We start from the raw sequence: 53,282 nt of genomic DNA on the forward strand, positions 1-53,282 counted from the left end.
TGCCGAGCGCTACCGGCGGCACTGCGCCGGAAGCATTGCCGAACGACACCATCAGGCCGCGCGGCTGCAAGCAGTCGAGCGAAGCATTCCAGGTATCCTTGCCGACACCATCGAACACGACGGGCACGCCCTTGCCCTTGGTGATCTTCTTCACCTCGGCAACGATGTCGTCCTTGGTGTAGTCGATCACCCACTTGTAGCCATTCTTCTTGGCGAGAGCGGCCTTCTCGGCCGACGAGGTCGTGCCGATCACCTTGTAGCCGCGTGCCTTGGCCCACTGGCCGAACAGCAGACCGACGCCGCCGGCGGCGGCATGGAACAGGATGGTGTCGCCCTTCTTCAGCCAGCCCTTGGGCGTGTGGTCGACGAGATATTCCGTCGTCATGCCCTTCAGCATGATCGCCGCGGCCTGCTCGTCGCTCACGCCCTTCGGCACATGCACGAGCTGGTCGGTACCCATCAGGCGCTCTTCGCAATAGGCACCGAGCACGCCGCAATAGGCGACACGATCGCCCTTCTTGAAGCCCCTCACCTTGGGGCCGACTTCGACGATCACGCCCGCGCCTTCGCGGCCGACGGCGTTGGGCAACGGCGTCTGGTAGAGGCCGGAGCGGGTATAGACATCGATGAAGTTGAGGCCGATTGCGGTGTGACGGATCTTTACCTGGCCGGGGCCAGGCGAACCGACCTCGACGTCCTCGAGCTTCATCTTCTCGGGACCGCCATTTTCATGAATCAGGATGGACTTGGACATAAGAAGCTCCCCAGTGAGGCGGTGGTCACTGAAGGTCCCCCCGCTCGGCGGCGTCGAGTATAGTGACCGGCCTTTTTCGCGCCAGCCCAGCGCAGCCCTGTTGTCAGGAGGGTTTATTGCCACGGCGCCGTGACCTTCTTTTTACGACAGCCGCCGCCCTGCTGGCGGCGCCAGCGATCGCCCGCGCGCAGATGGTCCTGCGCAGTGCAAAGGCGTCGTATCGCGTGGTAACGCTCGCCCAGGACCTCGAACAGCCGTGGGGCATGGCCTTCCTGCCGGACGGCCGCCTGTTGATCACAGAGCGGCCCGGCCGGTTGCGCGTGTTCGCCAACGGCCGGCTGGAGCGCGCACCGATCGGCGGCGTGCCGCGGGTCGTGGCCAGCGGCCAGGGTGGCCTCCTCGACATCTGCCTGCATCCGCGCTTTGTCGAGAACCGTACGCTCTGTCTGACCTACTCCGGGCCAGGGGAAGGCGGTGCAGCTACGGTGTTGGCGCGCGCTGAATTCCGCGACGGCGGTGGGTTGCGAAACGTCCAGCCGATCTTCGAAGCCTTGCCACGCACTTCAGGCGGGCTGCACTTCGGCTCGCGCATCGTCTTCGACCGTGCGGGGCTGATCTACGTGACCGCTGGTGAACGCTATCAGATGCAGCGCGCCCAGAGGCTCGACGATCTCGGCGGCAAGGTCGTGCGGCTTCGCGACGACGGTTCCGTACCCTCCGACAATCCCTTCGTCGGCCGCGCCGGCGTGCGGCCGGAAATTTTCTCGTATGGCCATCGTAACCCGCAGGGCATGGCGATGCACCCTACGACCGGCCGTATCTGGCTGACCGAGCACGGCCCGCGGGGTGGCGATGAACTCAACCTGCTGAAGGCCGGCGCCAACTATGGCTGGCCGCTCGCGACCCATGGCGTCGACTATAGCGGCGCCGTCATCAGCCCCAACAAGAGCTTGCCCGGGATGGAAGATCCGGTTCGCTTCTGGGTGCCGTCGATCTCGCCCAGCGGTCTTGCCTTCTACACCGGCGATCGCTTTCCCGGCTGGAAGGGCTCGCTGTTTACGGGCGCCCTCTCCAACAACGCGCTGTTTCGCATCGAGCTCGATGGCGAACGGTACGTGAGCGAGGAACGGTTGCTCGTCGACCTGCTTCCGTATATCCGCGACGTCCGGCAGGGCCCCGATGGCCTGATCTACGTCGTGACCCATACCGATTCCGGCGGTCTCTACCGACTGGAACCCGCCTGATCCATGCTCATTCTCGCCTCTGCCAGTCCCTCGCGCCGCCAGCTCCTCGCCAATGCCGGCCTCGATTTCACGATCGAGCCGTCGGGGGTCGACGAGGACGAGGTGAAACTGAGCCTCGTCGCTGAACGCGCCGCACCGCAGGACGTTGCCGAGACTCTGGCCGAGCTCAAGGCGCAGCGTGTTTCAAAACGACATCCTGCAGCGATGGTGATTGGCTCTGATTCGACGCTCGCCTGCAATGGCCGCCTGTTCGACAAACCACCGACACTCGCGGCGGCCCGCCAGCAGCTCCTCGATCTCCGCGGCCAGATGCACGAGCTTTGTTCGTCGGTCGTCGTCGCGCGCGGCGGTGCACGGCTATGGCACCATAACGAGCGTGCCCGCCTCACGATGCGGCCTTTCACCGAGTCTTTCCTCGACGCCTACCTGGCGCGTGCCGGTGAAGGCATCACGTCTTCGGTCGGCGCCTATCACTTGGAAGGCGTTGGCGCCCATTTGTTCAGCCGCATCGATGGCGACTACTTCACCATTCTCGGCTTGCCGCTGCTGCCGTTACTCTCCTTCCTGGCCGAGCACGGGATAGGCCTGGAAAAGGCCCAAGGGAAATCCCGGGAGAAATCCGCGTGAACGCCTACGAACAACTCGTTGCCGAAGCGCAGGGTCGGCCCTTCGCCGCCATCGTCGGCTGGCCAGTCGAACATTCGCGCTCGCCGGCTCTCCATGGCTTTTGGCTGCGGCAGAACCGCATCGACGGTCACTACGGCCGCCTGCCGGTCGAGCCGCGCCGCGCCGCGCTCGAAGAGCTGGTCACCTTTCTCAAGCGCACGCCCAATGCGCGCGGCTGCAACCTCACCCTGCCGCATAAGATCGAGATCATGCCGCTGCTCGATCACATCGATCCCGTGGCCAAGCGCATCGGCGCGGTGAACACCGTGGTGAAACAGCCCGACGGTACGCTGGAAGGTCGCAACACTGATGCGTTCGGCTTTCTCGAGGCCCTGAAATACAATGCACCGCATTGGACGGCCACCTCGGGGCCGGTCTTGGTGCTAGGCGCCGGTGGTGCTGCGCGCGCCGTGGTAGCGAGCCTGATCGATGAGGGCGTGCCCGAACTCCGAATGGTCAACCGCACCCGCCAATCCGCCGTCGATCTTGGCGTCGCCTTCACACCGTCGGATGGTCGTCGCGTCGTCATCGGCTCCTGGAACGAACGAAGCGAACTGCTTGCTGGAGCCACCTTGTTGGTCAACACCACGTCGCTCGGCATGAAGGGCCAGCCTGCGCTCGATATCGATCTCGCACCGTTGCCCCGCCAGGCCGCGGTCTACGACATTGTCTACGTGCCGCTCGAAACCGGACTGCTCGCCGCGGCCCGCGCGCGTGGCAATCGCTGCGTCGACGGGCTAGGCATGTTGCTGCATCAGGGTCGGCCGGGCTTCGAAGCGTGGTTCGGCAAGAAGGTCGATGTCAGTGCCGAACAACGACGCGCGGTCGCGGCCGATCTCGGCGTTTGAGCGTAGAGGGTCTCAGTATGGACAGTAATCCGCCCGACGGTTTCAAACCGCTGTTTCGCACCAGCCCGTTCCTCGATCACAACGGGCCATTCTTCTATCGCGAGAACAGTGACGGCACCTTCGTGGTCGGCCTGCGCATCCAGCCCAAGCATGCCAATGCACGCGGCATCGCCCATGGCGGGCTGCTGATGACGCTTTGCGACATTGCCTTGGGCTATCGCACGACACGCAGCCAAACGCCGTCGCCCATGCTCACCACGGCGAGCGTGAAGACGGATTTCGCCGGATCGGCCAAGCTCGGCGACTGGGTCGAGGCGCATGTCGACGTGCACAAAGTCGGCGGCCGCCTGGCTTTCGCCAATTGCTACCTGATGGTCGGCGAGGAGCGCATCGTGCATGCCAGCGCCGTGTTCGCCCGCACCGGCGATCGCCCGGCGGGGACGCCCTCTTGAAACTGGTCCTGACGGCCTTCCTGCCGTTCGCGCTGGGCTATTTCCTGAGTTTCCTCTTCCGCTCGTTGAACGCCGTGGTGGCGCCGGCGCTGCAGAGCGAACTCGGCCTCGGCGAAGCGGCGATCGGCGTCGTGACCTCAATGTATCTCGCGGCCTTCGTGGTTGCCCAGCTGCCGGCCGGCGTGGCGTTGGACCGATTCGGCCCGCGCCGCGTAGCGCCGGTGATGCTGCTGGCGACGGCAGTTGGCGCCGTCGTTTTCGCCTTCGGTCAGGACGTGGTGACGCTCAGCATCGGCCGCGCCCTGATCGGTCTCGGCCTGTCCGTCGCGTTGATGTGCGGCTTCAAGGCCAATGTCCTTTACTGGCCGATCGGCCGCCTGCCACTTGCCAATGCCATCATGATGACCTTCGGCGGGCTGGGCGCGGCCATGGCGACGCGGCCGGTGCAGTGGCTGCTGGTCGACTACGATTGGCGCCACATCTTCCTGGCCCTGGCCGTCATCACCGTGGCCGTGGCGCTCTATCAGTTGCTCGCCGCACCTGCTTACGAACGCGGCGGCAAGGGCCGGCTGAAAGACGAAGTGCACGGTCTGCTGGGTGTGCTCAAGACGCCCCTCTTCTGGCGCGCGGGCCTGGCCCCCACTTTCTCGCTGGGTGTCTGGATCTGTTATGCGAGCTTCTGGGCAGCGGGATGGCTACGCGACGTTGCCCATCTCGACGAACCGTCGGTGGGTGTCGCGCTGTTCGCGCTCTCGATCGCCATCATCCCAGGCTACTTCTTCAGCGGCATGATCGTCGACCTGCTGCACCGCCGTGGCATCCGCGGCGGGCGCGTGCTGTTGGTCTACGGGCTGCTGTTCCTCGCCATCCATGTGCCGATCGCGATGAACGTCACCACGATGCCCAAGCTCCTGTGGTTCACCTACGTCATGCTGGGTGGCATGCCGGTCGTCTGCTACGCGCTGGTCACGCGCGCCTTCGCGCCCGAACTCGCCGGCCGGGTGAACACCACGCTCAATCTGGTCTGTATGGGGATCGCGTTCCTGGTACAGGCCGCGATCGGTCCGGCACTGGCCTGGATGGAAACCGCGCATGGCCTGCCACGCCCCCAGGCCCATCAGCTCGTGACCTTCGCCCTGCTGGCGATGCAGGCCATGGCCTGGGCCTGGTTCGCCGCGAGCCGTGAGGCCCGCGGCTTACCGTAAGGCTTACTGGTTCATCGAACCGAAGAAGTCCTGGTTGGTCTTCGCCGTGCGCAGCTTGTCGAGCAGGAACTCGATGGCATCGACGGCGCCCATCGGCATGAGGATGCGGCGCAGCACCCACATCTTCGAGAGCGTCGCACGGTCGACCAGCAGCTCTTCCTTGCGGGTGCCCGACTTGGTGATGTCGATCGCCGGGAAGGTGCGCTTGTCGGAAACCTTGCGGTCCAGGATGATTTCGGAGTTACCGGTGCCCTTGAACTCTTCGAAGATCACCTCGTCCATGCGGCTGCCGGTATCGATCAGCGCCGTGGCGATGATAGTGAGCGAGCCACCTTCCTCGATGTTACGCGCTGCACCGAAGAAGCGCTTGGGCCGCTGCAGAGCGTTGGCATCGACGCCACCGGTCAGCACTTTGCCGGAGCTGGGCACGACGGTGTTGTAGGCGCGACCGAGGCGGGTGATCGAGTCGAGCAGGATCACCACGTCCTTCTTGTGCTCGACCAGGCGCTTGGCCTTCTCGATCACCATCTCGGCAACGGCGACGTGGCGGCTGGCCGGTTCGTCGAAGGTCGAACTCACGACCTCGCCCTTCACCGTACGCTGCATGTCGGTCACTTCCTCGGGTCGCTCGTCGACGAGCAGCACCATGAGGAAGACCTCCGGGTTGTTGGCGGTGATGGCGTGCGCAATATTCTGCAGCAGCACGGTCTTGCCGGTACGCGGCGGCGACACGATCAGGGCGCGCTGGCCCTTGCCGATCGGCGCAATCAGGTCGATCACGCGGGTCGAGATGTCGAGCTGCTGTTGCGGCGTGGTGCCGGCCTTCTTGGTCAGCGTGCCGGTGCGGCGCGCGCCGACGCGGCCCGACGAGGTGGCGCGTGCACCACCCACCGATTCTTCGGCGACGGCCGGCGCCATGGCGGCAGCACCGCCTTCGAGTTCAAGCTTCAGCTTCTCGTCGGGATAGAGCGGCGTCAGCGAGTCGAAGTTGATGCGATGGCGCAGCGCGTCCGGATCGTCAAAGTTGATCTTGTTGATCTGCACCATGGCGAAGTAGCGCTCGCCGTCCTTGGGCGCGCGGATCTCGCCTTCGACCGTGTCGCCGGTGCGCAGGCCGAACTTACGGACCTGCGTGGGGCTGACATAGATGTCGTCGGCGCCGGGTAGGTAGTTGGCTTCCATCGAGCGCAGGTAGCCGAAGCCGTCGGGCAGCACCTCGATGGTGCCGACGCCGAAAATCGCCTGATCGGCGGCGGCGAGCTTCTGCAGGATGGCGAACATCAGCTCCTGGCGGCGCATCATCGCCGCACCCTCCACGCCCTGCTCTTCGGCAAAGGCCAGGAGTTCGGGAGGCTTCTTCTTCTTGAGGTCTTGGAGATTCATTTGTCTTCAGTCTGGTGGGAAATGACGCACGCGCTTGCGTTGGCCGGGACGGCCAAACCTTGAAAACAGCGCTGTGTCGTACTGGTGGGCCCCGTCGAGTTACCGCCGGGGAGGCAGTGCCAGGGGCCCAAAGGTAACGTTTATATAGGGACGCACCCCGGCCCTGTCAAAGCCCCGCCGTCGCCACCGGCCGGTGTTCGGTGCCGGCCCCGGGGGTCACGAACAGGAGCTGGCCGGGCTTTTTCACGATGCCGCGATGCCAGGCACCCTGTGGCACGACGAAGGTCTGCCCGGGGATGAGCGCCGTCCGCTGTTCCCCGGACGCCGTCTCGATCACCATCTCCATCTCGCCCGACAGCAGGGTCAGGATCTCCTCGCCGGCCGGGTGGCGTTCCCAATGCGGCCAATCGCCGGACTGGTCGAAAATGCCCATCAGCCGGCCTTTTTGGAGTTCGCGGCGCTGATCGACCGTCGCCCAGAAGGCTTCGCCGCCTTCGACGACGGATGCTCGCTCGTCCGGCCGAAGATGGATGTAGGTCCCGTCGAGTGTAAAGGCCTGGCTCATGACTCCTCCTCTGCCAGCATCTCGGCATAGCGGAAGATCTCGGTATGGTCGGCACCCTTGCCAAGCTTGCCGTCGGCCGCCGTCCAGTAGGAAACGGCCTGCTGGAGGTTCGGCATCTTGAGCTTGAGGTGCTGGGCAACGTCGCCGGCGGTGCGCAGGTCCTTGGCCATCAGCGCCGTCGTGAAACCTGCCGAGAAAGTACGTGACACCACGAACTGACGACCCTTCACTTCGGTGGCGTTGCTCTTGCCTGTCGAGCTATTGAAGACATCGACCATCGTGCCGGGATCGAGCCCGAAAGCCTCGCCTACCACCAGCGCCTCGCACATGGCGACCAGCCCCGCCGCCGACAGATAGTTGTTCAGCGCCTTCAGCGCATGCCCTGCGCCGGCTGGGCCGCACAGGGTGATGGTTTTGCCCATGGCACCGAACACCGGCCGCACACGTTCGAGATCGGCAGCCGCGCCGCCCACCATGATGCTGAGCGAACCATCGACCGCACGTTTCACACCGCCCGACACCGGCGCATCGAGCAGCGCGACACCGCGGCCGGCGAGATCGCGCGCCAGCTTTTGAGTATCGACAGGATTGGACGAGCTCATGTCCATGACGAGCGCGCCGGCCTCGAGACCTTCGACCGCAGCATCACGGCCTTCGAGCACGGCCCGCCGCACGATCTTGCCATCCGGCAGCATGGTGATCAGGGCCGCCGCACCCTGGGCAGCCGCCTTCGCCGAAGCCGTCGCCAGAGCCGAAGGATGTGCGCCGACGAAATCCGAAACCGCCTTCTGCGAGACGTCGAACACGCGCAGCTTGAACCCTGCCTCGACGAGACGCGTCGCCATCGGACGCCCCATCATGCCGAGACCGATGAAGGCAATGGTGGCGGGAGGTGCAAGCGTCGTCATGGTTCAACCCCTGAAATGAGGTCGTATTCATAGAGCGGCAGCAGCCGGCCGGGAATGGCGTCGGACGGCGCGTTTCGCACGAAGCGCGCGCCCATGCGCTCATAGAACGACACGGCGTTGGGATCGGCAAGGATGGTCATGCGCCGTGCGCCCAGGCCGCGCGCCATGCTGGCAGCGGCCTGAAACAGCAGACGGCCAGCGCCCGATCCGATCGCTGGCGGATCGACGAACAGCGAGTCGAGATCGACCGTCTCGCCGTCGCCCAGAACCGCTGCCATCCCAAGTGCTGGACCTTTAGCGGCGGCCGCGACCAGCACACGGCCAGCAGCGATATCCGCCGCGTCGACAGCAAGGGCCGCCGCACTCAGCTTCATGAAAGCATCGTCGTAGGCCCAATGCGCCTTCGATCTGATGCAGAGCGCAGTGAGCGTCGCCGCCTCGCCCGGCCGAGCCGGTCTGACGACGACGGTCATCGCTCAGACGCCGCGTTCCTTGAAGACGTCGCGCGCCGTCTTGAAGGCGTCGAGGCTCGCGGGGATGCCGCAGTAGATGGCGACCTGGAGGAAGATCTCCTTGATCTCGTCCTTGGTGAGGCCGTTGTTCAGCGCGCCGTTGATGTGGAGCTTGAGTTCGGGTCCGCGGTTCAGTGCCGCCAGCATCGCGAGATTCAGCATCGAACGTGCCTTCTTCGGCAGGCCCGGACGCGTCCAGACATAGCCCCAGCAATACTCTGTCGTGACATCCTGGAACGACATCATGAAATCGTCGGCACCGGCCATCGAATTGTCGACATAGCCCGCACCCAGCACGGCCTTACGGACCTTCATGCCCTCGTCGTAGAGCTTCTTGTTGCGCGGGTTGGGCTTCGCCTTCGTCGCCTTGCTCTTCGTCTTGGTTCCAGCCTTAGCCTTGGTCGCCTTTGCCATGTCTGCTCCTCCGGATGACACCAGAGGGCTGTATATCAGACCGGAACGTGATCGGCGTGCGCGCTTGGCGAAACGTCGAGGCCCTTGGCGCGGGCACGCTGGCAAAGATCTTCGATGGTGATGTTGTCGAGCTGGGACATCATCTCCTCGCGCAACTTCTCCCACAACGGCCAGACGACCTCATGGGCAAGCGGCGAGCCGATGGCCGGATCACTGGGTTCTGTCTCGACCTCGAGGTTGCGCACCACGCGCACCACCTCGCCGAGCGTGATGTCGACCTTGTCGCGGCCCAGCCGATAGCCGCCGCGCGGACCTCTCTTGCCGTTCAGGATGCCGGCCCGCACCAGATGCTGCAGCACCTGCTCGAGATAGCGCTTGGGAATGCGCTGGCGTTCGGTGATGTCGCCGCTGCGCACGGGATGCTCGCCGACATGGAACGCCACATCGAGGACCGCCTCGATCGCGAACATCGTCTTCTTGCTGAGGCGAGGCATTGCCGTTCCCGTCCCCCTCTCAAGCGCGCTTGGCCGACCCGGCCGCCACTCCTGCACCTACGCCCGTAGAACCAAAACCACCTGCGCCACGCGCCGTCTCGTCGAGGCTCGCGACCTCTCGCCAGGCGGCACGCGCGTGGCGCGCGATGACCATCTGAGCAATTCGCATGCCGCGTTCAATCCTGAACGGCTCCTTGCCGAGATTGACCAGGATGACGCCGACCTCACCACGATAATCCGCGTCGATCGTGCCGGGGGCGTTGGCGACCGTGACACCATGCTTGGCGGCCAGACCGGAGCGCGGCCGGACCTGGGCCTCAAAGCCTACCGGCAGAGCGATGGAAATACCTGTCGGCACAATCCGGCGCTCCAGCGATGCCAGCTCGATCGGCTGGTCGATGGCAGCGAGCAGATCGGCGCCGGCAGCGGCGGTGCTCGCATAGTCGGGAAGCGGCAGGTCACGCGCGTGGCCAAGACGAACAATCTCGATCTCGATGCTTTCCACGCCCTTCATGCGTTCCTCTCCCCTATCCCCTTCATGGTCCCGTCATGGGCGGCATCATTCCGCCGCCTGCGCCTTGGGCGGTTGCCCGAAATGCAAGGCGATGCGTCCAGCCAGCCGGATCGCCACATCCCCCTTGGCGAGCGTCGGCCAATCCTCGACGCCCTTGGCGCTGATCAGATGCACCGTATTGCGCTCCCCGCCAAAGGTGCCTTTGGCCGGTGATACGTCGTTAGCCAAGATCCAGTCGCAGCCCTTGCGCGTGCGCTTCTCGACAGCATTGGCAACCACGTCTTCGGTTTCGGCGGCAAAGCCCACGACCAGCGCCGGCCGCTTAGGCCCAGGCTTGGACAGGGTCGCCAGGATATCGGGATTGGGTGCGAGTTCCAGCGCCGGTGGCTGGGCGCCCGCCTTCTTCTTGATCTTCGCAGTGGCGGGCTTGGCTGCCTTCCAGTCGGCCACGGCGGCGGCGCAGACGGCGATGTCGACCGCACCGGCCCCCAGACAGGCCGCCAGCATCTGGTCGGCCGAGTCCACGCGCACGACGCGCACGCCTACCGGATCGGGCACCACGACCGGACCACTCACCAGGGTCACGTCGGCACCGAGCTGGGCCAGCGCCTGGGCTATGGCATGGCCCTGCTTGCCCGAGGAATGGTTGGAGATGTAGCGCACCGGATCGAGTGCCTCGCGCGTCGGTCCCGAGGTCACGAGCGCGCGCTTGCCGGCAAGCGGCTTTTCACTCGTCAGCAGTGCCTCGATCGCCGCCACGATCTCGAGCGGTTCGGACATGCGACCCGGCCCGAATTCGTTGCACGCCATGGCGCCATCGTTGGGCCCCACGAAGGTGACGCCGCGCTTCTTCAGCGTCTCGACATTGGCGACGGTGGCGGCATGCGTCCACATGCGCACATTCATCGCCGGCGCAGCGAGGACGGGCTTGTCGGTGGCGAGCAGGACAGTGGCAGCGAGATCGTCGGCCATGCCGGCGGCCATGCGCGCCAGGATGTTCGCTGTCGCCGGCGCGACGACCAGCAGATCGGCATCGCGCGAGAGCTGGATATGGCCCATCTCGCTTTCATCGGTCAGCGAGAACATGTCGCTATAGACCTTGTCCTCAGTGAGGGCCTGCAGCGAGAGAGGCGTCACGAATTTCGCGCCGGCCTCGGTCAGGACGCAACGCACCGACGCGCCGCGCTCACGCAGCCGCCTGATCAGGTCCAACGACTTGAACGCCGCGATGCCTCCCGCGACGACTAGTAGGATGCGCTTGCCGTGCAACATAGCCGGAAGATTATCACAAGAGCCGGGTCGCGAAAGTGTACAGCCCCGTCAGCAGGAGCGCCCAAAAGACAGCCAGGCGGAACTGCTCGACCGACAGACGGGAGCGGATCTGCTGGCCGAGCCACATCCCGACCACTGCCGGCACGACCGCCGCCGCAGAAACAAGGGCGCGCGGGCCATCGAGCAGGCCGAAGAACAGCAACGACGCAGTCAGTGCGAAGGAAGTCGCGCAGAGGACCACGCCCAGGGTCTGCACCAGTTCCGACGGCTTGATATCGAGACCCTGCAGGTAAGGCATCAGCGGCACGACGGGCACGCCGACCAGTCCGGCCACGAAACCCGAGACAACACCGATCACCGGCGCCAACGGCCTCTCGAGATCGGCATGGATGTGAAGCCGGATACGGAACAGACCGAGCGCGCTGTAGGCGATGAGCACAGTCCCCAGTACCAGGAAGGCCCAGTTGGGGCCCTTCTGCCCGATCAGCCAAACCGTGAGGTAGAGGACCACCGCGAGCGGCACGATGAGCGGCCATTGGCGCCGCACGATCACCTTGAACTTTCCGCCGACCGAAGCCTGCCAGATGTTGGTGAAGATGGTCGGCAGCGAGATCAGCGCAATCGCCTCCGGCAGTGGCAGGTAGAGCGACATCAGCGCGATCGAGATCGCCGGCAGCCCCAGCCCGACCAACCCCTTGACTGTCCCGGCCAGCAGGAAAACGGCAAGGCCGACGATGATATCGATGGGAGACATTCAGTCAGCTCTTTGCCGGGCGCGTGCCCAGCCTCAATCCCACCAGGCCGCGATGGCAGCGATCAAGGCCAGGATGGCGACGACTTCCGAGAAAGCCGGACGCCAGCGGCTGGCCGACGGCGGCTCAGCGGCGGCGCGCTCGGCTTTGCGACGTTCGTGTTCGGCCACGAGAAGCAGGCTGTCGATCAGGCGCGGCAGGCGGCGCAGGCCGTGCGTCAGGTCTCCGACGGCGCGGCCGACAGTGGCGCGCGGGCCGAAGTGTGTGACCATCCAATCCTCGATCAGCGGTCGCGCCAGCTCCCAGATATTGACGTGCGGATTGAGCTTGGTGCCCATGCCCTCCGCCATCAGCATCGTCTTCTGCAGCAGCAAAAGCTGTGGCTGCGCACTCATCTCGAACTGTTCGGTGACGCGCAACATCTGGGCCAGCAGGCGGGCGATCGAGATCTCGTGGCTGGGTTTGCCGAAGATCGGCTCACCGATCGAACGGCAGGCCTGGGCAAAAGTCTCGACCGACTGATCGGGCGGCACGTAGCCTGCGCGGAACTGGACCTCGGCGACGGCGCGATAGTCACGCCGCAGGAAGGCGACCAGCAATTCGGCGAGATAGCCGCGTGTGTCCTCGTCGACACGGCCCATGATGCCGAAATCGACCGGCACGATACGGCCCTCACGATCGACGAAGGCATTGCCGCCGTGCATGTCGGCATGGAAGAAGCCGTCGCGGAACACCTGATAGAAAAAGGCCTCGGCGCACTTCTTCATGATGAGGTCGGGATCGTGCCCGGCGGCAATGATGGCGTCGCGGTCGCCGATGGGCGTGCCGTCGACCCGCTCCTGGGTCATAACGCGCTCGGCGGTACGGTCCCAATCGATCGTTGGGGCGCGGTAGTCGGGATTGTCGGCGAAATTCTCGCCGAGTTCTTCCGCCGCCGCCGCTTCCATGCGCAGGTCCATCTCGACCCGCACCACGTCCGCGAAGGCCCGCACCGAGTCGACGGGCTTCAGCCGGCGAAACCGCGGCTGGGTGCGCTCGACCAGCTCCGCCATCCAGTAGAAAAGGTCGAGGTCGCGCTCGAAGGCCTTCTCGATGCCAGGCCGCAGGACCTTGACCGCGACGTCGCGGCCATCGGTCGTGACGGCAAAATGCACCTGGGCAATCGAGGCGGCAGCGACCGGCTCGTCCTCGAAGCTCGAGAAGATCGCGTCGATGGGTTGGCCGAGCTCAGCCTCGATGATGCGACGAGCCTCGGCACCGGAGAAAGCCGGAAGATGGTCCTGCAATCGCGCGAGATCGGCGGCGACGCCCTCGCTCAGCAGATCGGCGCGCGTCGACAGCGCCTGACCGAGCTTGATGAACGACGGCCCCATCTCCTGCAGCGCCTCCGCCAGGCGCTCGCCCGGCCGCCGCGAATCACGCCGCAGCGCGAAGAGCCGCGCCCAGGCGATCAGCGCCGGGGCAATGCCGAGCGTTTCCAGCGGAAAGAGCGCATCGTGACGGGCGAAGCGCAGCGCCATGCGCAGCAGGCGCCAGCCGTTACGGAGAGCACGGAACATCTAGATGCGCCAACCCTGATGCAGCGCCACAACGCCCAGCGACATGTCGCGCCAGGAGACATTGGCAAAGCCCACCGCGCGCATGCGGGCCGCAAGCTCGCGCTGTGGCGGAAAGCGGCGGATGCTCTCATGCAGATAGCGGTAGGAGTCGGCGTCCCTGGCGATGACCTTGCCAAAGAACGGCAGGGCGCGCTCGGAATAGGCATCGTAGAGGCGGCCGACCGGCGCCGACGTCACCTTGCTGAATTCCAGACAGAAGAAGCGACCGCCCGGTTTGAGCACGCGATAGGCATCGGCCAGCGCCGCGTCGATGTCGGTCACGTTGCGCAGGCCGAAGGCGATCGTGTAGCCGTCGAAGGAGCGATCCGGGAACGGCAGCTTCTCCGCATCGCCGGTTGTCCAGGTAAGGCCCTTCAGCAGGCCGCGGTCGATCGCACGATCACGTCCGACCTCGAGCATGGCCGGATTGATGTCGCAAACGGTGACGTCGGGGCGGTCGCCCTGCCGGCGCAGCATACGGAAAGCGATGTCGCCGGTACCGCCAGCCACATCCAGGAACTTTTCACCCGGACGCGCATGGACCACGTCGACCATGGCGTTCTTCCAGAGCCGGTGCACGCCGCCCGACATCAGGTCGTTCATCAGGTCGTAACGCGGCGCCACGCTCTCGAAAACGCGCGCCACCATGCCCGCCTTTTCGGCGGCCGGAACATCGCGGAAGCCGAAAGAGGCGCGGTCAGCCGGGGCCTGTCCCTCGGGGCGGGCTGCGCTAGGATCGGGGGCGTCTGTCATGGGCCGCAACCTAGAGGAATAGCCATGCTGCTGAAAGACCGGGTGGTCCTGATCACGAATGTCGAGAAATTCGCAGGCCACGGCACGACACGTGTGGCCTTGGCCCAGGGAGCGACCATCCTAGCCCACGATCCCTCGTTCGAAGCGCCGAGCGCCCGGCGCAAATACGAAGCGGAATTCCCGGGCGCCCATGCCCTCTCGGCAATCGAGCCCGCCACCCTGGTCGAGCTGGCTCTGAAGCGGCACGGCCATATCGACGCGCTGGTGAACAACGACGCCTATCCGGCGTTGCGCGCGCCGCTCGGCGAAGCCCGCCTCGAAGATTATCGCGCGGCGCTCGAGGCCATGGCCGTGGCGCCGTTTCGACTGACACAGCTCGTGGTGCCGTCGATGCGCAAGCGCAAGTCAGGGCGCGTCATCTTCGTGTCATCGGCGGCGCCACTGCGCGGCATCGCCAACTACGCGCCTTATGTCTCGGCGCGCGCCGCCGCCAACGGACTTGTTTCTTCGCTTGCGAAGGAACTTGGCCGCGACGGCATCACAGTGAACGCCGTCGGCTCGAACTATGTCGAGAACCCGGATTATTTTCCGCCGGCCCTGCTCGCCAACAGCGACGCCATGGCCAAGATGACGGCGCAGATTCCGCTCGGACGCCTTGGCAAATCAGACGAACTCGGCGCGACGGTATGCTTTCTCTGCTCCGATGCCGCCGGCTTCATCACCGGCCACGTTCTTCCGCATGCCGGAGGGTGGGCGTGACATCGCGAAAGATCGCATGCACACTCCCTTCACAAACAATGTCGCGCACGGCTGACCGAAGCGCGACGGCCAGGGAAGGAACGTCTGAGCGACGCCGGTAAGTCCGGCGCGTTCCCCCATGGCTGAGTTCGGTCCGAGGACGGCGCATGGGAAGACAAATCGTCCACCGCCTGCTGGTCTCGTTCCCCGCACTGCTCGGGGTTCTTTTCCTGTGCTTCTGCCTCCTGCAGGTGGTGCCGGCGGATCCAGCGATGATCATCGCCGGCCCTGAAGCCAAGGCCGAGACAATCGCCGCCATCCGGCTGGAACTCGGCCTCGACCGACCGATCCCCATTCAATTCGCCGAATATATCGGCCGCGTGCTGCGCGGCGATCTCGGCCGTTCCATCATCTCAAACAAGATGGTGAGCGAGGAACTTGCTCTCACCATCGGCCCGACCATCGAGCTGATGCTGGGCGGCATGCTGCTCGCCGTCCCGATTGGGCTGACGCTCGGCACTCTGGCCGCGGTGCGCCGCGGCACGATCGTCGACCGCTTCATCATGGCCTTCTCGGTCGCCGGCGTTTCCATGCCGGTGTTCTTCATCGGCCTGATCCTGATCCAGTACATGGGCTTCCAGTGGGGCCTGTTCCCCTTCACGGGTCGCACCGGACCGATCTGGGACGGCGGCCTGCCGAGCCTCGTCCTGCCGGCACTGACCTTGGGCAGCGTCTTGATCGGGCCGATCGCGCGGCTGACGCGCACAGCAGTGCTCGAAGTGCTGGGCGCCGACTTCGTGCGCACCGCGCGCGCCAAGGGTCTGCGTGAGACCGTGGTGATCGTGCATCATGCGCTGCGCAATGCGCTGATCCCGGTGGTAACCCTGATCGGCCTGCAGGCAGCCTTCCTGCTGGGCGGCGCGGTGGTGACCGAAACCATGTTCTCGTGGCCCGGCGTCGGCCGCCTCGCCGTCGGCGCCATCGTTTCCAGCGATTTCCCGACGGCACAGGGCGCGATCATGATCCTCGCGATCGCCTTCCTGTCGATCAACCTGCTGGTCGACATCCTCTACGTTTATCTCGATCCCCGGGTGCAGCGGACATGAGCACCGAAACTCTCGACACCGTCTCGCCCGCCGAAGAGACCGGCCTGCTCTCCCGGTCCGGGGTACTGCGCCGGCTGATGCGCGACAAGGTCGCCGCGGTGGCCGGACTCTCCCTGACCTTGATCGTCCTGGCGGCCGTCTTCGCGCCTGTCGTGGCGCCCTACGATCCCTATCTCACCGACCTCACCAAAGTGATGCAGCCACCCAGTGCCGAGCACTGGTTCGGCACCGACAATACCGGCCGCGACATCCTGAGCCGCGTCCTCTTCGGCACACGCAACACGCTGATGCTGGGGCTGATCGGCGTCATCATCGGCGGCTTCCTGGGTGGCGTCCTCGGCATTCTCGCCGCCTATTATCCGCGGGCCGACGGCTGGATCATGCGGCTGGTCGACGTCATGCTGGCCTTCCCGGCGATCCTGATCGGTCTCGCCGTCGCGGCGATCTTCGGCGCCGGCCTCACCGCCGTCGTGATCGCGCTGGTGGTGGCGACCGTACCCGATGTGGCGCGCGTGGCGCGCGGCTCGGCCGTTGGCGTCATGGGCCAGGAATTCATGGAGGCCGGCCGCGCCGTCGGCGTCTCGGACCGCACGCTGATCTGGCGTTACCTGACGCTCAATTGCATCTCGACGATCTTCGTCTTCCTCACCTTGCGCTTCGGCCAGATCATCCTGATCGGCTCGGCGCTGGGCTTCCTCGGCATGGGCGCCCAACCGCCGACCGCCGAGCTCGGCATGATGGCCGCCCAAGGCCGCGACTTTCTCTTCATGGCGCCACACATCGCGACGATCCCGAGCTTCGCGATCTTCGTCATCGTGCTGGCCGCCAATCTTCTGGGCGACGCATTCCGCGACGTCCTCGATCCGAGGCTGCAACAATGATCAGACCCGTTCTGAGTGCAGCGTTCGCGTTGAGTACCGCTTGGGCCATCGAGTCGCCAGCGACCGCCCAGACCCTGAATATGATGAAGTCGATCGATGCGCCGCACTACGACGCGCAACGCACGACCTGGGGCCCTACCTCCGACATCGTCAACATGTTCCAGGATACGCTGGTCGCGCTGGACTGGGACGGCAGGACGCCGATCCCCTATCTCGCCAAGTCCTGGACCGTCAGCCCCGACGGCAAGCTCTACACCTTCAAGCTGCGCGATGACGTGACCTTCTGCAGCGGCAAGAAGTTCACCGCCGAGGATGTCGTCTATTCCTTCAAGAGGCTGAAGGATCCGGCCATCAAGGGCCCGTTCGCCTGGCGCGCCGGAACCATCAAGGAATTGCGCGCGCCCGATCCCTATACAGTGGAGTACGAACTCGAAGATCCGTTCTCCGAGCTGCTGCTGCAGCTCACCATGTTCACCAACGTCATTCACAACAAGGAGAGCGTCGAGGCACTGGGCAAGGATTACGGCGTCAAGGGCGCCGACGGCACCGGTCCCTGGTGCTTCGAGTCGTGGACGCCGCGCACGCAGATCGTGCTGAAGCGCCACGATGCCTACAAATGGGGCCCCTCGATGTACAAGAACAAGGGGCCCGTGAAGTTCGAGAAGCTGGTCATCAAGATCGTGCCGGAGGATTCGAGCCGCGTCGCCGCCATGATGGCGGGGCAGTTCGACTTCACCAATCAGTTCCCGTCGCAGTTCATCTCGCAGGCCAAGGTGGCGCCGATGCTTCAGGTGCAGGATGCCCGGCCCAATTTCCAGCTCCTCTACTTCGGCTTCAAGGTCTCGCGGCCCATGGTCGAGGATCGTCGAGTGCGCGAGGCGATGAGCATCGCGATCAACCGCGCCGAGATCGCCAAGGGCGTGCTGCTGGGCAACGCCGACCCCGCCTTCACGATCGTCGACCAAGAGGCGCAGGATTTCGATCCGAAGACGAAGGAGATCGTGAAGGAGGATCTCGAACGGGCCAAGAAGCTGCTCGACGAAGCTGGTTGGAAAGTCGGCAGCGACGGCGTCCGCGAGAAGGATGGCGTCAAGTTGCAGCCCAAGGTCTACTACACCCAGGCTGGCAACACGCCGCGCGTCGCCGAAGCAATCCAGGGCTACCTGCGCCGCATTGGCGTGCAATGGCAGCTCCAGCCTTGGGACTCGACAATCGCAGCAGCGAAGATGGCCGAGCAGGACTACGAGATCTGGTCGGTCACCGTGCCCTATCTGTCGGCCGGCGACCTGATGAACATCTACTTCGACTCCCGGAACATCCCGACTCCCAACCGGATGAACTGGAAGAACGCCGACACCGACAAATTGCTGAGCTTGGGGCGTGCCGCCCTCAACGATGCCGACCGCGCCAAGGCCTACGAGCTGGTGCAGCAACAGGTGATGCGCGAGCACCTCTGGATACCGGTGCTGAACATCAACATGCACATGGTGACCAGCAAGAAGCTGAAGGGCGCACGGCCGCACATGATCTACCAGAACACTTTCTACAAAGGGCTCGACCTGACGTTCTAGAGAACAAAATCCAACGAGACGAGGAAACGACGATGCGTACGATCTTCAAAGGTGTGGCAGCGTTGCTTGGCGTGGTCGGCATCTCCGCGGTGGCGGAAGCACAGACTCTCAAGATGATGAAATCGCTCGATGCGCCGCATTATGACGGGCAGCGCACGACCTGGTCGCCGACATCCGACATCGTCAACATGTTCCAGGACACGCTGGTGGCCATGGACTGGGATGGCAAGACGCCGATCCCCTATCTCGCCAAGTCCTGGACCGTCAGCCCCGACGGCAAGCTCTACACCTTCAAATTGCGCGATGACGTGACCTTCTGCAGCGGCAAGAAGTTCACCGCCGAGGACGTGATCTACTCCTTCAAGCGCCTGATCAGCCCCGAGCTCAAGGCGCCACTCGCCTGGCGTGCTGGCAGCATCAAGGACCTGCGCGCACCCGACCCCTACACGGTCGAATACGAGTTGAGCGAGCCGTTCGCCGACTTGCTGCTGCAGCTCACCATGTTCACGACCGCCATCCACAACAAGGAGAGCGTGGAGTCGCTGGGCAAGGACTACGGCGTCAAGGGCGCCGACGGCACCGGCCCCTGGTGCTTCGAATCGTGGACACCGCGTACGGAAATCGTGCTGAAGCGCCACGATGCCTACAAGTGGGGCCCCTCGATGTACCAGAACAAGGGGCCCGTGAAGTTCGAGAAGCTTTCGATCAAGATCGTGCCCGAGGATTCGAGCCGAGTTGCCGCCATGATGGGCAACCAGTTCGATGTCACGCACCAGATCCCGCTGCAGTTCATCCAGCAGGTCAAGGCATCGCCCAATCTCAACGTCCAGGAGGCGACGCCCAACTTCCAGCTCATGTACTACGGCTACAAGACGACGCGCCCAATGGTGGCGGACAAGCGCGTGCGTGAGGCGATGAACATCGCCATCAACCGCGCCGAGATCACCAAGGGGATCATGTTGGGCAATGCCACACCGGCCTACACCTTCATCGATCCCAAGACGCTCGACTTCGCCGAGTCGACCAAAGGCATCATCAAGGAGGATGTCGAGCGGGCGAAGAAGCTGCTCGACGAAGCCGGCTGGAAAGTCGGCAGCGACGGCATTCGCGAAAAGGATGGCGTCAAGCTGGCGCCACGGGTGTTGTTCACACAGGTCTCCTACTTCCCGCGCGTCTCGGAGGCGATCCAGGGTTACATGCGCAGGATCGGCATCGACTGGAAGATCGTCGGCTACGACTCGACCATCGCACCGGCGGAAATGGCCAAGCAGGACTTCGATCTTTGGACGGTGACGTTCCCCTACATCTCCTCCGGTGACCTGCTGAACTTCTACTTCGACTCCAAGAACATGCCGGCGCCCAACCGCATGAACTGGAACGATCCCAAGACCGACGAATATCTGAAGATGGGCCGCGCCTCGATCACCGATGCCGACCGCGCCAAATACTACGCGCTGGCCCAGCAGCGGGTGACCGAGGAGCACCTCTGGATGCCGGTGATGAACATCGCGATGTACACCACCAGCTCGAAGAAGCTGAAGGGTGTGCGGCCGCACATGCTCTACCAGAACACCTTCTACAAGGGCCTGGACTACTCCTTCTGATGGACAAGCTCCTCGACGTCCGCGGTCTCCGGACACATTTCCATACCGACCGCGGCCTGTTTCGCGCGGTCGACGGCATCGACTTTTCAGTCGAGCGCGGCCGGACCGTTGGGTTGGTCGGCGAATCCGGTTGCGGCAAGAGCGTGACTTCGCTCTCCGTGATGGGTCTGGTCGCCAGCCCGCCGGGCCGGGTCGAAGCCGACTCCATCCGCTTCGAAGGCCGCGACGTGCTGGGCCTGTCGGCCGACGAGCGCCGCAAGCTGCGCGGCGGCAAGATGTCGATGATCTTCCAGGAGCCGATGACGTCACTCAATCCGGTGCACACCATCGGACAGCAGATCGTCGAAGCGATCCTGGCCCATTCGACGATGTCGCCCACAGCCGCCAAGGCGCGTGCCGTTGAAATGCTCGACCTGGTGCGCATCCCCTCGGCCGCCGAGCGGGTGGACGACTATCCGCACCGACTGTCGGGCGGCATGCGCCAGCGCGTGATGATTGCCATGGCGCTGGCCTGTGAACCGGCCTTGCTGATCGCCGACGAACCGACGACGGCGCTCGACGTCACCATCCAGGCCCAGATCCTCGACCTGCTGCAGGACCTGCAGCGCCGCCTCGGCATGGCGATCCTGATCATCACTCACGATCTCGGCGTAATCGCCGAGGTCGCCGACGAAGTGCTGGTGATGTACGCCGGCAAGATCGTGGAAAGCGCGCCGGTCACCGCCCTCTTTGCCGACCCGCAGCACCCCTACACGATCGGCCTGCTGGGCTCGATCCCACGCATCGAGATCGATCGCGAACGGCTTTCGACCATCGAAGGCACCGTGCCCAGCCCCAACAACCAACCCAAAGGCTGCCGCTTCGCGCCGCGCTGTCCCTTCGCCGATCCGCGCTGCCATGCCGAGCCACCGCCGCTGCGCAACATCGGGACCGACCATCAGGTCGCCTGCTGGAAGGCGCCGGTCGAGCTGGCGATGGGCGAGCGTGCGAGGGCCATGGCATGAGCGCCGCAGCAACACCCGTGCTCCAGGTGGACGGCCTGGTGAAACATTTCCCCGTCGCCCGCGGCCTGATCCGCCGCAAGGTAATCGGCATGGTTCGCGCGGTCGAGGGCGTGAGCTTCGAGATCGCGCGCGGCGAGACCTTGGCGCTGGTGGGTGAATCAGGCTGTGGCAAGTCGACGACCGGCCGCCTTGTGTTGCGCTTGATGGACCCGACCGCCGGTTCAGTACGCTTCAAGGGCGAGGAAATCGCCAACCTCGACAAGCAATCGCTGCGGCGACTTCGTCGTCACATGCAGATTATCTTCCAAGACCCCTATGCGTCGTTGAACCCACGTATGACGGTGGGCGAGATCCTGGCGGAGCCGATGGCGGTGCACAACCTTCACACGGAGGCCGAGCGCGAGAAGCGCGTGAAGGATCTGCTCGACGTGGTCGGCCTGCTGCCCGAACACGCGCGGCGCTATCCGCATCAATTCTCCGGTGGCCAGCGCCAGAGGATCGGCATTGCCCGCGCCCTGGCGGTCAATCCCGATCTGATCATCTGCGACGAACCCGTCTCGGCGCTCGACGTCTCGATCCAGGCGCAGATCGTCAATCTGCTGCAGAACCTGCAGCAGCGCTTTGGCCTCTCCTATCTCTTCATCGCCCACGACCTCGCCGTGGTGAAGCACATCAGTGATCGCGTTGCGGTGATGTACCTCGGACAGTTGGTCGAGATTGCGACCAAGCGCGATCTCTACGACCGGCCCCTGCATCCCTATACGCAGGCATTGCTGTCGGCGATCCCGCGTCCCGATCCCAGCGTGCGCAAGGAACGCGTCCTGTTGGCCGGCGACGTACCCAGCCCCTTCGCGCCGCCCTCGGGCTGTCGCTTCCACACCCGCTGCCAGCACGCACAACCGCGCTGCAAACAGGAGCAACCCGAGCTGCGGGATGCGGGCGACGGCCATCGCGTCGCCTGCCATTTCTACGAGACGATTCCCAAGCCGATGGTTGCCGCCACGGCTGACATCGCCAACAGCAAGTTCGTCGAACGACTGGCGGCCTTCGAGGCGGCGAAGGCCGGCCGCGCAACCAAGGTTTAGAGATAGCCCGTGTATTTTGGCTGCTGCATCCAGTTGTCGTGGCGACCGTCCATGTAGCGGATCTGAAGCCGATCGAGTTCTTCAGCGCTCAGATCGTCGAGGGCGGCGACACTGATCGAGACGAAAGCGCCACCCAGCTCTTTGACGTCTCCGTCCCCGAAGGCGGTGACGCCACAGTTCCGACAGAAGCGATGATGACCTTGCTTCGTGGCGAACTGGTAGTCAGCGAGATCATCCTTACCGGACAGCAGTCGGAAGTCGTCAGGCTTGACCGACACGTTCCACGCCCGTTTCTTGGAACAGATCGAGCAGTTGCAGCGACCCGTGCCCTTGTCGAAGTCAATGTCCGCCTCGAAACGAACGCGGCCACAATGACAGCTGCCGTGATAGGTTTTCAGCATCACGAAAACTCCTTCACCACCTGCACATCAATGGCAGCGCAAGGGAGAGGTTGCCTCTGCCCTTGTCCGTCTATGTTGCTAGCATGGCCGTCACAAGACAGACACTTTACCAGCCCTTTGCCTGAGGCTGGTGGTGCCGTCGTACTCCCGCGCGATCAAGTTTGGCCGCGAGGAGCGAATGGTGGCGAAGCTTAGCTGAACGCCTCGTCCCAGGTGCCGCGCGTCGAGGCCTTCGAGTACTCCGTCGCGCGGTTCTCGAAGAAGTTGGTGTGCTCGATGGCGTTCAGCATCTGGTCCATCCAGGGCAGCGGGTTCTTGGCATCCTTGCGGTAGATGGGCTGCAGGCTGAGCTGAGTCAGGCGGCGATCGGCGATGTAGCGGATGTAGCGCTTCACATCGACGGCGGTCATACCTTCGATCCCGCCCATTTCGAAGGCGAGGTCGATGAAGGCGTCCTCGTGGTCGACGATGGTCGAGCAGGCGACGTAGATCTCGCGCTGCAGCTCCTCGGTCCAGACTTCCGGGTTCTCCTGGATGAAGGTGCGGAACAGCTTGATAATCGAATTGCAGTGCAGCGTCTCGTCGCGCACCGACCATGTCACGATCTGCCCCATACCCTTCATCTTGTTGAAGCGCGGGAAGTTCATCAGCATGGCGAAGCTGGCGAAGAGCTGCAGGCCCTCGGTGAAGGCGCCGAACACCGCCAGCGTCTTGGCGATATCGGCCTTCGAGTCGACGTTGAAGCCCTGCATATAGTCGTACTTGTCCTTCATCTCCTTGACGGTGAGGAAGACGGAGTACTCGGTCTCGGGCATGCCGATCGTGTCGAGCAGGTGGCTGTAGGCAGCGACGTGCACGGTTTCCATCGCGGAGAAGGCGGCCAGCATCATCTGCACTTCCGTGGGTTTGAAGACCCGCGAATAGTGCCGCATGTAGCAGTTGTTCACTTCGACGTCGGCCTGCGTGAAGAAGCGGAAGATCTGCGTCAGCAGGTGGCGCTCGCTCTCGGTGAGCTTGTTGCGCCAGTCCTTCACGTCATCGGCCAGCGGCACTTCTTCGGGCAACCAATGAATGCGCTGCTGCGTCAGCCAGGCGTCGTAGGCCCAGGGATAGTGGAACGGCTTGTAGATCGGCTTGGCGTCGAGAAGTGACATGGCGTGGGCCCGCTTGGTCGTAGCGTGAAGACGAAAACGCAGAGACGAAAAATCCCCTGTAGCGACCCCGGAACAAGCCCGGAGACGCTACAGGGGACGACTCAAGTTTACTGACAGCTAAGGCACTCTTCGTAGTCGTTGCTCTGCGTCGGTGTTCCGATTGGCAGAGGAGAGGGGACGTCAGTTCTGGGGGCTGAAAGAGCATGGTCGCCGAGCGGCGCGGCGAGAGCTTCGCCCGCGACGGTTTCGGCACGCTGGATGCTGAGCGAGCGGCAGTAGTAGAGGCTCTTCACGCCGCGCTTCCAGGCCATCATGTGGATCTGGTGCAGGTCGCGCTTGTGCACGTCGGCCGGCAGGAAGAGGTTCAGCGACTGGCTCTGGCAGATGTAGGGCGTGCGGTCGGCCGCGTGTTCGACCAGCCAGCGCTGATCGATCTCGAAAGCCGTCTTGAACACCGCCTTCTCGTGATCGTCGAGGCAGTCCAGATGCTGCACCGAGCCCTGGCTGGTGGTGACCGAGGTCCAGGTATCCTCGTCGTTCTTGCCCTTCTGCTCGAGCAGCTTCTCGAGGTAGGGATTGCGCACCACGAAGGAGCCCGAGAGGGTCTTGTGGTTGTAGACGTTGGCCGCCGACGGCTCGATGCCGGGCGAGGCGCCGCCACAGATGATCGAGATCGAAGCGGTCGGCGCGATGGCGAGCTTGTTGGAGAAGCGCTCCGAGACGCCGAAGTCGGCCGCGTCCGGGCAGGCTCCGCGCTCGCCGGCGAGGGTCTTCGACGCCTCGTCGCACTGGCCGCGGATGTGCTTGAACATCTTCTTGTTCCACACCTTGGCCATCACGGATTCGAGCGGAATGCCGTTGGCCTGCAGGAAGGAGTGGAAGCCCATGACGCCGAGCCCGACCGAGCGCTCGCGCATCGCGGCATAGGTCGCGCGTGCAAAATCGGTGCCGGCGGTGTCGATGAAGCCCTGCAGCACGTTATCGAGGAAGCGCATGACGTCCTCGATGAAGTGCGGATGCTCGTGCCACTCGAGATAGGTCTCGAGATTGAGCGAGGAGAGGCAGCACACGGCGGTGCGCTGCTTGCCGTGATGATCGACACCGGTTGGCAGCGTGATCTCGCTGCACAGGTTCGAGGTTTTGACCTCGAGCCCTGCCAGCTTGTGATGCTCGGGCCGCGCGTTGTTCACGTGGTCGACGAAGACCAGGTACGGCTCGCCAGTCTCGATGCGCGCCGTCAGAATGCGGATCCACAGGTGACGGGCCGAGACCTTGCGCTGCACGGCGCCGTCCTTCGGGCTGACCAGCGCCCACTCCTCGTCGTTCTCGACGGCGCGCATGAAGGCGTCGGAGATCAGGAGGCCGTGATGCAGGTTCAGCGCCTTGCGGTTGGGATCGCCGCCGGTCGGGCGACGGATCTCGATGAACTCCTCGATTTCGGGATGATTCACCGGCAGGTAGCAGGCGGCCGATCCGCGGCGCAGCGAGCCCTGGCTGATGGCCAGCGTGAGCGAGTCCATCACCCGGATGAAGGGCACGACACCGGAGGTCTTGCCGTTCATGCCGACCTTTTCGCCGATCGAGCGCAGATTGCCCCAGTAGGAACCGATGCCGCCGCCGCGTGCTGCCAGCCAGACGTTCTCGTTCCACAGACCGACGATCCCCTCGAGGCTGTCGTTCGCCTCGTTCAGGAAGCAGGAGATCGGCAGGCCGCGCTTGGTCCCCCCATTGCTGAGAACGGGTGTGGCCGGCATGAACCACAGATTGCTGATGTAGTCGTAGAGGCGCTGTGCATGGGCGTCGTCGTCGGCATAGGCCGAAGCGACGCGTGCAAACATCTCCTGGTAATTTTCGCCAGGCAGAAGATATCGGTCGGTCAAAGTAGCTTTGCCGAAGGCCGTCAGGCGGGAATCCCGAGAGGAATCGGTAACAACCCGCGCACCGCTTCGAACTTGAACAACATCAAACACTTGCGGTCCCCTTTTTCTTTTTGTCCACAGCTGTGGAAAGAACACCCTGTGGAAGACACCTAGATATTGCGAGGAGTTCGCCGCTCCCCACTATCCATTGATAGTACGTCACCCACCGGCCCTGTCATTTCCAAATTTTTCCCTCGAATGTGAATCTCAGGAATGGCTTGTTAAGCCCCTGATATTTCTTGAGGAAAGGGTGTTTGAAATTCTCTTTCCCGAGTCGTTTCCACGCCTTCGCAGGTGCAGCAAAAAGAGAGAACAAAACGCGCTTTCCCGCGGAATCCGTGGGCCAGAAACAGAAACAGCAGCGAATCGGCTCGCCCTCGGAGGACCACCCCGCAAAACGCGAGATGCGGTGGGCATTCTCGGGCTCGCCAAGAGTTCGTCGTCAGAATGTCATGGGGCGGCGTAACATCCGCCACAGTCCGAGGAGGAGACTCAAGACATGGCCACCGCCCTCGCACCGCGTGTTTACGGGCTCGACGCGATCTGTGCGGCCGCTCTCCAGGCTGCCGGCGGCGAGGATGCCGCCCAATTTGCACGCCGGTTGTTCGGTCGCGTCGCCGACAAGGACCTTGCCGCGGCACCGGCAGACCAGCGCGCTGCCGCCTCCAACGCGCTGCTGGCCTTCGCCCGCCGTCGACTGCCTGGCGTCGCCAAGGTTCGTGTCTTCAATCCGACCGCCGCTACCCACGGCTTCGAGAGCCGCCACACGATCGTTCAGATCGTCAACGACGACATGCCGTTCCTGGTCGATTCGATTGCCAACGAGTTCAATCGCCGGGAAATCACCGTCCACATGTTAGCGCACCCCGTCTTGGCGGTGCGTCGCGATCTCGACGGCGACATGATCGGCATTGCCCTGGAGGCCGGTGAGCGCGCCAAAGCCGAATCGATGATGCACATCGAAATCGACCGCCAGGCCGACCATGCGCAGCTGGACGAACTCGCCGCCGCGCTGACACGCGTGCTAGCTGAAGTGAGACTCGCGGTCGAAGACTGGCGCGCCATGCGCCGCGCCTGCCTCGACGCCATCACCGATCTCGTCCCCGGCCGGGCAGCGAACCTCGCGGAGTACGAGGACTTCCTGCGCTGGCTCGAGGCCAACCACTTCACCTTCCTGGGTCATCGCCGCTACCGCTATGTCGACGATCCCAGCCAGCCCGGCGGCATCCGCTACGAGCTGATGCCGGGCTCGGCGCTCGGCATCCTGCGCCGTGACGAGGTCCGGCTGTTCGAGGCGGGCCTCGGCGGCGGCGAGGCGATGTCGCGCTTCGCGCGTGGGCAACAGAATATCCTGATCGTGAAGACCGACCGTCAGGCGCTGGTTCATCGCAGCGGCGCGATGGACTGCGTCATCGTGAAGACCTTCGATGCCGACGGCCGGGTCACCGGCGAACGGCGGCTCGTCGGGCTTTTCACCTCGGCCGCCTACCACGCAATGGTGCGCGACGTGCCATTGCTGCGCGGCCGGGTCGACGGCCTGTTGCGCCGTTCGGGCCTCGATCCGAACAGTCATGACGGCAAGGCGTTGATGGCGATCCTCGAAGCCTATCCGCGCGACGAGCTTTTCCAGATCGAGGAGGACACGCTCTACGACCACGCCATGGGCATCCTGCAGCTGCAGGAACGACGACGTGTGGCCCTGTTCGCCCGCCGCGACGCCGTCGGCCGCTTCGCCACCAATCTCGTTTACGCACCACGCGAACGTTTCGATGCCGCGCTGAGTGACCGCTTCGCTGCGATCCTCGAGCAGAGCTGGCACGGCAAGGTGACCTCGACCGCGTCGTCGGCCGACTCCGACTCCGCCCTCGCCCAGTCGCTCTACACTCTACGACTCGAGTCGCCGACCTCAGCCACACCCGACCTCGCCGAAGTCGAGCGCACGCTGGCAGAAGCCGCAACCTCGTGGAACGACCGCCTGCGCGCCGCTCTCCAGGCGACCTTGGGCGAAGCCGAAGGCCGAACGGCTGCGCGCCGCTGGCGCCAGTGGTTCCCCTCCACCTATCGCGACAGTTTCGATGCTACCCAAGCCGTGGCCGATATCGTGCCCTTGCAGGCAACGGTCGAGGGTCGACAGAACGCCGTGCGCCTCGACCGCGAGCCGGGCGCACCACTCCATCGCTTCACCTTGCGCCTGTTCCATGCGCGTGAACCGATCGCGCTCTCCGATATTCTGCCGCCGGCAGAGAACCTTGGGCTGCGCGTGCTGAGCGAAGCGCCCTTCATGCTCCGCGTCGAGGGTAGTGAGCCGGTGGCACTGCAAGTGCTCAGCGTCGAAACGGCCGATAAATCATCGGTCGATCTCGCGGCCGTCGGTCCTCGGTTCGTCGAGACACTCGATCGGTTATGGGTCCGCGCGTTCGAAAGCGACGGGCTGAACCGACTGGTACTGGGTGCCGGGCTCGCCTGGCGCGAAGTCGCGATCGTGCGCGCCTACACCAAATATCTGCGCCAGGCCGGCATCTCGTTCAGCCAGGACTATATGGAGCGGGCGCTGGCGGCCTATCCCAAGGTCGCGCGGCTGCTGGTCGATCTCTTCATGGCGCGTTTCGATCCGTCCCTGGGCGACGCAGCGGCCGCCCCGCGTATGGAGAAAGTCGAGGCCATCGAATCCGCCCTCGCGACCGCGCTCGAAGCCGTCGCGACCCTTGACGAGGATCGCATCCTGCGGCGTTTCCACAACGCCATGCTCTGCACGCTCCGCACGAACTACTGGCAAACAGGCAGCGACGGCGCTGCGAAGGATTGGATCTCCTTCAAGATCGACAGCCGCGCCATCGACGATCTGCCCGCACCGCGGCCCCTGGTCGAGATCTTCGTCTATAGCCCACGCATGGAAGGCATCCATCTGCGCGGTGGCCGCGTGGCGCGCGGCGGCATCCGCTGGTCCGACCGACGCGAGGACTTCCGTACCGAGATCCTCGGCCTGATGAAGACGCAGATGGTGAAGAACGCCGTCATCGTGCCCGTGGGCTCGAAGGGTGGCTTCTACGTCAAGCAGCCGCCAGCCGGCGGCACGCGCGAGCAGGTTCAGGCGGAGGGAATCGCCTGCTACCAGACGCTGATTCGCGGCATGCTCGACATCACTGACAACTATGTCGGTGGAAACGTCGTCCCACCTTCCACAGTCGTGCGTCACGACAGCGACGATCCTTATCTTGTGGTCGCTGCCGACAAGGGCACCGCCACCTTCTCCGACATCGCCAATGCGCTGGCCCGCGACTATGGCTTCTGGCTGGACGATGCTTTCGCCTCGGGTGGTTCGGCAGGGTACGACCACAAGAAGATGGGCATCACCGCGCGCGGCGCCTGGGAATCGGTAAAGCGCCATTTCCGGGAACTCGGCCGTGACATCCAGACGACGTCCTTCACGGTCGCAGGCGTCGGCGACATGTCGGGCGATGTATTCGGCAACGGCATGCTGCTGTCGCCGCACATCAAGTTGGTGGCCGCCTTCGACCATCGTCACATCTTCATCGACCCCTCACCTGATGCGGCGAAGAGCTTTGCCGAGCGCAAACGGCTGTTCGATCTGCCGCGCTCTTCCTGGATGGACTACGACAGGGGTCTGCTGTCGGCCGGCGGCGCTGTCTTCGACCGTGCCGCCAAGTCGATCGCTCTGTCGCCCGAAGCGCGGCAAGTGCTGGGCATCGAGACGCCAGCCCTGGCGCCTCTCGACCTGATGCGCGCCATCCTGACCGCGCCGGTCGACCTGCTCTATTTCGGCGGCATCGGCACCTATGTGAAGGCGTCGAGCGAAAGCCAGGCCGATGCCGGCGACCGCACCAACGATGCTCTACGCGTCGATGCTGCGCAGATCCGCGCGCAGGTGATCGGCGAAGGTGCCAACCTTGGCTTTACCCAACGCGGCAGGGTCGAAGCAGCCCTCACCGGTCGCCGGATCAACACCGACGCGCTCGACAATTCAGCCGGCGTCGATACCTCCGACCACGAGGTCAACATCAAGATCGCCACGGGCGGCGCGATTGCCGCCGGCGCTCTCGTTGCTTCGGAACGCGACGCGCTTCTGTTCTCGATGACCGACGAAGTGGCAGGGCTTGTTCTTCGTCACAATTATCAGCAGAGCCAGGCGATCAGCATGGCCGAGGGGCAGGCGGCGGAAGAGCATGATCGTCTCGAACGATTCATGCGCGCGCTGGAGCGCAAGGGCAGGCTCGACCGTGCCGTCGAGTTCCTGCCGGATTCGGTGGCCATGCGGACCCGCGGCGCCAATCGCCAGCCACTGACGCGGCCCGAACTCTGTGTGCTGCTGGCCTACGCCAAGATCGACCTCAACGAGGAGATCCTCGCCTCCGACCTGCCCGACGATCCACGGCTGGAGGAAGAACTGCTGCGCTACTTCCCGGCCGCACTTCAGGAGAAGTATGAGCCGGCAATCCGCAGCCATCGCCTGCGCCGCGAGATCACGGCCTTGCAGATCGTGAATTCACTGGTCAACCGCTGCGGACCGACCTTCGTGCACAATGTCGGCCAGCGCACCGGCGCGTCGGCCGCGACCATCGCGCGAGCTTTCACGGTGGTGCGCGATGCCTGGAAGCTGCGCACGCTATGGGCGGATATCGAAGCCTTGGATTCCGCCCTCAAGGCGGAGGCCCAGGTACGCATGCTGGTCGCCTCGCAACGTTTCCTGGTGCGCACCGTACAATGGACCCTGCGCCGCCTGCCGCAGCCGCTCGATACGACCGCCGCAACCGCCAAGCTCGGCGCCGCCGTCAGCGCACTGGGCGAACTGCCGTCGGATCTGATCGGCCAGGCCGAGGCGACAGCACTCGGGGAGCGCGCGGCAGCTCTCGAGGCGGTGGGCGCTCCAGCCGCCACCGCCCACCAAGCCGCTGCACTCGAAACACTGGCCGCAGCCGGCGACCTGGCGCTGGCGGCCGAGGGCAACGGCTGCAACATCGAATCGGCCGCGCGGCTTTACTTCCGGATCGGCGAGCGGCTGTCGCTGGCGCTGCTGGCCAATGCTGCACAGAAGTTGCCACGCGAGGGGCAATGGCCGTCGCAGGCAGCGCTGGCCATTCAGGACGAGCTGGCGGGATTGCATGCCGACCTGCTGGGCTCGGCGTTGCGCGCCGCCGGTGGCGGCAATTGCGACCCCGAGGCCGCACTCTCCAAATGGAGCGAGCCGCGCCAGCTTGCCCTGGATCGCGTCGATCGGCTGGTGAAGGAGGATTTCGCCGCCGCCGGCGCACTCGACCTCGCCATGCTGTCGGTCGCCACCGCCGAGTTGCGGACTCTTGTCTAATTCACCACATCAGGACCTGAGGAGAGCACCATGACCGACAAGACCGTCGAGAAGAGCGAAACGGAGTGGCAGAAGGAGCTCGATCCGCTGCAGTATCATGTGCTGCGCAAGCACGGCACGGAGCGCGCTTTCACCAGTCCGTTGAACGATGAGAAGCGCCCCGGCACCTTCCGCTGTGCCGGCTGTGGCGAGCCGCTGTTCGATTCCAAGACCAAATACGAAAGCGGCTCGGGCTGGCCATCCTTCTGGGCGCCGATGGAGGGCGCGGTCGACACGTCGACGGACCGCAGCCATTTCATGACTCGTGTTGAAGTTCATTGCGCCAAGTGCGGCGGCCACCTCGGCCATGTCTTCCCCGACGGGCCGCAACCGACCGGGGAGCGCTATTGCATGAACGGCGCGGCGCTCAAGTTCGACGAGAAGAAGTGATCATGGGCTGATCCAGCGGTCGGTCGGGAAGCGCGTAGAGTCCTTCCACCAGCTGGCGCAGGTTGGCACGAATCGCCCGCTCGTTGGCGATCTTGAGTCGCGCCACCCCATAAAGAGTGTCGTCTGTCGTCGCCGAGCCAGAAGCAGTGATCGTGTTCTCGTAGACGACCGCACCCGTCGCCACTTCGGTCAGCTTGTAGCCGATGGTGGACGTGACGGTCATGGTAAAGCCTGCGAAAGGCTGTTCGAGCTTTTGCAGCACGGCATCGAGCCGGAATCGGCCATTCTCTGCTCGTCCGAGACCTGCCGCCAACAAGGTACGGACCAAGGCTTCTCGGAATTCAGGATTGTCGACCTGAGAGGTCCAGAGCGGTGAAGTCTTGCTACCGCCACCGACTTCGCCTGCGGTGATCGCGAGGCGGTAGGCGGGCGGCGGCCCGGCACCGATACCCGAGACATCGGGCACCATGGCTGTTGGTGAGGCCGGGTCGGCGCAAGCGCCGAGTAGTGCCAACGCAGTACCCGCGATGGAAAGTCGGACGACCTTGAAAAGAAGGCGATAAGACATTGTTACCTTTTTATTAATCCCCATCCATTAAGGAGAAAGACCCTTCAGAAAGTCAACCAGAAGTTTATTAACATCATCCGCACGCTCCTGCTGCACCCAGTGGCCGGCGCCCTCCAGGATGTGGCTACCGCGCAGGCCGGGCAACGTCGTGGAATAGGCTTCGATCTGGCCCTTGGCCGCCGGGAAGCGCAGCACGCCGTCGCGACTGCCGGCGATGAAAAGCGACGGCTGCCGGATCGGCTGACCACGCCAGGGGCCGCCGAGCTCCCAGTTGCGTCGCAGGTTGCGATACCAGTTGAAGCCGCCCCGAAACCCGGTGCGCGAGAATTCGCCGGCGTAGTAGTCGAGATCGGTTTCGCTCAGCCATGGCGGCAGCTTTTCGGGATCGACGGTGTTGGACAGCAAGGTCCCGCCCGTGAGACGCGCGAAGCCCTTGTCCTTCTCCGTCATCTCGCCCCCGGCCGTGTAGTAGATACGCCGCAGCGCGCCGCGAATGTCCTGCTGCAGTTCTGCCTCGGGCACGCCGGGCTTCTGGAAATACTGCATGTAGAAGTCGTTGATGCCGTGCTTCTCCAGCGCCGACAGGACGTCGATGTAGCCCGGCGGTGCGTAAGGCACGCTCATGGCGCAAACAGCGGTGAAGAGATCGGGCCGCCAGAGGGCGGCATGCCAGGCAACCGGCGCCCCCCAATCGTGACCGACAATCACCGCCTTGGTCTCGCCCAGCGCCTTCACCAGCTCAGCCATGTCGCCCACGAGATGATAGAGCGTGTACTGGTCGATCGGCTCCGGCGCCTGTGTGCCGCCATAGCCGCGCATGTCCGGCGCAACGGCCCGGAAGCCCGCCGCGCTCACCGCCTTCAACTGGTGCCGCCACGAATACCAGCTCTCGGGCCAGCCATGGCAGAACAACACCAGTGGACCGTTGCCGGCCTCGGCGTAGCGCATGTGGATGTTGTTGGCGTTGGTCGTCTTGAGCGTGACGCCCGAGACCGGCGATTGAGTCATGCGTGGTTTCCTCCGTTGGAAAGAAACCTAGCTGGAGTCGTCAGCCGCGCAAGTGAACAGGGCGCGACAGGCGCGCCCGCACCGAGGCTCGCGTGCCGAACAGTAGCGAGCCCAGGAAGAACAGGCTTGCGAACAGCACGATCACCGGACCGGACGGCAGGCCGGCGTGGAAGGAAACCAGGAGACCGATCGCGGCCGACGCAAAGGCCATCGGCGCAGCGATCGCTGTCATCGACCAGACCTCGCGTGCCCAGAAGGAGGCCGCCACCGCCGGCAACAGAATGAGGCCGAGCGCCATCAGCGTGCCGAGCGCCTGGAAGCCCGCGACCATGTTCAGCACGGCCAGCGACAGGAAGAGATAGTGATAGAGCGAACCACGCACGCCCATGGCGGCGAGGAAGCCGGGATTGAAGCACTCCACGACCAGAGGCCGGTAGATGGCTGCAAGTCCGACCAGGGTCAGCGTCGCGGTCGACACGACCAGGATCAGCGCCTGGTCATCGACGGCCAGGATGGCGCCGAACAGGATGTTCATCAGATCGACAGCCGAACCGCGCAACGACACGATGAGCACGCCGAGCGCCATCGCCGTGAGATAGGCGGCCGCGAAGCTCGCATCCTCCCGCATGTTGGAGAAGCGCGCGATGATGCCGGAGAGGAGCGCCGTCGCGACCCCAGCAAGGAAGCCACCGAGGCTCATCGCCGGCAGCGACAGGCCCCCGATCAGGAAGCCCATCGCCGCGCCGGGCAGCAGCGAATGCGCCAGCGCATCGCCCATCAGGCTCATGCGGCGCAGGATCAGGAACACGCCGATCGACGACCCACCCGCCGCAAGCGCCAAGCTCGCGACCAGGGCGCGGCGCATGAAGCCGAAATCGGCGAAAGGCGCGATCAGCGTGTCGTAAAGCATGGCGCAGAGAATGGGATCAGGCGCTGAGCCGCATCGGCACGTCGCAGGCGTCGGCCTGCTCGTCCCAGGCTTCGGCCATGGCGCGGGCCCGTAGCAGGTTCTCGGCTGAAAGCACGCGCGACGTCGGACCGGCATCGACCAGCTCGCGTGCCAGCAGCAGGGAATTGGGGAAGTCGCGGCGCACCTGATCGAGATCGTGCAGCACGGCGACGACGGTGCGTTTCTCCGCCTGCCAGCGGCGGATTACCACCATGAGGTCGGCGACGGTCTTGCTGTCGATCGCAGCAAAGGGCTCATCGAGCAAAACGAGATCGGCATCCTGCAGAAGCAACCGCGCGAACAGCACGCGCTGGAACTGACCGACCGAGAGAGTGTCGATCGGCCGACGCTCGAAGCCGCCAAGGCCAACCGCTTCGATCGCGTGCTGGGCATCGTGGATGTCGCCCGAATTGGCTGCGCCAAAGCCGCCGAAGCGCGACCAGCGTCCGAGCAGGACGGTGTCGAGCACCGAGATCGGGAAGGATCGATCGATCTCGGCCTGTTGCGGCAGATAGGCGATGCGACGGGCCGCGCATTCGATGCGGCCTTCGACCCGCGGCGCCAGGCCGAGCATCGCCTTCAGGAGCGTGCTCTTGCCAGCGCCGTTGGGGCCGACGATGGCCGTCATCTCGGCCGCCGGAATCTCCACAGACACGTGATGCACCGCCGGATGGCGATCGTAGCTCACGGTCAGGTCGACCAGGCGGAGAGCAGCGTTCATCTCTCGAACCTCAGGACAGCGCCCACCAGGCGCACAGCCACAGCAGGCCAGACACACCAAGCGCCGCCGCCACACGGGCGGGTGCGCTCATGGCGAGCAGAAAGGTGCCGGGCGAAATGGGTCCGTGCATGGGAGGCATATTGTTATAATGTTACCCTCGTGGAGTCCAGCGGACCTCATATCCAGCAGATGAGAGCGACGCGTTACCGCGGGCTAACCGTTTGTTGATTGGCAGCGGGGACGAGGCGCGCGCATCTTCTGGTCATGATGAAATTTCCAGTTTCCAGTCGGAGATCCCTGCTGATCGGCGGCGCCGCCGCGGCAGGCGCCCTGCTGATTGCTGGACGGTCGAGGCCAGGTATCGCCAAGCCTGGATACAAGGCCGCTGCCGAGGGCCCGTGGGCCGTCGAGCTCTTCACCTCGCAAGGCTGCAATTCCTGCCCGCCGGCCGATGCCTATCTCGGCCGCCTGTCGATGCGGCCGGACATCGTCGCGCTCTCCTTCCATGTCGACTACTGGGACTATATCGGCTGGAAGGACCCCTTCGCGTCGCGCGAGACGACCGAACGCCAGCGTGCCTATGCCCGCGTGCTGAAGCAGCGCTACGTCTACACGCCGGAAATGGTGGTCGACGGCATCGGTCACGATACCGGCCGCGACCCCGGCCCGATCGAAAAGTTGCTGGCCGAGGCACAGCGCCGGTCACCCAAGCGCGCAACGCCCGAACTGTCCCGCGCCACCAGCGGGCCGCTCAGCATCAAGCTCGCGGCCTTCGACCTTGAGGGCAAATCAGCCGACGTCACACTTGCCGTCTACGATCGTCGTCACTCCACGCCGATCAACAGCGGCGAGAACCAGGGCCGTTCTCTGCAGAACTTCAACATCGTGCGCCACTTCGAACTGGTGAGCCGATGGAACGGCGCAGCAGCCGACTGGACGATTCCGGCCGAACGCATCGGCCCCCTGCAGGGCATGGCGGTGCTGGTGCAGCATGCCGACCACGGACCGCTGATCGGCTGCAACAAGCTGGAACCCGCTTACTCCGGCTGACCTCACTCCATCTTGGCGCCAGTTGCCTTGATGATCGGTTCCCAACGTTCGATCTCACGCGTGAAATAGGCCGCCGATTTCACGGAATCGGCGTCGCCCACCGGATCTATCGACATGCTGCGCAGATCAGCCTGCAGCTTCTCGTCGGCCATGATCCGGCGCGTGGCCTCGGCAATCGCCGTCACGATCTCAGGCGGCGTACCGGCCGGCAGCGCTACAGGATTGACCGTCAGCACCTGGACCTCGGGCAGACCACTCTCCCCGGTCGTCGGCACTTCCGGCGCCAGCGCCGACCGTTTCTCGTCGCAGACCGCGAGGTAGCGCAGCTTGCCTGACTTGTAGTGGCTGAACGAGGTCCCGAAAGTGTCGAGCATGAAGTCAACCTCGCCTGACAGGCAGGCCTGCAATGCCGGACTGTTGCCTTTGTAGGGCACATGCAGGGCGCTGAGGTTGCCGGCCTTCATCTTGAACAGCTCACCGCCCAGATGGTTGATGCTGCCCATGCCCGAGGAGCTGTAGCGGTATTTGTCGGGGTGGGCCTTCAGCAGTGCCACCAGCTCGGGCAACGTCTTGGCCGGCAGTGTCGGATTGGCGGCGATCACCATCGGCACATTGCCCACGATGAACAGGATGAAGTCCTTCACCGGATGATAGGGCATCACCGGCATCAGGAGCGGGCTGGTAACCTGGGTCGACGAGGAGCCGAACAGCATCGTGTAGCCATCGGGCTTCGACTTGGCGACCAGATCGGCACCGATCGTACCGCCGGCCCCTGCCTTGTTCTCGATCACCACCGGCTGGCCCAGCAGCGCCGACAGTCGCTCACCATAACGGCGACCGAATACGTCGGTCGGACCGCCCGGCGGGAAGGGCACCACGAGCCGGATCGGCTTGGACGGGTACTTGTCTTGCGCGGCAGCCGTTGCCGTGCCGAGGAATGTGCTGCCGGCGAGAGCACTGCCGGCGACGAGAAGCCTGCGTCGGTTCATGATCGTCTCCAGAATCGTTCGTCTCACCATTTCGGAACACGCTTGTCGAAGAAGGCGGCGATGCCCTCGCGCGCCTGCGGGCTGGCGAGGCCAAGGCTGATCGAATCGACGGCGCTCGCCATCGCAGCACGGTGGCCGGATTCGTCGCTATGCCAGACGAACTGCTTGGTGCGTGCGATGGCATCGGGGCCGCCGCGCAGCAAGCCGGCAAGCATCCCCTCGAGTTCCGTTTCGAGTCCCGCGGCCGCGACAGAGCGTGTGATCAGGCCGATTCGATCGGCCTCCCGTGCGTCGATACGCCGGCCCGTCAGGACGAGTTCCATCGCCTTCTTGCGGCCGACTGCGAGGAACAGCGCCATGAGTGCCGGCGACGGCGGAAAACCGTGATGCACTTCGGGATAGGCAAACAGCGCGGCATCCTCCGAAAGCGCGATATCGCACCAGCTCGAGAGGGTCGCACCGGCCCCGAAGGCGTACTTCTCGATCACCGCCACGGTCGGCTTGGGGCAGAACCAGACCGCCTCGTTCAGCGCTCGGAGCTTTTCGTATGTCGCCACGATCGTGTCGTTCGAGGCGTCCTGCAACGCCCTGAGATCGCGCAGTTCGCGACCGGCGCAGAAGATGCCGCCGCGGCCACGCACCACGATGGCTCGGCACGACGGATCGGCAGCGAGACTGCGGTAATGGCCGGCCAGCGTCTCGATCAGCGAATTGTTCAGCGCATTACGATGCGCCGGATTGTCGATCCAGAGCATGACAACACCATCGTTGCGCCGCTCGAGGTCTATTTTGCCGCTCATATCACTCCTTCTTTCCGTAATGCCGCGATCCGCGACGCATCGAGGTCAAGGTCGTCCTTCAGGATCGCGTCGGTGTGTTCGCCGAGCAGGGGTGGCGCGCCACCTGGGACCGCCGGTGTGGTCGAGAGGTTGAGTGGCACGCCGACCAACGACAGGGAGTCGCCGCCGCGTGTGGCCACTTCCAGCACCATCTTCATCGCAGCGACCTGCGGATGAGCCAGCGTCTGCGCAAGGTCATTAACCGGTGCACAGGGCACGTTTGCTGTTTCCAGGGCGTCGACCCAGGCGGCGGTCGACCTGGTGGCAAAGATCGCCGACAAGGCCGAAATCACCTTGTCGCGATTCTCGATGCGCAGTGTCGTCGTCGCCAGCGCCGGATCGGCGGCGAGCTCGGTGGCGCCGATCGCTGCACAGAGCCGCTGCCACGCAGCATCGTTGGTGGCGCCGGCCAGCACATGGCCGTTTTCTGTGCCGAATGCCTGATAGGGCACGATGTGCCACACACCCGATCCGTCGCGCGGCGGAACCTTGCCGCCCAAGGTGTAGGCCGGCACGTGGTAGCCCAGCAACGCGATGGCCGTTTCCATCAACGACACGCGGATATGCTGGCCGCCCGCCTTACCGGCCTGTCGCGCGTAGAGCGCCGAGGCAATACCGGAGAAAGCCAGCAGGCCGGTCGCCATGTCGATGAAAGAAGCGCCAGCGCGCACTGGCCCGCCGTCTCGTTCACCGGTCATCGCCATCATGCCGCTGAAGGCCTGCAGCATGAGATCGTAGCCGGGCTTGCCGGCGAGCGGGCCTTCGTGGCCATAGCCGCTGATCGTTGCGTGCACGAGATCCGGCCGCAGGGCGCGCAACCGGGCATCATCGACCCCCAACCGTTCGGCGACGGCCGGCAGGAAACTGTCGATCACGACATCGGCCTTGCGCACCAGCCCCGCCAGGATCTCCTGTCCTGCGCCGCTCTTGAGATTCAGCGTCATGCCGCGCTTACCACGATTGACGCTGAGGAAGTTGGCGCTCTGACCGTCGATGACCGGCGCCCATTTCCGGTTCTCGTCGCCGCCGACATCCTCGACCTTGATCACGTCGGCGCCGAAGTCGGCCAACATCTGCCCGCAGAACGGCCCTGCAAGAACGCGGCTGAGATCGAGAACGCGGATGCCGGAGAAGGCAGTCATGTCAGAGGCCGCGCACCACGGCCTGGCGTTTCGCCCGCCATGCCTCGTGCGCTTCCTTCGAATCTTCGGTCTGGCTCAGCGCGGCGAAGCGATAGACGTCGACCTCGGACGCGTCGCGTATATTGGGAATATCGAGACCCTTGGTGAGCGACTCCTTGGCAAGCCGCGCGGCGAGCGGCGGTAGGGCAGCAATGTCGTCGGCTACCTTCAGGGCCTGCGGTATCAGTTCTCCATGCGGCACCAGCCATTGCGCGAGCCCGATGCGATAGGCTTCGGCGGCATCGATCGGACAGCCAAGGGCGGCCTTCATCGCATTACCCTTGCCGACCCAACGCGCCAGCCGCACGGCGCCGCCATAGGCCGGCATGATGCCGAGGCGCACTTGCGGCAGACGCCATTCGGCACGCTCCGACGCCACGATCAGGTCGCAGCAATAAGTCGCGATGCAGCCGATGCCGATCGCATAGCCGTTCACCGCGCCGATCACCGGCTTGGGGAAATCGGTCAGCAGGTTGGCGACGAATTTCCGCCAGTGCGGAATGCCGGTGATGAACGCCGCCGGTGACGCCACGGTATGGGTCTCGGTGTCGGCGAGATTGGCGCCCGCCGAGAAAGCTGCGCCCTTCTCGTCGCCGGTCAGGATCACGCAGCGGATCTCGTGATCGTGCTCCAGCTCGGTAAGCCGCGCTTCGAGTCCCTCGTTGAAGTCCTCGTCCCAGGCGTTGCGCGCCTCGGGACGGCTCAAGGTCAGAATGGCCACATGGCCGCGTCTCTCGCAAAGCAGAGGCATCGCTCTCTCCTGTCGTCACTCGTCCAGCTTGATGTTGCCGGCGCGAACCACCTCACCCCATTTCTTCGACTCGGCGTCGAGAAAGGTGCGGAACTGCGCGGCATCGTTGCCCACGATGTTGTTGCCACCGGCGACCAGCTTGCGGCGCACTTCCGGATCAGCCAGCGATGCCTTGGTCGCTTCGTAGAGCTTGCGGACGATCGGCTCGGGCGTGCGCGCCGGCGCGAACAAGCCGACCCAGGTGTCGGCGTTGAAGCCCTTCAGCACTGTTTCATTGAGCGTCGGCACGTCCGGCAGACTTTGCGAGCGCTCCAAGCCGGTCATCGCGATGGCTCGGAGCTTGCCGGCCTGGATCAGCGACAGCGTCGCTGAGACGGTCGAGAAGCTGAGATCGACGTTGCCGGCGACGACGTCCATGACGGCGGCGCTGTCACCCTTGTAGGGCACGTGCACCATGTCGAAGCCGATGCGCGTCCTGAAGAGTTCGGCCGCGAGATGGGTCGGCGCACCGATGCCCGAAGAGCCGTACTGCATCTTGCCGGAATGGGCTTTGGCATAGGCCACAAGCTCGGCCGGCGTCCTGACAGGCAGCCGAGGATTGACCACGATGACCACGTCGTTGGTCGCAACCAGGCTGATCGGCACGAAGTCGTTCACCGGGTCGTAGGGCACCTTGAGCATGTGCGGATGGATGGTGAGTGCGCCGATGCCGCCCAGCAGCAGCGTGTAACCGTCGGGTGGCGCCTTGGCGACGGCATCGGTGCCGATGCGGCCGTTCGCGCCGGATCGATTGTCGATGATCAGCCCCTGACCCAGTTCGCGACCCATCCGCTCAGACAGCACGCGGCCGATATTGTCGGTCACGCCGCCAGGGGTAAACGGAACGACCAGCCGGATCGGCTTGTCGGGATAGGTCTCGGCCCGGACCAGGCCTGGGACCCAGCTGGCGCTCGCAAGCGCCGCCAGGGCGCCGAGCGCAAACCGCCTTGTCTTCATTGTGTTTCCTCCGATGCGGAGGATTCGCTGAAAAGCGGTTATTCTTGAATTATATTTTTACTATCAGAATATTCTTATTATTGTATCAAAGATGAACCTGCGCTCGCTCCGTTGCTTCCTTGCCGTGGCCGAGGAACTGCATTTCGGCCGCGCCGCCAAGCGCCTGGCCCTCTCCCAGCCGCCACTCACCCAGCACATCAAGAATCTCGAAGCCGAGGTGGGGGCGATGCTGTTCCTTCGCACCAAGCGATCGGTGCGCCTGACCGATGCCGGCGCGGCGCTGCTGGACGAAGCGCGGCGCTTGGTCGTGCAGGCCGATGGGCTACGTCACATCGTGCAGCGTGCGCACGAAGGCCGCAGCGGCTATCTGCGCGCCGGCTTCATCACCTCCTCGGTCTTCACCGAGATCCGCAAGTTCTACAGCAAGATCTCGCGCGGCGTGCCCGGCGTCACGGTGATGTGGCAGGAGATGAGCTCGTCCGAACAGATTGAAGCGCTGCACGAAGACAAGCTCGACATTGCGGTGCTTCACATGCCGGCGCCGCACCCCGACCTCGTCGCACGCACGATCGTGCGCGAGCCCATGGTAATGGCGATCTGCGATGTGCATCGCCTGGCGGGCCGTCGCGAGGTTCGGCTGCAGGATTTCGTCGGCGACGATTTCGTGCTGCCACTAAGACACATGTCGCCGATTTTCTACGACAGCATCATCGCCGCCTGCCGCAACGCCGGCATCAGCCCGACGATCCCGCCCCATCAGGCCCGCAACCTACTTACGATTCTGAGCCTGGTGTCGGTCGGCGCCGGCGTGTCGGTTGTTCCGCGCACGCTGGCCTCAGCCGGCTTTCCCGGTGTCGTTTTCAAGCGTCTGCGCGGGCAGGTGCCGATCAACGAGGTTTCCGTGGTCTGGCGTGCGGACAACCGCTCTCCGGTATTGGCCAGGGCGCTGCAGGCGCTGGGGCTGACACGCCCCTGACCAGGCCGGCGACCGGCCTTGCTTCCGCCATCCCTGCGCGCGATGGTGCCCCAATGTCGCTCTCCGGCGCCTCCGGCCGCCTGACCGCCGTCCTCGGCCCCACCAACACCGGCAAGACCTACCTCGCGATCGAGCGCATGCTCGGCCACGCCTCTGGCATGATCGGCTTCCCGTTACGTCTGCTGGCGCGCGAAAATTACGACCGCATCGTGCAGCTGAAGGGGGTAAATCAGGTCGCGCTGATTACCGGTGAAGAGAAAATCACCCCACCCGGCGCGCGGTATTTCGTCTGCACGGTCGAGTCGATGCCGCTCGAGCGGCCGGTCTCCTTCCTTGCGGTCGACGAAGTGCAAATGGCGGCCGATCCCGAGCGCGGCCATTTCTTCACCGACCGCGTACTGCACGCGCGCGGCATCACCGAAACAATGTTGCTGGGCGCCGACACGATCCGTCCAGTGCTGAACCGGTTGCTGCCCGACATTGATGTCGTGGCGCGGCCGCGTTTCTCCAAGCTCAGTTATGTCGGGCCGAAGAAGGCGACACGCCTGCCACGTCGCTCAGCGGTCGTCGGCTTCTCGGCCAACGAAGTTTACGCCATCGCCGAGTTGATTCGCCGCCAGCGCGGCGGCACGGCGATCGTGATGGGCGCCCTCAGCCCGCGCACGCGTAACGCCCAGGTCGAGATGTTCCAGTCGGGCGAGGTCGACTACCTCGTCGCCACCGATGCGATCGGTATGGGCCTCAACATGGACGTGAACCATGTCTGGTTCGCCTCGCTGCGCAAATACGACGGCCGCACGCTCCGCCCCCTGCGCAATGTCGAGATCGCACAGATCGCCGGCCGCGCCGGCCGCCATATGAACGACGGCACCTTCGGCACCACGGCCGAAGTCGGCGGCCTGGAGCCCGAGACGGTCGAGGCCATCGAGAACCACCGTTTCGATCCGCTACGCGACGTGCAGTGGCGCAATTCCGAGCTCGATTTCCGCTCGGTGCAGGCATTGACCGCATCGCTCAATGCCCTGCCGCCGCATCCGGCGCTCCAGCGTGTGCGCGAGCAGGACGACCAGCTCGCTCTGCAGGCTTTGGCGGCGCATTCGGAGTTCCTGCCGCGCCTGCACTCGCCGCGCCGGGTCAAGCTGCTCTGGGACGTCTGCCAGGTACCGGATTTTCGCAAGACGATGACAGAGGAGCATACGCGCCTGCTCAGTCAGCTCTTCGAGCACCTGACGCAGGGCGGCGAGCGTCTGCCCGAGGACTGGATCGACGGACATGTGAAACGGCTCGAGCGCTACGACGGCGATATCGACACCTTGATGGCACGCATCGCGCACGTTCGGACGTGGACCTATATTTCACATCGTCCCGACTGGATTCAGCGCGCGACCCACTGGCAAGAGCGCGCACGGGCTATCGAGGATCGACTTTCTGACGTATTGCATCAGCGTTTGACGCAACGGTTTGTCGATAGACGCGCGGCGTTGCTTGTACGAAGATTGCGCGATGAGGGTGAAATGAATTCGTCAGTCGCCGCAGCGGGCGAAGTGACGGTCGAAGGTGAGCACCTCGGCCGCATCGAGGGCTTCCGCTTCGTGCCGGACGCGACAGAAGGACAGACGGACCAGAAGGCCGTGCTGAGTGCTGCACTGCGCGCGCTGCGTCAGGATCTGCCAGCGCGCTTGCAGGCGTTCACGAACAGTCCTGACGGCGAGATCGTGTTCGATGCGCAACTTCGCGTGTGCTGGGGCGGTGGCCCCGTTGCGCGCCTGCTGCCGTCGGGTGATGTGCTGGCGCCCAAGGTCGAGGCCATTGCGTCGGATCTGCTCGACGGACCGGCACGTGAGGAAGTGCGCAAGCGTGCCGCGGTCTGGGTGGAGACTCGCATCAGGCTCGGCCTCAGCGAACTGATGGATGCGCGCGCTACGACCGAATTGCCGGCCGGCGCGCGAGGCATTGTCTTCCAGCTCTGCGAGAGCCTCGGTGTGCTGCCGCGCCGTCCGATCGAAGATCAGCTCGCCCAGCTTGCGGAAGAGGATCGCAAGGCGTTGGCGCGGCTTGGCGTGCGCGTCGGCGTCTACTCGATCTACTTCCCGAGCATGTTGAAGCCGGTGCCGATTCGCTTGCGCGCCGGCCTCTGGATGATCGCCAAGAATCGCGAGGCAATCCCACAGCTACCGGCCGAGGGCCGCACGTCGATGGATCTGCCGCGCGATGCCGAGCGCGATTTCTACGCCGCCATCGGCTATCTGCCTCTCGGCGACCACGCGATCCGCGCCGACATGGTGGAGCGACTCGCGGCCATGGCGCGCCATGCGGTGCGCGACAGCCGAGAAACTGCCCGTCGCGCGCAGCAGCAGGAGAAGCAGGAGAGGAAGCCCAGAGGCGAGGCCGCTGCGACTGCAGCGCCTGCCGCCGCAGCGCCGTCGACCGACGAGATCAGCGAATGGGCGATTGTCGCCGCTGCTTTCGGCGAAATGGAGCCGGTGGCGGATGTCATCGAAGCACCGCCTGAGGCACCGGCAGAAATAGCGGAGACGCCGGCCGAGGCAGCACCTGCTGCGGAAGCTGCCGAAGCGCCCGTCGAATCGGCGCCGGAGCCCCAAGCGGAAACCACGGCAGAGGCAGTTGCGGAAGCGGCACCTGAACCTGTGGCCGAGGAAGCCAAGGCCGAAGAGGCATCAGAAGAGCCCAAGCCGCAGCCGGAGGCGAAGAAAGGCCCGCGGCCTCTGCCTCCCGGCTGGTTCCGCGCAACGCCGCAGATGATGTCACTGGTCGGCTGCTCGGAGCCAGAGATGGCCGATGTGCTGAGTGGCCTCGGCTATCGCGTGCATCCGCCGTCGGAAGAGAACGGCCCGTTGCATGCCTTCTCGATCAAGCCGCGCTTCGTGCGCGAGCGCGAGGAGCAGCGCGAACGGCAGCGTCAGCACCAACGCGACCAGCGCGACCAACGCCGTCGCGAACGGCCGGAGCGGCCGAACGAGCGGCAGTTCTTCGCCGATTCGCCGCGCCCACCGCGCGGCAAGGATGATCGGCCGCGCAAGGATGGACCCCGGCCGGATCGCCCACCGAACCAGGGCAAGGACGGTCGCCCACCGCAGGAGAACAGAGGACGCGACGACAGGCGTGGCCCGCGGCCGCCGCGTCGCGACAGTGGCGGACCGGCCCTGCGCCTTTTCGCCACCACCGAGACGAAGGGCGATGCGGCAGCCGATTCGCCGTTCGCCAAGCTGCTCGAGCTGAAGCTCGGCGGAAAGAAGTAATTCCGCCGTGGGGCGCTGACGCGCGATGCGTCTCGACAAGTGGCTCTGGCACGCCCGCTTCTTCAAGACGCGTTCGCTGGCCACCCGCTACATCGAGAAATCGCGCTGCCGCATCGATGGCCGGGTGGTCGACAAGGCGCATGCCACGGTAGCGCCCGGCATGGTCCTGACCTTTGCGCTGGGGCCGAAGGTGCGCGTTGTCCGGGTTGTTGCTTTAGGGGAGCGGCGTGGACCAGCTCCCGAGGCTCGGTCGTTGTATGAAGAGATCGAGCCGCGCTGATTCGGCAGTCTTGCGCCGCCGTGTCCATCGCGTTAAGCACGCGACGCTCGTTTAGGAACTCGTATGACCTATGTCGTGACTGAAGCTTGCATCAAGTGCAAGTACATGGACTGCGTCGAAGTCTGCCCCGTGGATTGCTTCTACGAGGGCGAGAACATGCTGGTCATCAATCCGGACGAGTGTATCGACTGCGGCGTCTGCGAGCCGGAGTGCCCGCCCAACGCCATCCTACCCGATACGGAATCGGGCCTGGAGAAGTGGCTGGAGCTGAACCGCGGCCTCTCGGCCACTTGGCCGAATATCACCCGCAAGGGCGAGGCCCCTGCTGACGCCGAGGCCTTTAAGGACGAGAAAGACAAGTTCGAAAAGTATTTCAGCGACAAGCCCGCTGCGCGATAGAAACGACCGTTCGCAAGTCCTTTCTTGCACTTTCTGCAACAGCCATGCGGCAGTTGCATAGGCCCACCGTTGCCGAAATGCAACATAAGCCCTGACTCCGTCCGGATTCTCTGATATAACACTCCTGCTGGAAGCGATCCGAAGTTCGGTCCGCTGCCGGCTCGGTGTCCGTGTCGGTATCCGATAACAACTTACCGATACATAGGCATCGGGCGAGCACACAGGGGAGTGTGCGCGGCGGGTCGCGGTATCGCTGAAAGCGGGGCTAGTCGTGGAGGGAATCGAGGATATGACCAAGCCGAAGAAGGTGGCGGCGAAAGCGAAGGAGTATGCCTTCGAGAAGGGCGATTTCGTGGTCTATCCGACCCACGGCGTCGGCCGCGTCATCGATATTGAGGCCAAGGAAATCGCCGGGCACAAGCTCGACCTGTTCGTGATCTCCTTCGAGCAGGAGCGCATGATGCTGCGCGTACCTGTCGCGAAGGCCAAGATTTCCGGTCTGCGCAAGCTCAGCTCGCGCAAGATCATGGAGAGCGCTCTGGTGACCCTGAAGGGCCGCAGCCGTGTGAGCCGCGCCATGTGGAACCGCCGCGCGCAGGAATACGAAGCCAAGATCAACTCTGGCGACCCGGTGTCGATCGCCGAAGTCGTGCGCGACCTGCACCGCAATGCCGGCCAGCCGGACCAGTCGTACAGCGAGCGCCAGATCTACGAGGCGGCCCTGGATCGCCTGGCCCGCGAGCTGGCGGCTGTCGAGCGTATCGACAAGGATCTCGCCACCCAGAAGCTGAACAGCGTCCTGCAGAAGGTCGCCTAGGCCCTGGGGCCGGCAGGCTTGAGCCGAAAGGCGGCCGACAGTCCACTGTCGCGCCGCCTTTTTTATGTGCACTGTCCTTGAATGAACAATCCGCCCGCCTCGATTGCTCGCCTGCGACACGGTGGCTGCACCTGGGCATTAGGCGGGGTGTCTGGCGATGACACCGCGTTGGAGAGGCTGTCTGCCGTCCTGCTGTCGCGCTGGCAGTCGGGCGACCGGCTTGTCGTGCTGGGCAACATGCTGGGCGCGGCGGGCGATCCGGTGCGCGCCCTGGACCTCATGCTTCTGTTGCGACGTCGCCTGCTGGCCAGGCCAAGCGCCGAGGTCGAGGATTTCGTCTTCCTGCGCGGTGCCCAGGAGGAGATGTGGCACAAGGTGCTGCAGCTTCAGTTCGCCATGTCGCCACTCGACGTCCTCGACTGGATGCTGGCGCGCGGCCTCATGGCCACTATCGAAGCCTATGGTCATTCCGTCGCCGAAGGGCGGATCGCCAGCCGCAATGGTCCGTCGGCTATTGCACGCTGGACCGCGAGCCTGCGCCAGCGCCACACTCAACAGCCAGGCCATCCCGATCTGCTGAACTCGCTCGCACGGGCGGCCATCAGCGCCGATGGCCGCATCGTGTTCGCCGCCGCGGGAGCCGATCCGGCCCGGCCGCTCGATGAGCAGGCCGACGCCTTCTGGTGGAATGCCGCATCGGACAACGCGCTCGACGACGCGCTCGGCAGGGCTGGCGACGGTGGTTGGCCGGCCATCGACCGGCTGGTCCGGGGTACGGCCCCCGCCAGCAACGTAGCCAACGAGAACGGTCGGGTGCTGACGGTCGCACGCGATCGGCCGACCCTGGTCGCCCTCGATGCCGATGGCGCGGTGCTGGAGAGGATCGAGCCCTGACTACGGCTCGATGATCTTGATCTCGGAGCGGCGCGTAAGATCGGCCGGCGCATCGGCAGCATTAAGCACCAGCAGGCGCTCCATTCGAAGCGTCTGATAAGGCATGCGGGCGGCAAGCTGAGCGGCCGTCGAACCAGTCGGCGAGATGATGCGCAGCCGATAGGGTTTCAACGCGACAACCTCCGCGTCGGAGAGTGAGCGGAAGCTGCGGGCTGCGTTCAGCAGCACCTCGATCTGGCGGTCCTGCCCGGGACCTTCGCTCATCAGGTTGAAGTAACAGATGCGCTCGCCGTGGCGGACGATGACGTAACGCGCCTGCGCAAGCCCGGTGTCGGAACCACGCGGTCGCGCGCCGATCGCCGCCTCCGCGCCACCGATCTCGGTTGCCCGAATATCGGTCGGCGTCGGCTTCAGCTTGTTGCGCATCCAGTCATCGAGCCGACCCTCCACCTGGTCGGTCGTGCAGGAAAAGAACATCAGCGAGCGATCGCGGCCAACAGCCAGCACCCCGTCGTTTTCGTTGAAGACGAAGAAGCCTGCAGGTGCGGTGAAGGCCAGCCGCAAGGTTGGATGCAGGAAAGAGGTGCCCCGCACGAAGCCCTCGTTCGGCGGATCGTCGACGGACATGCCGTCGATCGAGGCGAAGTATTCCTTTTGGTTGGCCTCGCCCGGCGCCGAGGTGCCCGGCAACGCCGCAAGCGCCTCGAGCCGTTCGACCGGCGCCGGATGCGTGGAAGAGGCACTCGGCCGATCGCCGACATCGGACGTCTCGCCCATGATCTGCGATTCGAGCTGCGACTGGCGACGCAGGCGATGGATCAACCCCTCCATGGCACTGCCGCGATAGCCTGCCTTGGTCATGTAGGTGAGGGCGAGCCGGTCGGCTTCGAGTTCCTGCTCGCGCGAATAGCGTCGCAACGCCAGCAGGCCTTCGTTGGCGACCGATCGGCCGACCGTGACGGAACCACTGGTCGACGCCGCAGCAACGGCAGCGTCGACCATGTCCTTGCGTACGCGGGCACGTTGCGCGGCGTGACGCTGAACGAGGTGGCCGAGTTCATGGCTGAACGCGGCGGCGAGCTCGGCCTCGTCTTCGAGGATCGCCAGCAAGCCGCGCGTCACGAACACATAGCCCGGCACGGCATGCGCATTCGCCAGCGACTGGTCGAGCACGGCGAAGCGATAGCTTCCGGGAAGCCCGGCCGCCGTCACGATGCGTTGACCGACGCGATCGACATAGGCTTGCAGCTTGGGATCGTCGTAGGCCGGCCCAACCAGCCTCTCGACCTCGCGTGGCAGGGATAGCGCGCCGCGGCCTGCCGACGCCGCGTTCGTCTGCGGCGGAGTGACCTGCGGCGTGCAGGCAGCAACGACCGCCAGCATCGCGACCGACGCTAGAATCCCGCGAAAATTCACGATTCCTCATCACGGCGCAGCAGGCGCCGTGTCGACCTTAGACGTTTGGCCGAGGCTGCTGCAATCGTCGCAAGGCTGGAATGACGGCTGCCACTATGGCAGTGATGTCAGCAGGTATTCGCATGCCGCGTTCTGAGACTCCGCTCCGATCCGATCTGTTTCCCGAAATCTCGCCCTACGCCAGCGGTATGCTGGCGGTCGATGGGCGGCATACGATCTATTGGGAGCAAAGCGGCAACCCCGAAGGTGTACCCGTCGTGTTCCTGCACGGCGGTCCGGGCGCTGGTTCCGCGCCGGTCCATCGCCGCTTCTTCGATCCGCAATTCTATCGTGTCGTCGTCTTCGACCAGCGCGGCTGCGGCCGCTCCATGCCGCTCGGCGAGCTGCAGGACAATACGACCGCCGATCTCGTCTCCGACATGGAGAAGCTCAGGACGCATCTCGGCATTCAGCGCTGGCTCCTGTTCGGCGGTTCGTGGGGCAGCACGCTGGCGCTCGCCTACGGGCTCGCCCATCCCGACCGCACCGCGGGCTTCATCCTGCGCGGCATCTTTCTCGGCGCCCGTCCGGAGATCGATTGGTTCCTGCACGGCATGCGGACAATCTTCCCGGAAGCCTGGCGCGACTTCGCCGAGCATCTGCCGGAAAGCGAGCGTTCCGACCTCCTCGGCAATTACTATCGCCGCCTGATCGATCGCAATCCCGACCGGCACCGCCCGGCGGCGCGCGCCTGGAGCCGTTACGAAGCCGCCTGCTCGACACTCTATCCGACAGTGCGTGCGCCGTTCGAAACCGACCATGGCGGCTTTGCGCTCGCCCTGTCGCGTATCGAGGCGCACTACTTCGCCAACGGCACCTTCGTGCCCGAAGGCTGGCCCTGGGCACAGCTCGAACGGGTGCGCCATCTGCCCTGCACCATCGTGCAGGGCCGCTACGACATCGTCTGTCCGCCGGTCACCGCCGATGCGCTGGCACGGGCCTGGCCCGAGGCGCGCTATGTCGTGGTGCCCGACGCCGGCCACAGCGCCCTCGAACCCGGCATTCGTGCAGCGCTGGTCAATGCCACCGAAAGCTATCGCCTGTCGCTCAGCGACGACGAACTCTTTGCCCCACGTTTTCCCTGGGAAGCCTAAATGTCATTCGTCCTTCCGCCGGAACAGACCGGCGCTGCCGCTTGGTATGGCCCTGAAATCTCCAAGCGTGACGATTGGCTGATGCCCCTCGGCGCTGCCGAAGTAGCCGAGGTCGAGGCGGCGACCAAAGCGCTGGTCGCCCGCAATGCCGATATTGCCGCCATCGCGGCGCGCGACTTTCCCCTGCCGACCCTCGGCGCCAAGCTGCGGGCACGCGTCGACGACGAAGTTTTGAACGGCCGCGGCTTTCTGCTGCTGCGCGGCCTGCCGGTCGAACGTTGGTCGATGGCGGAATCGGCGACGGCCTTTTTCGGCTTGGGCGCCCATCTCGGCTCCGCCCGCTCGCAGAACGGCAAGGGCCATGTATTGGGTCATGTCCAGGATCTCGGCCTCGATGTGAAGGATCCCAACGTCCGCATCTATCAGACGCACGAGCGCCAGACCTACCACACCGATTCCTGCGACATCGTCGGCCTGCTCTGCCTCAAAACCGCCAAGTCGGGCGGCCTGTCGGCGCTGGTCAGTTCGACCACCATCTTCAACGAGATGCGCCGCCAGCGGCCCGATCTGCTGCAGCTCCTGTTTCAGCCGCTCGCCACCGATCGGCGCGGCGAGGTCCCGGCAGGCCAGAAGCCTTACTTCGAAATCCCGGTGTTCAACTGGCACCAGGACTATCTGACGGCGATCTATCAGCGCCAGTACATCGACTCCGCGCAGCGCTTTGCCGATGCGCCGCGACTCTCGGCCGCTCAGGTCGAAGCGCTCGATATGTTCGACCGGCTGGCCAACGATCCGAAGCTCAACCTGTTCATGGAGTTCAAGCCGGGCGACGTGCAGCTCGTGCACAACCACACCATGCTGCATGACCGCACGGGCTTCGAGGACTGGCCCGAGCCCGAGCGCCGCCGTCATCTCCTGCGCCTGTGGCTGGCGGCTGCCGGTGGACGCCCCCTGCCCGAGATCTTCGCCCAGCGCTACGGCCAGGTGACCATAGGCGATCGCGGCGGCATCATCGTGCATGGCACCAAGCTGCATGCTCCGTTGCAGGCCGTTTGACCGCAGTTGACCTGACGCGAGGTCATCCCTAAGTGAAGGCCGCTCAAAGAAACCACGGATACTAGGGACAACATATGGCCAGCGATCCTACCGCGGGCGGCGCCCCGGCGGATATGCCGGTCGAGACGCCCGAAACCGATCTCGATATTCCCTCCAAGCCGGAGAGCGCCGCCGATTGGCAGCGCCTCGTCGAGCAGCTTCAGGCCGAGAAGACCGACCTGCAGGACAAGCAGCTTCGTGCCTTGGCCGAGGCGCAGAACGTCCGCCGTCGTGCGCAGCAGGATATCGAGAAGGAGCGCAAGTTCGGTATCGAGCGTTTCGCCCGCGATGTTCTGTCAGTCGCCGACAATATCGGCCGAGCGCTGTCGGCTCTGCCGGCCGACCTCGAGACGCTGGACCCTGCCTTGCGCAATGTCGTGGTGGGCGTCCAGGCGACCGAGCGCGAGCTGCAGTCGGTTCTGGAGCGCCACGGTGTCACCCGCGTCGAGGCGCTGGGTAAGCCCTTCAATGCCGAATTCCACCAGGCGATGATGGAGATCGAGGACCCGAGCGTCCCCTCCGGTACCGTCGTCCAGGAAATGGCCCCGGGCTACCTGATCGCCGGCCGGCTGCTGCGGGCGGCCATGGTCGGGGTTTCGAAGGGCGGTCCGAAGGTCAGCCCCCAGGCAAGCAACGAAAACTAGCCAGCTTTCCTCCCGGTGCTTTCCCGCCCCGGGGGCGCCAGCACACAAAGAATACACCCTAGGCGGCAAAACAGCGCTTTCAAGCTGCGAATTTGGACCTTAAGTCCATTGCAGGCAGCCGCTTAGGACCTATATAGCCCCTGTCCTGACCCGGTTTTTCCGGCAGGTAACATTTTGAGGGGGTCGATCAGGCGCCTTTGGGGCCGGGCCGATCTGCCTAGGGAAGAGAGCAGTATCATGGCGAAAGTCATTGGCATTGATTTGGGTACGACCAACTCGTGCGTCGCGGTTATGGAAGGCGGCGACACCAAGGTCATCGAGAATTCGGAAGGCGCGCGGACGACCCCGTCCATGGTGGCCTTCACCGACGGCGGCGAGCGACTGGTCGGCCAGTCCGCCAAGCGCCAGGCCGTCACCAACCCGCTGAAGACCCTCTACTCCGTGAAGCGCCTGATCGGGCGCCGCTTCGACGACCCAATGGTCGCGAAGGAGATGTCGCTGGTGCCCTTCAAGATCGTGAAGGCAGCGAGCGGCGACGCATGGGTCGAGGCCAGCGACCAGCAATACAGCCCGAGCCAGATCTCGGCCTTCATCCTCGGCAAGATGAAGGAAACCGCCGAAGCCTATCTTGGCGAGAAGGTCGAGCAGGCGGTCATCACCGTTCCCGCTTACTTCAACGACGCCCAGCGTCAGGCGACCAAGGACGCCGGCCGCATCGCGGGCCTCGAAGTGCTGCGCATCATCAACGAGCCGACCGCGGCTGCGCTCGCCTACGGCATGGACAAGCGCAAGAACGGCACCATCGTGGTCTATGACCTGGGTGGCGGCACGTTCGACGTGTCGATCCTCGAGATCGGCGATGGCGTGTTCGAGGTGAAGGCGACCAACGGCGACACCTTCCTGGGTGGCGAGGACTTCGACCAGCGCGTCATCAGCTACCTGGCGGACGAGTTCAAGAAGGAGCAGGGCATCGACCTGCGCAACGACAAGCTCGCTCTGCAGCGCCTCAAGGAAGCGGCCGAGAAGGCCAAGATCGAGCTCTCCACCGCCAAGGAGACCGAGATCAACCTGCCGTTCATCACGGCCGACGCCAGCGGACCCAAGCATCTCGTGATCAAGCTCTCGCGCGCCAAGCTCGAGTCGCTGGTCGACGATCTGGTGCAGCGCACGCTCGAGCCCTGCAAGGCAGCCCTCAAGGATGCCGGCCTGCAGGCCGGTCAGATCGACGAGGTGATTCTGGTCGGCGGCATGACGCGCATGCCGAAGGTCATCGAGACGGTGAAGCAGTTCTTCGGCAAGGAGCCGGCCCGTAACGTCAACCCCGACGAAGTCGTCGCGGTCGGCGCCGCGGTCCAGGCCGCCGTGCTGAAGGGCGAGGTCAAGGACGTCCTGCTGCTCGACGTGACGCCGCTGTCGCTCGGCATCGAGACGCTGGGTGGCGTGTTCACGCGCCTGATCGAGCGCAACACGACGATCCCGACCAAGAAGAGCCAGACCTTCTCGACGGCCGATGACAACCAGACCGCGGTCACCATCCGCGTGTTCCAGGGCGAGCGTGAGATCGCGGCCCAGAACAAGATGCTGGGCCAGTTCGATCTGGTGGGCATCCCGCCGGCGCCGCGCGGCGTGCCGCAGGTCGAGGTCACCTTCGACATCGACGCCAACGGCATCGTGCAGGTCTCGGCCAAGGACAAGGCCACCGGCAAGGAGCAGCAGATCCGCATCCAGGCTTCGGGCGGCCTCAGCGAGGCCGACATCCAGAAGATG

The 53,282-nt window shown here is 64.6% G+C and carries 49 protein-coding genes and 2 pseudogenes (1 of these 51 running past the window's edge); 25 read left to right on the forward strand and 26 right to left on the reverse strand.

Annotated features, from left to right (window positions below; genetic code table 11):
• Window positions 1-754 carry the 5' portion of a quinone oxidoreductase gene (locus tag EPO50_RS29640; protein WP_296350377.1) on the reverse strand. The gene continues 224 nt to the left of window position 1, outside the view, so 754 of the gene's 978 nt are visible here — the first part of the coding sequence; it begins with the start codon at window positions 752-754; its stop codon lies beyond the left edge, outside the window.
• A 116-nt stretch (window positions 755-870) separates the two neighbouring features.
• On the opposite strand from EPO50_RS29640, the gene EPO50_RS29645 reads away from it, so the two are divergent.
• The 5 genes from EPO50_RS29645 to EPO50_RS29665 are packed head-to-tail and all read left to right on the forward strand — an operon-like array spanning window position 871 to window position 5,169.
• Entirely contained in the window at window positions 871-1,998 is a 1,128-nt protein-coding gene (locus EPO50_RS29645; RefSeq protein ID WP_296350379.1) for a PQQ-dependent sugar dehydrogenase, read from the forward strand.
• A 3-nt stretch (window positions 1,999-2,001) separates the two neighbouring features.
• Window positions 2,002-2,625 carry a Maf family protein gene (locus EPO50_RS29650; protein WP_296350380.1) on the forward strand — a complete coding sequence of 208 codons (624 nt, stop codon included), beginning with the start codon at window positions 2,002-2,004 and terminating at the stop codon, window positions 2,623-2,625.
• Window positions 2,622-3,512, forward strand: a complete 891-nt coding sequence (locus EPO50_RS29655; RefSeq protein ID WP_296350382.1) for a shikimate dehydrogenase — start codon at window positions 2,622-2,624, stop codon at window positions 3,510-3,512. The genes EPO50_RS29650 and EPO50_RS29655 overlap by 4 nt, the downstream gene beginning before the upstream one ends.
• 17 nt (window positions 3,513-3,529) lie before the next feature.
• A complete protein-coding gene (locus EPO50_RS29660; protein ID WP_296350384.1) occupies window positions 3,530-3,964 on the forward strand; it encodes a PaaI family thioesterase in 435 nt (144 codons plus the stop codon).
• Window positions 3,961-5,169, forward strand: a complete 1,209-nt coding sequence (locus tag EPO50_RS29665) for an MFS transporter (protein ID WP_296350386.1) — start codon at window positions 3,961-3,963, stop codon at window positions 5,167-5,169. The genes EPO50_RS29660 and EPO50_RS29665 overlap by 4 nt, the downstream gene beginning before the upstream one ends.
• A gap of 3 nt (window positions 5,170-5,172) precedes the next feature.
• Here EPO50_RS29665 and rho read toward each other — a convergent pair.
• From rho to ubiE, 12 genes and pseudogenes are all read right to left on the reverse strand, one after another.
• Window positions 5,173-5,964: pseudogene (rho, locus tag EPO50_RS31625) on the reverse strand (transcription termination factor Rho); the annotation flags it as partial.
• Window positions 5,965-6,102: 138 nt separating this feature from the next.
• A pseudogene (locus tag EPO50_RS31630) lies at window positions 6,103-6,552 on the reverse strand (Rho termination factor N-terminal domain-containing protein); the annotation flags it as partial.
• A gap of 166 nt (window positions 6,553-6,718) precedes the next feature.
• Entirely contained in the window at window positions 6,719-7,117 is a 399-nt protein-coding gene (locus EPO50_RS29675; RefSeq protein ID WP_296350389.1) for a cupin domain-containing protein, read from the reverse strand.
• Window positions 7,114-8,025, reverse strand: coding sequence for an NAD(P)-dependent oxidoreductase (locus tag EPO50_RS29680; RefSeq protein WP_296350391.1), 912 nt, complete (start codon window positions 8,023-8,025; stop codon window positions 7,114-7,116). The genes EPO50_RS29675 and EPO50_RS29680 overlap by 4 nt, the downstream gene beginning before the upstream one ends.
• A complete protein-coding gene (locus tag EPO50_RS29685; RefSeq protein WP_296350393.1) occupies window positions 8,022-8,498 on the reverse strand; it encodes a GNAT family N-acetyltransferase in 477 nt (158 codons plus the stop codon). Before EPO50_RS29685 ends, EPO50_RS29680 begins: the two co-directional genes overlap by 4 nt.
• 3 nt (window positions 8,499-8,501) lie before the next feature.
• Window positions 8,502-8,852: a carboxymuconolactone decarboxylase family protein gene (locus tag EPO50_RS29690; protein ID WP_296350485.1), complete on the reverse strand. Its 351-nt coding sequence runs from the start codon at window positions 8,850-8,852 to the stop codon at window positions 8,502-8,504.
• 134 nt (window positions 8,853-8,986) lie between these two features.
• The gene (locus tag EPO50_RS29695; protein ID WP_296350395.1) at window positions 8,987-9,445 is read right to left on the reverse strand and encodes an Rrf2 family transcriptional regulator; all 459 of its coding nucleotides are present in this window, start codon (window positions 9,443-9,445) and stop codon (window positions 8,987-8,989) included.
• Window positions 9,446-9,464: 19 nt separating this feature from the next.
• Window positions 9,465-9,959, reverse strand: a complete 495-nt coding sequence (dut, locus tag EPO50_RS29700) for a dUTP diphosphatase (RefSeq protein WP_296350397.1) — start codon at window positions 9,957-9,959, stop codon at window positions 9,465-9,467.
• 45 nt (window positions 9,960-10,004) lie between these two features.
• Complete coding sequence (coaBC, locus tag EPO50_RS29705) at window positions 10,005-11,231, reverse strand: bifunctional phosphopantothenoylcysteine decarboxylase/phosphopantothenate--cysteine ligase CoaBC (protein WP_296350399.1); 1,227 nt, start codon at window positions 11,229-11,231, stop codon at window positions 10,005-10,007.
• Between the two features lie 13 nt (window positions 11,232-11,244).
• Window positions 11,245-11,985, reverse strand: a complete 741-nt coding sequence (locus EPO50_RS29710; RefSeq protein WP_296350401.1) for a sulfite exporter TauE/SafE family protein — start codon at window positions 11,983-11,985, stop codon at window positions 11,245-11,247.
• Between the two features lie 33 nt (window positions 11,986-12,018).
• Window positions 12,019-13,542 (reverse strand): 2-polyprenylphenol 6-hydroxylase, encoded by a 1,524-nt coding sequence (ubiB, locus tag EPO50_RS29715; RefSeq protein ID WP_296350403.1) that lies wholly within the window; start codon window positions 13,540-13,542, stop codon window positions 12,019-12,021.
• Window positions 13,543-14,229 (reverse strand): bifunctional demethylmenaquinone methyltransferase/2-methoxy-6-polyprenyl-1,4-benzoquinol methylase UbiE, encoded by a 687-nt coding sequence (ubiE, locus tag EPO50_RS29720; RefSeq protein WP_296350487.1) that lies wholly within the window; start codon window positions 14,227-14,229, stop codon window positions 13,543-13,545.
• Between the two features lie 129 nt (window positions 14,230-14,358).
• On the opposite strand from ubiE, the gene EPO50_RS29725 reads away from it, so the two are divergent.
• From EPO50_RS29725 to EPO50_RS29755, 7 genes are all read left to right on the forward strand, one after another.
• On the forward strand, window positions 14,359-15,093 hold the full coding sequence (locus EPO50_RS29725; protein ID WP_296350405.1) for an SDR family oxidoreductase: 735 nt from the start codon (window positions 14,359-14,361) through the stop codon (window positions 15,091-15,093).
• 146 nt (window positions 15,094-15,239) lie between these two features.
• Window positions 15,240-16,178, forward strand: a complete 939-nt coding sequence (locus EPO50_RS29730; RefSeq protein WP_296350407.1) for an ABC transporter permease — start codon at window positions 15,240-15,242, stop codon at window positions 16,176-16,178.
• Complete coding sequence (locus EPO50_RS29735) at window positions 16,175-17,059, forward strand: ABC transporter permease (protein ID WP_296350409.1); 885 nt, start codon at window positions 16,175-16,177, stop codon at window positions 17,057-17,059. The genes EPO50_RS29730 and EPO50_RS29735 overlap by 4 nt, the downstream gene beginning before the upstream one ends.
• Complete coding sequence (locus EPO50_RS29740) at window positions 17,056-18,630, forward strand: ABC transporter substrate-binding protein (protein WP_296350411.1); 1,575 nt, start codon at window positions 17,056-17,058, stop codon at window positions 18,628-18,630. The genes EPO50_RS29735 and EPO50_RS29740 overlap by 4 nt, the downstream gene beginning before the upstream one ends.
• A 32-nt stretch (window positions 18,631-18,662) precedes the next feature.
• A complete protein-coding gene (locus tag EPO50_RS29745) occupies window positions 18,663-20,234 on the forward strand; it encodes an ABC transporter substrate-binding protein (protein WP_296350413.1) in 1,572 nt (523 codons plus the stop codon).
• Window positions 20,234-21,238 (forward strand): ABC transporter ATP-binding protein, encoded by a 1,005-nt coding sequence (locus EPO50_RS29750; RefSeq protein WP_296350415.1) that lies wholly within the window; start codon window positions 20,234-20,236, stop codon window positions 21,236-21,238. Before EPO50_RS29745 ends, EPO50_RS29750 begins: the two co-directional genes overlap by 1 nt.
• Entirely contained in the window at window positions 21,235-22,323 is a 1,089-nt protein-coding gene (locus EPO50_RS29755) for an ABC transporter ATP-binding protein (RefSeq protein WP_296350417.1), read from the forward strand. Before EPO50_RS29750 ends, EPO50_RS29755 begins: the two co-directional genes overlap by 4 nt.
• Here the strand turns inward: EPO50_RS29755 and EPO50_RS29760 are convergent.
• The 3 genes from EPO50_RS29760 to EPO50_RS29770 form a co-directional block, all read right to left on the reverse strand.
• Complete coding sequence (locus tag EPO50_RS29760; protein WP_296350418.1) at window positions 22,320-22,724, reverse strand: GFA family protein; 405 nt, start codon at window positions 22,722-22,724, stop codon at window positions 22,320-22,322. The genes EPO50_RS29755 and EPO50_RS29760 overlap by 4 nt on opposite strands.
• A gap of 191 nt (window positions 22,725-22,915) precedes the next feature.
• Window positions 22,916-23,878, reverse strand: a complete 963-nt coding sequence (locus EPO50_RS29765; RefSeq protein WP_296350420.1) for a ribonucleotide-diphosphate reductase subunit beta — start codon at window positions 23,876-23,878, stop codon at window positions 22,916-22,918.
• Window positions 23,879-23,985: 107 nt separating this feature from the next.
• On the reverse strand, window positions 23,986-25,893 hold the full coding sequence (locus EPO50_RS29770; protein WP_367268080.1) for a ribonucleoside-diphosphate reductase subunit alpha: 1,908 nt from the start codon (window positions 25,891-25,893) through the stop codon (window positions 23,986-23,988).
• Window positions 25,894-26,296: 403 nt separating this feature from the next.
• Between EPO50_RS29770 and EPO50_RS29775 the strand changes: the two genes are divergently transcribed.
• Together EPO50_RS29775 and msrB are read left to right on the forward strand one after the other, a co-directional pair.
• Entirely contained in the window at window positions 26,297-31,120 is a 4,824-nt protein-coding gene (locus EPO50_RS29775) for an NAD-glutamate dehydrogenase (protein WP_296350425.1), read from the forward strand.
• A 30-nt stretch (window positions 31,121-31,150) separates the two neighbouring features.
• Window positions 31,151-31,549 carry a peptide-methionine (R)-S-oxide reductase MsrB gene (gene msrB / locus EPO50_RS29780; RefSeq protein ID WP_296350427.1) on the forward strand — a complete coding sequence of 133 codons (399 nt, stop codon included), beginning with the start codon at window positions 31,151-31,153 and terminating at the stop codon, window positions 31,547-31,549.
• Here msrB and EPO50_RS29785 read toward each other — a convergent pair.
• The 4 genes from EPO50_RS29785 to EPO50_RS29800 are packed head-to-tail and all read right to left on the reverse strand — an operon-like array spanning window position 31,527 to window position 34,795.
• A complete protein-coding gene (locus tag EPO50_RS29785) occupies window positions 31,527-32,117 on the reverse strand; it encodes a hypothetical protein (protein ID WP_296350429.1) in 591 nt (196 codons plus the stop codon). The genes msrB and EPO50_RS29785 overlap by 23 nt on opposite strands.
• Window positions 32,118-32,144: 27 nt before the next feature.
• Window positions 32,145-33,125: an alpha/beta hydrolase gene (locus EPO50_RS29790; RefSeq protein WP_296350431.1), complete on the reverse strand. Its 981-nt coding sequence runs from the start codon at window positions 33,123-33,125 to the stop codon at window positions 32,145-32,147.
• Window positions 33,126-33,165: 40 nt separating this feature from the next.
• Window positions 33,166-34,035: a metal ABC transporter permease gene (locus EPO50_RS29795; protein WP_296350433.1), complete on the reverse strand. Its 870-nt coding sequence runs from the start codon at window positions 34,033-34,035 to the stop codon at window positions 33,166-33,168.
• A gap of 16 nt (window positions 34,036-34,051) precedes the next feature.
• Complete coding sequence (locus EPO50_RS29800) at window positions 34,052-34,795, reverse strand: metal ABC transporter ATP-binding protein (RefSeq protein ID WP_296350435.1); 744 nt, start codon at window positions 34,793-34,795, stop codon at window positions 34,052-34,054.
• Window positions 34,796-35,059: 264 nt separating this feature from the next.
• Here EPO50_RS29800 and EPO50_RS29805 point away from each other — a divergent pair, with 264 nt between their 5' ends.
• Window positions 35,060-35,845 (forward strand): thioredoxin family protein, encoded by a 786-nt coding sequence (locus EPO50_RS29805; protein ID WP_296350437.1) that lies wholly within the window; start codon window positions 35,060-35,062, stop codon window positions 35,843-35,845.
• A 2-nt stretch (window positions 35,846-35,847) separates the two neighbouring features.
• Here the strand turns inward: EPO50_RS29805 and EPO50_RS29810 are convergent, their stop codons facing one another.
• Genes EPO50_RS29810 through EPO50_RS29830 form a run of 5 tightly spaced genes read right to left on the reverse strand, consistent with a single transcriptional unit; the run spans window position 35,848 to window position 40,601 of the window.
• Window positions 35,848-36,834 (reverse strand): tripartite tricarboxylate transporter substrate binding protein, encoded by a 987-nt coding sequence (locus EPO50_RS29810; RefSeq protein ID WP_296350438.1) that lies wholly within the window; start codon window positions 36,832-36,834, stop codon window positions 35,848-35,850.
• Window positions 36,835-36,857: 23 nt separating this feature from the next.
• The gene (locus EPO50_RS29815) at window positions 36,858-37,634 is read right to left on the reverse strand and encodes an enoyl-CoA hydratase-related protein (protein ID WP_296350440.1); all 777 of its coding nucleotides are present in this window, start codon (window positions 37,632-37,634) and stop codon (window positions 36,858-36,860) included.
• Window positions 37,631-38,815 (reverse strand): CaiB/BaiF CoA-transferase family protein, encoded by a 1,185-nt coding sequence (locus EPO50_RS29820; protein ID WP_296350442.1) that lies wholly within the window; start codon window positions 38,813-38,815, stop codon window positions 37,631-37,633. The genes EPO50_RS29815 and EPO50_RS29820 overlap by 4 nt, the downstream gene beginning before the upstream one ends.
• Before the next feature lies 1 nt (window position 38,816).
• Window positions 38,817-39,605, reverse strand: a complete 789-nt coding sequence (locus EPO50_RS29825) for an enoyl-CoA hydratase-related protein (RefSeq protein WP_296350444.1) — start codon at window positions 39,603-39,605, stop codon at window positions 38,817-38,819.
• A 15-nt stretch (window positions 39,606-39,620) separates the two neighbouring features.
• Window positions 39,621-40,601, reverse strand: a complete 981-nt coding sequence (locus EPO50_RS29830; protein WP_296350446.1) for a tripartite tricarboxylate transporter substrate binding protein — start codon at window positions 40,599-40,601, stop codon at window positions 39,621-39,623.
• A gap of 91 nt (window positions 40,602-40,692) precedes the next feature.
• Here EPO50_RS29830 and EPO50_RS29835 point away from each other — a divergent pair, with 91 nt between their 5' ends.
• From EPO50_RS29835 to EPO50_RS29860, 6 genes are all read left to right on the forward strand, one after another.
• Window positions 40,693-41,577: a LysR substrate-binding domain-containing protein gene (locus EPO50_RS29835; protein ID WP_296350447.1), complete on the forward strand. Its 885-nt coding sequence runs from the start codon at window positions 40,693-40,695 to the stop codon at window positions 41,575-41,577.
• Between the two features lie 53 nt (window positions 41,578-41,630).
• Window positions 41,631-44,837, forward strand: coding sequence for a helicase-related protein (locus tag EPO50_RS29840; protein ID WP_296350449.1), 3,207 nt, complete (start codon window positions 41,631-41,633; stop codon window positions 44,835-44,837).
• A gap of 25 nt (window positions 44,838-44,862) precedes the next feature.
• Window positions 44,863-45,117: an RNA-binding S4 domain-containing protein gene (locus tag EPO50_RS29845; protein ID WP_296350451.1), complete on the forward strand. Its 255-nt coding sequence runs from the start codon at window positions 44,863-44,865 to the stop codon at window positions 45,115-45,117.
• Between the two features lie 63 nt (window positions 45,118-45,180).
• Window positions 45,181-45,516, forward strand: coding sequence for a ferredoxin FdxA (gene fdxA, locus EPO50_RS29850; protein ID WP_296350453.1), 336 nt, complete (start codon window positions 45,181-45,183; stop codon window positions 45,514-45,516).
• 289 nt (window positions 45,517-45,805) lie between these two features.
• On the forward strand, window positions 45,806-46,333 hold the full coding sequence (locus EPO50_RS29855) for a CarD family transcriptional regulator (RefSeq protein WP_296350455.1): 528 nt from the start codon (window positions 45,806-45,808) through the stop codon (window positions 46,331-46,333).
• A gap of 168 nt (window positions 46,334-46,501) precedes the next feature.
• Window positions 46,502-47,227, forward strand: coding sequence for a hypothetical protein (locus EPO50_RS29860; RefSeq protein ID WP_296350456.1), 726 nt, complete (start codon window positions 46,502-46,504; stop codon window positions 47,225-47,227).
• On the opposite strand, the gene EPO50_RS29865 is transcribed toward EPO50_RS29860, so the two are convergent.
• Complete coding sequence (locus EPO50_RS29865) at window positions 47,228-48,643, reverse strand: M48 family metalloprotease (protein WP_296350458.1); 1,416 nt, start codon at window positions 48,641-48,643, stop codon at window positions 47,228-47,230. It lies immediately after the preceding gene.
• A gap of 122 nt (window positions 48,644-48,765) precedes the next feature.
• Between EPO50_RS29865 and pip the strand changes: the two genes are divergently transcribed.
• From pip to dnaK, 4 genes are all read left to right on the forward strand, one after another.
• On the forward strand, window positions 48,766-49,776 hold the full coding sequence (gene pip / locus EPO50_RS29870) for a prolyl aminopeptidase (protein ID WP_296350460.1): 1,011 nt from the start codon (window positions 48,766-48,768) through the stop codon (window positions 49,774-49,776).
• Window positions 49,777-50,832: a TauD/TfdA family dioxygenase gene (locus EPO50_RS29875; protein ID WP_296350462.1), complete on the forward strand. Its 1,056-nt coding sequence runs from the start codon at window positions 49,777-49,779 to the stop codon at window positions 50,830-50,832.
• A gap of 74 nt (window positions 50,833-50,906) precedes the next feature.
• Window positions 50,907-51,515, forward strand: coding sequence for a nucleotide exchange factor GrpE (gene grpE / locus EPO50_RS29880; RefSeq protein ID WP_296350463.1), 609 nt, complete (start codon window positions 50,907-50,909; stop codon window positions 51,513-51,515).
• Window positions 51,516-51,752: 237 nt separating this feature from the next.
• A partial coding sequence (gene dnaK / locus EPO50_RS29885; protein WP_296350464.1) for a molecular chaperone DnaK occupies window positions 51,753-53,282 on the forward strand: 1,530 nt, incomplete at its 3' end.

Source organism: Reyranella sp., assembly GCF_004297405.1.
In the GTDB taxonomy this organism is placed as follows: Bacteria; Pseudomonadota; Alphaproteobacteria; order Reyranellales; family Reyranellaceae; genus Reyranella.

Coding starts and splice junctions, on each gene's coding strand:
- fdxA (WP_296350453.1), top strand. CDS start 45,181: ATGACCTATGTCGTGACTGAAGCTTGCATCAAGTGCAAGTACATGGAC.
- ubiE (WP_296350487.1), bottom strand. CDS start 14,229: ATGGTGGCGCGCGTTTTCGAGAGCGTGGCGCCGCGTTACGACCTGATG.
- pip (WP_296350460.1), top strand. CDS start 48,766: ATGCCGCGTTCTGAGACTCCGCTCCGATCCGATCTGTTTCCCGAAATC.
- EPO50_RS29820 (WP_296350442.1), bottom strand. CDS start 38,815: ATGACTGCCTTCTCCGGCATCCGCGTTCTCGATCTCAGCCGCGTTCTT.
- EPO50_RS29805 (WP_296350437.1), top strand. CDS start 35,060: ATGATGAAATTTCCAGTTTCCAGTCGGAGATCCCTGCTGATCGGCGGC.
- EPO50_RS29710 (WP_296350401.1), bottom strand. CDS start 11,985: ATGTCTCCCATCGATATCATCGTCGGCCTTGCCGTTTTCCTGCTGGCC.
- EPO50_RS29875 (WP_296350462.1), top strand. CDS start 49,777: ATGTCATTCGTCCTTCCGCCGGAACAGACCGGCGCTGCCGCTTGGTAT.
- EPO50_RS29650 (WP_296350380.1), top strand. CDS start 2,002: ATGCTCATTCTCGCCTCTGCCAGTCCCTCGCGCCGCCAGCTCCTCGCC.
- EPO50_RS29695 (WP_296350395.1), bottom strand. CDS start 9,445: ATGCCTCGCCTCAGCAAGAAGACGATGTTCGCGATCGAGGCGGTCCTC.
- EPO50_RS29680 (WP_296350391.1), bottom strand. CDS start 8,025: ATGACGACGCTTGCACCTCCCGCCACCATTGCCTTCATCGGTCTCGGC.
- EPO50_RS29830 (WP_296350446.1), bottom strand. CDS start 40,601: ATGAAGACAAGGCGGTTTGCGCTCGGCGCCCTGGCGGCGCTTGCGAGC.
- EPO50_RS29690 (WP_296350485.1), bottom strand. CDS start 8,852: ATGAAGGTCCGTAAGGCCGTGCTGGGTGCGGGCTATGTCGACAATTCG.
- msrB (WP_296350427.1), top strand. CDS start 31,151: ATGACCGACAAGACCGTCGAGAAGAGCGAAACGGAGTGGCAGAAGGAG.
- EPO50_RS29825 (WP_296350444.1), bottom strand. CDS start 39,605: ATGCCTCTGCTTTGCGAGAGACGCGGCCATGTGGCCATTCTGACCTTG.
- coaBC (WP_296350399.1), bottom strand. CDS start 11,231: ATGTTGCACGGCAAGCGCATCCTACTAGTCGTCGCGGGAGGCATCGCG.
- EPO50_RS29755 (WP_296350417.1), top strand. CDS start 21,235: ATGAGCGCCGCAGCAACACCCGTGCTCCAGGTGGACGGCCTGGTGAAA.
- EPO50_RS29765 (WP_296350420.1), bottom strand. CDS start 23,878: ATGTCACTTCTCGACGCCAAGCCGATCTACAAGCCGTTCCACTATCCC.
- EPO50_RS29730 (WP_296350407.1), top strand. CDS start 15,240: ATGGGAAGACAAATCGTCCACCGCCTGCTGGTCTCGTTCCCCGCACTG.
- EPO50_RS29845 (WP_296350451.1), top strand. CDS start 44,863: ATGCGTCTCGACAAGTGGCTCTGGCACGCCCGCTTCTTCAAGACGCGT.
- EPO50_RS29775 (WP_296350425.1), top strand. CDS start 26,297: ATGGCCACCGCCCTCGCACCGCGTGTTTACGGGCTCGACGCGATCTGT.
- EPO50_RS29790 (WP_296350431.1), bottom strand. CDS start 33,125: ATGACTCAATCGCCGGTCTCGGGCGTCACGCTCAAGACGACCAACGCC.
- EPO50_RS29675 (WP_296350389.1), bottom strand. CDS start 7,117: ATGAGCCAGGCCTTTACACTCGACGGGACCTACATCCATCTTCGGCCG.
- dut (WP_296350397.1), bottom strand. CDS start 9,959: ATGAAGGGCGTGGAAAGCATCGAGATCGAGATTGTTCGTCTTGGCCAC.
- EPO50_RS29660 (WP_296350384.1), top strand. CDS start 3,530: ATGGACAGTAATCCGCCCGACGGTTTCAAACCGCTGTTTCGCACCAGC.
- EPO50_RS29855 (WP_296350455.1), top strand. CDS start 45,806: ATGACCAAGCCGAAGAAGGTGGCGGCGAAAGCGAAGGAGTATGCCTTC.
- EPO50_RS29750 (WP_296350415.1), top strand. CDS start 20,234: ATGGACAAGCTCCTCGACGTCCGCGGTCTCCGGACACATTTCCATACC.
- EPO50_RS29685 (WP_296350393.1), bottom strand. CDS start 8,498: ATGACCGTCGTCGTCAGACCGGCTCGGCCGGGCGAGGCGGCGACGCTC.
- EPO50_RS29725 (WP_296350405.1), top strand. CDS start 14,359: ATGCTGCTGAAAGACCGGGTGGTCCTGATCACGAATGTCGAGAAATTC.
- EPO50_RS29800 (WP_296350435.1), bottom strand. CDS start 34,795: ATGAACGCTGCTCTCCGCCTGGTCGACCTGACCGTGAGCTACGATCGC.
- EPO50_RS29735 (WP_296350409.1), top strand. CDS start 16,175: ATGAGCACCGAAACTCTCGACACCGTCTCGCCCGCCGAAGAGACCGGC.
- EPO50_RS29815 (WP_296350440.1), bottom strand. CDS start 37,634: ATGAGCGGCAAAATAGACCTCGAGCGGCGCAACGATGGTGTTGTCATG.
- EPO50_RS29760 (WP_296350418.1), bottom strand. CDS start 22,724: ATGCTGAAAACCTATCACGGCAGCTGTCATTGTGGCCGCGTTCGTTTC.
- EPO50_RS29745 (WP_296350413.1), top strand. CDS start 18,663: ATGCGTACGATCTTCAAAGGTGTGGCAGCGTTGCTTGGCGTGGTCGGC.
- grpE (WP_296350463.1), top strand. CDS start 50,907: ATGGCCAGCGATCCTACCGCGGGCGGCGCCCCGGCGGATATGCCGGTC.
- EPO50_RS29810 (WP_296350438.1), bottom strand. CDS start 36,834: ATGAACCGACGCAGGCTTCTCGTCGCCGGCAGTGCTCTCGCCGGCAGC.
- EPO50_RS29785 (WP_296350429.1), bottom strand. CDS start 32,117: ATGTCTTATCGCCTTCTTTTCAAGGTCGTCCGACTTTCCATCGCGGGT.
- EPO50_RS29840 (WP_296350449.1), top strand. CDS start 41,631: ATGTCGCTCTCCGGCGCCTCCGGCCGCCTGACCGCCGTCCTCGGCCCC.
- EPO50_RS29795 (WP_296350433.1), bottom strand. CDS start 34,035: ATGCTTTACGACACGCTGATCGCGCCTTTCGCCGATTTCGGCTTCATG.
- EPO50_RS29740 (WP_296350411.1), top strand. CDS start 17,056: ATGATCAGACCCGTTCTGAGTGCAGCGTTCGCGTTGAGTACCGCTTGG.
- EPO50_RS29835 (WP_296350447.1), top strand. CDS start 40,693: ATGAACCTGCGCTCGCTCCGTTGCTTCCTTGCCGTGGCCGAGGAACTG.
- ubiB (WP_296350403.1), bottom strand. CDS start 13,542: ATGTTCCGTGCTCTCCGTAACGGCTGGCGCCTGCTGCGCATGGCGCTG.